The 57,671-nt window shown below is 69.7% G+C and carries 47 protein-coding genes and 1 tRNA gene (2 of these 48 running past the window's edge); 27 read left to right on the top strand and 21 right to left on the bottom strand.

Annotated features, from left to right (window positions below):
- Positions 1 to 288, bottom strand: partial view of a DEAD/DEAH box helicase gene (locus ACSMXX_RS13495; protein WP_473184267.1) — the 5' portion only. The gene continues 2,262 nt to the left of window position 1, outside the view; the window shows 288 of its 2,550 coding nt (coding positions 1–288); it begins with the start codon at positions 286 to 288; the stop codon falls past the left edge of the window.
- Between the two features lie 130 nt (positions 289 to 418).
- Here ACSMXX_RS13495 and bldG point away from each other — a divergent pair, with 130 nt between their 5' ends.
- The 10 genes from bldG to ACSMXX_RS13445 all read left to right on the top strand — a co-directional run bounded on the left by bldG (position 419) and on the right by ACSMXX_RS13445 (position 16,837).
- Entirely contained in the window at positions 419 to 760 is a 342-nt protein-coding gene (gene bldG, locus ACSMXX_RS13490) for an anti-sigma factor antagonist BldG (protein WP_019547857.1), read from the top strand.
- Positions 761 to 864: 104 nt separating this feature from the next.
- Entirely contained in the window at positions 865 to 1,314 is a 450-nt protein-coding gene (locus ACSMXX_RS13485; protein ID WP_473184266.1) for an ATP-binding protein, read from the top strand.
- 740 nt (positions 1,315 to 2,054) lie between these two features.
- Entirely contained in the window at positions 2,055 to 4,487 is a 2,433-nt protein-coding gene (locus tag ACSMXX_RS13480; RefSeq protein ID WP_473184265.1) for a sodium-translocating pyrophosphatase, read from the top strand.
- Positions 4,488 to 4,697: 210 nt separating this feature from the next.
- The gene (locus ACSMXX_RS13475; protein WP_473184264.1) at positions 4,698 to 5,258 is read left to right on the top strand and encodes a small secreted protein; all 561 of its coding nucleotides are present in this window, start codon (positions 4,698 to 4,700) and stop codon (positions 5,256 to 5,258) included.
- 97 nt (positions 5,259 to 5,355) lie between these two features.
- Entirely contained in the window at positions 5,356 to 6,921 is a 1,566-nt protein-coding gene (locus ACSMXX_RS13470; RefSeq protein WP_473184263.1) for a DUF7059 domain-containing protein, read from the top strand.
- Positions 6,922 to 7,321: 400 nt separating this feature from the next.
- Positions 7,322 to 10,234, top strand: coding sequence for a type I DNA topoisomerase (gene topA, locus ACSMXX_RS13465; protein WP_473184262.1), 2,913 nt, complete (start codon positions 7,322 to 7,324; stop codon positions 10,232 to 10,234).
- 69 nt (positions 10,235 to 10,303) lie between these two features.
- On the top strand, positions 10,304 to 13,333 hold the full coding sequence (tmk, locus tag ACSMXX_RS13460) for a dTMP kinase (protein WP_473184261.1): 3,030 nt from the start codon (positions 10,304 to 10,306) through the stop codon (positions 13,331 to 13,333).
- Positions 13,334 to 13,592: 259 nt separating this feature from the next.
- Positions 13,593 to 14,810 carry a DNA polymerase III subunit delta' gene (locus ACSMXX_RS13455; protein ID WP_473184260.1) on the top strand — a complete coding sequence of 406 codons (1,218 nt, stop codon included), beginning with the start codon at positions 13,593 to 13,595 and terminating at the stop codon, positions 14,808 to 14,810.
- 235 nt (positions 14,811 to 15,045) lie between these two features.
- Positions 15,046 to 16,647: an alpha/beta hydrolase gene (locus ACSMXX_RS13450; protein WP_473184259.1), complete on the top strand. Its 1,602-nt coding sequence runs from the start codon at positions 15,046 to 15,048 to the stop codon at positions 16,645 to 16,647.
- Between the two features lie 116 nt (positions 16,648 to 16,763).
- Positions 16,764 to 16,837: transfer RNA gene (locus tag ACSMXX_RS13445), tRNA-Thr, on the top strand.
- A 279-nt stretch (positions 16,838 to 17,116) separates the two neighbouring features.
- On the opposite strand, the gene ACSMXX_RS13440 is transcribed toward ACSMXX_RS13445, so the two are convergent.
- The 4 genes from ACSMXX_RS13440 to ACSMXX_RS13425 form a co-directional block, all read right to left on the bottom strand.
- Complete coding sequence (locus ACSMXX_RS13440; protein ID WP_473184258.1) at positions 17,117 to 20,260, bottom strand: error-prone DNA polymerase; 3,144 nt, start codon at positions 20,258 to 20,260, stop codon at positions 17,117 to 17,119.
- Positions 20,253 to 21,788: a DNA polymerase Y family protein gene (locus tag ACSMXX_RS13435; protein ID WP_473184257.1), complete on the bottom strand. Its 1,536-nt coding sequence runs from the start codon at positions 21,786 to 21,788 to the stop codon at positions 20,253 to 20,255. Before ACSMXX_RS13435 ends, ACSMXX_RS13440 begins: the two co-directional genes overlap by 8 nt.
- A gap of 14 nt (positions 21,789 to 21,802) precedes the next feature.
- Complete coding sequence (locus tag ACSMXX_RS13430; RefSeq protein WP_473184256.1) at positions 21,803 to 22,540, bottom strand: hypothetical protein; 738 nt, start codon at positions 22,538 to 22,540, stop codon at positions 21,803 to 21,805.
- A gap of 297 nt (positions 22,541 to 22,837) precedes the next feature.
- Positions 22,838 to 23,164 (bottom strand): MerR family transcriptional regulator, encoded by a 327-nt coding sequence (locus tag ACSMXX_RS13425; protein ID WP_473184255.1) that lies wholly within the window; start codon positions 23,162 to 23,164, stop codon positions 22,838 to 22,840.
- Between the two features lie 616 nt (positions 23,165 to 23,780).
- Between ACSMXX_RS13425 and ACSMXX_RS13420 the strand changes: the two genes are divergently transcribed.
- Positions 23,781 to 24,197 carry an ATP-binding protein gene (locus ACSMXX_RS13420; protein WP_473184254.1) on the top strand — a complete coding sequence of 139 codons (417 nt, stop codon included), beginning with the start codon at positions 23,781 to 23,783 and terminating at the stop codon, positions 24,195 to 24,197.
- A 513-nt stretch (positions 24,198 to 24,710) separates the two neighbouring features.
- Here the strand turns inward: ACSMXX_RS13420 and ACSMXX_RS13415 are convergent.
- Positions 24,711 to 24,992 (bottom strand): tyrosine-type recombinase/integrase, encoded by a 282-nt coding sequence (locus ACSMXX_RS13415; protein WP_473184253.1) that lies wholly within the window; start codon positions 24,990 to 24,992, stop codon positions 24,711 to 24,713.
- 41 nt (positions 24,993 to 25,033) lie between these two features.
- On the opposite strand from ACSMXX_RS13415, the gene ACSMXX_RS13410 reads away from it, so the two are divergent.
- Positions 25,034 to 25,579: an alpha/beta hydrolase gene (locus tag ACSMXX_RS13410; RefSeq protein WP_473184252.1), complete on the top strand. Its 546-nt coding sequence runs from the start codon at positions 25,034 to 25,036 to the stop codon at positions 25,577 to 25,579.
- Positions 25,580 to 25,687: 108 nt separating this feature from the next.
- Here the strand turns inward: ACSMXX_RS13410 and ACSMXX_RS13405 are convergent, their stop codons facing one another.
- Complete coding sequence (locus ACSMXX_RS13405; RefSeq protein ID WP_473184251.1) at positions 25,688 to 26,263, bottom strand: CGNR zinc finger domain-containing protein; 576 nt, start codon at positions 26,261 to 26,263, stop codon at positions 25,688 to 25,690.
- Positions 26,264 to 26,366: 103 nt separating this feature from the next.
- Here ACSMXX_RS13405 and ACSMXX_RS13400 point away from each other — a divergent pair, with 103 nt between their 5' ends.
- A complete protein-coding gene (locus ACSMXX_RS13400) occupies positions 26,367 to 27,539 on the top strand; it encodes an epoxide hydrolase family protein (RefSeq protein ID WP_473184250.1) in 1,173 nt (390 codons plus the stop codon).
- A gap of 46 nt (positions 27,540 to 27,585) precedes the next feature.
- Here the strand turns inward: ACSMXX_RS13400 and ACSMXX_RS13395 are convergent, their stop codons facing one another.
- Positions 27,586 to 28,647, bottom strand: coding sequence for a DUF2235 domain-containing protein (locus tag ACSMXX_RS13395; RefSeq protein ID WP_473184249.1), 1,062 nt, complete (start codon positions 28,645 to 28,647; stop codon positions 27,586 to 27,588).
- Between the two features lie 173 nt (positions 28,648 to 28,820).
- The gene (locus ACSMXX_RS13390) at positions 28,821 to 29,663 is read right to left on the bottom strand and encodes a LysR family transcriptional regulator (RefSeq protein ID WP_473184248.1); all 843 of its coding nucleotides are present in this window, start codon (positions 29,661 to 29,663) and stop codon (positions 28,821 to 28,823) included.
- Positions 29,664 to 29,735: 72 nt separating this feature from the next.
- Here ACSMXX_RS13390 and ACSMXX_RS13385 point away from each other — a divergent pair, with 72 nt between their 5' ends.
- The 4 genes from ACSMXX_RS13385 to ACSMXX_RS13370 all read left to right on the top strand — a co-directional run bounded on the left by ACSMXX_RS13385 (position 29,736) and on the right by ACSMXX_RS13370 (position 34,041).
- Positions 29,736 to 30,944 carry an MFS transporter gene (locus ACSMXX_RS13385; protein ID WP_473184247.1) on the top strand — a complete coding sequence of 403 codons (1,209 nt, stop codon included), beginning with the start codon at positions 29,736 to 29,738 and terminating at the stop codon, positions 30,942 to 30,944.
- A gap of 177 nt (positions 30,945 to 31,121) precedes the next feature.
- Positions 31,122 to 32,564 carry a condensation domain-containing protein gene (locus tag ACSMXX_RS13380; protein WP_473184246.1) on the top strand — a complete coding sequence of 481 codons (1,443 nt, stop codon included), beginning with the start codon at positions 31,122 to 31,124 and terminating at the stop codon, positions 32,562 to 32,564.
- Entirely contained in the window at positions 32,561 to 32,818 is a 258-nt protein-coding gene (locus ACSMXX_RS13375; RefSeq protein ID WP_473182215.1) for an acyl carrier protein, read from the top strand. Before ACSMXX_RS13380 ends, ACSMXX_RS13375 begins: the two co-directional genes overlap by 4 nt.
- Positions 32,815 to 34,041: a beta-ketoacyl-[acyl-carrier-protein] synthase family protein gene (locus ACSMXX_RS13370; RefSeq protein WP_473184245.1), complete on the top strand. Its 1,227-nt coding sequence runs from the start codon at positions 32,815 to 32,817 to the stop codon at positions 34,039 to 34,041. Before ACSMXX_RS13375 ends, ACSMXX_RS13370 begins: the two co-directional genes overlap by 4 nt.
- A 51-nt stretch (positions 34,042 to 34,092) precedes the next feature.
- Here ACSMXX_RS13370 and ACSMXX_RS13365 read toward each other — a convergent pair whose 3' ends face one another.
- Positions 34,093 to 34,284, bottom strand: a complete 192-nt coding sequence (locus ACSMXX_RS13365) for a hypothetical protein (RefSeq protein ID WP_473184244.1) — start codon at positions 34,282 to 34,284, stop codon at positions 34,093 to 34,095.
- 89 nt (positions 34,285 to 34,373) lie between these two features.
- On the opposite strand from ACSMXX_RS13365, the gene ACSMXX_RS13360 reads away from it, so the two are divergent.
- Positions 34,374 to 35,621, top strand: coding sequence for a PP2C family protein-serine/threonine phosphatase (locus tag ACSMXX_RS13360; protein ID WP_473184769.1), 1,248 nt, complete (start codon positions 34,374 to 34,376; stop codon positions 35,619 to 35,621).
- 396 nt (positions 35,622 to 36,017) lie between these two features.
- On the opposite strand, the gene ACSMXX_RS13355 is transcribed toward ACSMXX_RS13360, so the two are convergent.
- Together ACSMXX_RS13355 and ACSMXX_RS13350 are read right to left on the bottom strand one after the other, a co-directional pair.
- On the bottom strand, positions 36,018 to 37,076 hold the full coding sequence (locus ACSMXX_RS13355) for a DUF4349 domain-containing protein (RefSeq protein WP_473184243.1): 1,059 nt from the start codon (positions 37,074 to 37,076) through the stop codon (positions 36,018 to 36,020).
- A 217-nt stretch (positions 37,077 to 37,293) separates the two neighbouring features.
- Positions 37,294 to 38,034: an SOS response-associated peptidase gene (locus ACSMXX_RS13350; protein WP_473184242.1), complete on the bottom strand. Its 741-nt coding sequence runs from the start codon at positions 38,032 to 38,034 to the stop codon at positions 37,294 to 37,296.
- A gap of 193 nt (positions 38,035 to 38,227) precedes the next feature.
- Between ACSMXX_RS13350 and ACSMXX_RS13345 the strand changes: the two genes are divergently transcribed.
- Both ACSMXX_RS13345 and ACSMXX_RS13340 read left to right on the top strand, forming a co-directional pair.
- Positions 38,228 to 38,800 carry a DedA family protein gene (locus ACSMXX_RS13345; RefSeq protein WP_473184241.1) on the top strand — a complete coding sequence of 191 codons (573 nt, stop codon included), beginning with the start codon at positions 38,228 to 38,230 and terminating at the stop codon, positions 38,798 to 38,800.
- A 196-nt stretch (positions 38,801 to 38,996) separates the two neighbouring features.
- A complete protein-coding gene (locus ACSMXX_RS13340) occupies positions 38,997 to 39,770 on the top strand; it encodes a peptidoglycan recognition protein family protein (RefSeq protein ID WP_473184240.1) in 774 nt (257 codons plus the stop codon).
- Between the two features lie 185 nt (positions 39,771 to 39,955).
- Here ACSMXX_RS13340 and ACSMXX_RS13335 read toward each other — a convergent pair whose 3' ends face one another.
- Positions 39,956 to 40,780, bottom strand: a complete 825-nt coding sequence (locus ACSMXX_RS13335) for an alpha/beta fold hydrolase (protein ID WP_473184239.1) — start codon at positions 40,778 to 40,780, stop codon at positions 39,956 to 39,958.
- Positions 40,781 to 41,094: 314 nt separating this feature from the next.
- Here ACSMXX_RS13335 and ACSMXX_RS13330 point away from each other — a divergent pair, with 314 nt between their 5' ends.
- The 3 genes from ACSMXX_RS13330 (at position 41,095) to ACSMXX_RS13320 (ending at position 44,296) form a co-directional block, all read left to right on the top strand.
- Positions 41,095 to 41,640 carry a hemerythrin domain-containing protein gene (locus ACSMXX_RS13330; protein ID WP_473184238.1) on the top strand — a complete coding sequence of 182 codons (546 nt, stop codon included), beginning with the start codon at positions 41,095 to 41,097 and terminating at the stop codon, positions 41,638 to 41,640.
- A 687-nt stretch (positions 41,641 to 42,327) separates the two neighbouring features.
- Positions 42,328 to 43,377 carry a hypothetical protein gene (locus ACSMXX_RS13325; RefSeq protein ID WP_473184237.1) on the top strand — a complete coding sequence of 350 codons (1,050 nt, stop codon included), beginning with the start codon at positions 42,328 to 42,330 and terminating at the stop codon, positions 43,375 to 43,377.
- Between the two features lie 136 nt (positions 43,378 to 43,513).
- Positions 43,514 to 44,296: a DedA family protein gene (locus ACSMXX_RS13320; RefSeq protein ID WP_473184236.1), complete on the top strand. Its 783-nt coding sequence runs from the start codon at positions 43,514 to 43,516 to the stop codon at positions 44,294 to 44,296.
- Between the two features lie 145 nt (positions 44,297 to 44,441).
- Here ACSMXX_RS13320 and ACSMXX_RS13315 read toward each other — a convergent pair whose 3' ends face one another.
- The 3 genes from ACSMXX_RS13315 to ACSMXX_RS13305 are packed head-to-tail and all read right to left on the bottom strand — an operon-like array spanning position 44,442 to position 47,599.
- A complete protein-coding gene (locus ACSMXX_RS13315) occupies positions 44,442 to 46,013 on the bottom strand; it encodes a tripartite tricarboxylate transporter permease (RefSeq protein WP_473184235.1) in 1,572 nt (523 codons plus the stop codon).
- Positions 46,014 to 46,016: 3 nt separating this feature from the next.
- A complete protein-coding gene (locus tag ACSMXX_RS13310) occupies positions 46,017 to 46,619 on the bottom strand; it encodes a tripartite tricarboxylate transporter TctB family protein (RefSeq protein WP_473184234.1) in 603 nt (200 codons plus the stop codon).
- Entirely contained in the window at positions 46,616 to 47,599 is a 984-nt protein-coding gene (locus tag ACSMXX_RS13305; RefSeq protein WP_473184233.1) for a Bug family tripartite tricarboxylate transporter substrate binding protein, read from the bottom strand. The genes ACSMXX_RS13310 and ACSMXX_RS13305 overlap by 4 nt, the downstream gene beginning before the upstream one ends.
- A 286-nt stretch (positions 47,600 to 47,885) precedes the next feature.
- On the opposite strand from ACSMXX_RS13305, the gene ACSMXX_RS13300 reads away from it, so the two are divergent.
- Entirely contained in the window at positions 47,886 to 48,839 is a 954-nt protein-coding gene (locus tag ACSMXX_RS13300; RefSeq protein WP_473184232.1) for a DUF389 domain-containing protein, read from the top strand.
- Between the two features lie 161 nt (positions 48,840 to 49,000).
- On the opposite strand, the gene ACSMXX_RS13295 is transcribed toward ACSMXX_RS13300, so the two are convergent.
- From ACSMXX_RS13295 to ACSMXX_RS13280, 4 genes are all read right to left on the bottom strand, one after another.
- Positions 49,001 to 50,680: a BCCT family transporter gene (locus ACSMXX_RS13295; RefSeq protein ID WP_473184231.1), complete on the bottom strand. Its 1,680-nt coding sequence runs from the start codon at positions 50,678 to 50,680 to the stop codon at positions 49,001 to 49,003.
- A 154-nt stretch (positions 50,681 to 50,834) separates the two neighbouring features.
- Entirely contained in the window at positions 50,835 to 51,041 is a 207-nt protein-coding gene (locus ACSMXX_RS13290; RefSeq protein ID WP_473184230.1) for a DUF2277 domain-containing protein, read from the bottom strand.
- Positions 51,042 to 51,143: 102 nt separating this feature from the next.
- A complete protein-coding gene (locus ACSMXX_RS13285) occupies positions 51,144 to 52,175 on the bottom strand; it encodes a rod shape-determining protein (protein ID WP_473184768.1) in 1,032 nt (343 codons plus the stop codon).
- 55 nt (positions 52,176 to 52,230) lie between these two features.
- On the bottom strand, positions 52,231 to 54,219 hold the full coding sequence (locus ACSMXX_RS13280; RefSeq protein WP_473184229.1) for an ABC transporter ATP-binding protein: 1,989 nt from the start codon (positions 54,217 to 54,219) through the stop codon (positions 52,231 to 52,233).
- 393 nt (positions 54,220 to 54,612) lie between these two features.
- Between ACSMXX_RS13280 and ACSMXX_RS13275 the strand changes: the two genes are divergently transcribed.
- The gene (locus ACSMXX_RS13275) at positions 54,613 to 54,852 is read left to right on the top strand and encodes a DUF397 domain-containing protein (RefSeq protein WP_473184228.1); all 240 of its coding nucleotides are present in this window, start codon (positions 54,613 to 54,615) and stop codon (positions 54,850 to 54,852) included.
- 242 nt (positions 54,853 to 55,094) lie between these two features.
- On the opposite strand, the gene ACSMXX_RS13270 is transcribed toward ACSMXX_RS13275, so the two are convergent.
- Positions 55,095 to 55,616 carry an ATP-binding protein gene (locus tag ACSMXX_RS13270; protein WP_473184227.1) on the bottom strand — a complete coding sequence of 174 codons (522 nt, stop codon included), beginning with the start codon at positions 55,614 to 55,616 and terminating at the stop codon, positions 55,095 to 55,097.
- Between the two features lie 301 nt (positions 55,617 to 55,917).
- On the opposite strand from ACSMXX_RS13270, the gene ACSMXX_RS13265 reads away from it, so the two are divergent.
- On the top strand, positions 55,918 to 56,805 hold the full coding sequence (locus tag ACSMXX_RS13265; protein ID WP_473184226.1) for a helix-turn-helix domain-containing protein: 888 nt from the start codon (positions 55,918 to 55,920) through the stop codon (positions 56,803 to 56,805).
- 97 nt (positions 56,806 to 56,902) lie between these two features.
- Positions 56,903 to 57,671, top strand: the 5' portion of a protein-coding gene (locus ACSMXX_RS13260) for an aldehyde dehydrogenase family protein (RefSeq protein ID WP_473184225.1). 689 nt of this gene lie beyond the right edge of the window; the window shows 769 of its 1,458 coding nt (coding positions 1–769); its start codon is at positions 56,903 to 56,905; its stop codon lies beyond the right edge, outside the window.

The raw sequence follows: 57,671 nt of genomic DNA, 5'->3' as shown, positions 1-57,671 counted from the left end.
CTCCCAGAGCCGCTCGATACCGGACTCCCTTACGGCGTCGACCACTTCAGGCCGGATCTGCTCGGGCCAGGCGGCATGGCGACCGATTCGTGGGGGCAAGTGCTCCGTATGAGTGATACGCGCAGCCCTGCCTTCCCCGGCGGTGAGTTGGGCGAGCACCGTACGAGGATCGCTGTCCGAGACCTTGCGGGAGGGCACAGCAGGTGAGCGTACGCTCGTGCCGACCAGACGAGGTCGGCCGGCCGCGGGCACCGGAGGTGTAACCGGCGCGACGCACAAAGACAGCAAGGCGTCGTGCGTGCAGGCCGGTAAGTGATTGAATGCTTCTGCGGCTGCCGATCCGCCTGCTGTCCCGGCCTCTCCTCGGCCGGGATGTCTCAGTTGGTGGACGACTCGATAGCAAGGTGCTGGAGGATCCGTGGACCTGTCCCTGTCGACCCGGACTGTCGGCGATCGGACGATCGTCGAGGTCGGTGGCGAGATTGATGTATACACCGCGCCCAAGCTGCGCGAGCAGCTGGTCGAGCTTGTGAACGACGGGAGTTACCACCTCGTCGTGGACATGGAAGGCGTGGACTTCCTGGACTCCACCGGGCTCGGTGTGCTCGTCGGCGGGCTCAAGCGGGTGCGTGCCCATGAGGGCTCGCTGCGTCTGGTGTGCAACCAGGAGCGCATTCTCAAGATCTTCCGTATCACCGGTCTGACCAAGGTGTTCCCGATCCACGGCTCCGTGGACGAGGCCGTCGCGGCGACCGACTGAAGTCCGCGCGCAAGCGGGCCGGATACCGGAACGACGTTGGAGGTGCCGGGCGCATGCAGCCCGGCACCCGGGAATGTGTTCAAGGCAAGTTCGAGGGGGATGGCATGGCCATCGTGGAACTCCGATTCAGTGCGCTGCCGGAGCATGTGCGTACGGCGAGGCTGGTGGCTGCCGCGGTCGCGCGGCGAGCAGGGGTGGACGAGGCTGTGCTCGACGAGGTCCGGCTCGCGGTGGGCGAAGCGTGTTCGCGCGCCGTCGGGCTGCACGTACTCCACGGCGTCGAGAGCCCAGTGCGGGTGGCGTTGATCGAGGAGGAGAAGAAGTTCTCCATCGAGGTCGGTGACGCAACCCCGACAGCAGCCGCCGCACACGCCGCCACCGGTCCCGATGCCTCCGCGGCGCCCGCGGGTACGTCCGAGGACGAGGAGGCCGAGAGCGAGATGGGCCTCGCGGTCATCAGCGGCCTCGTCGACGACGTCGAAGTGACCGCCGATGAGAACGGCGGACTGATCCGCATGAGTTGGCCTGTGACGCCGGCGCCGGTTCTGCCCTGACCGGGCGTGGCCGCCGGCCGGGCGGCCCGCACACAACGCGGGTCGGGCTCCGGACCGGATGAGCCGCCGGGCTTGCTGCCTGTCTGCTGACGGCCTGCTCCGCTCCAGCCTGAAGCAGGCACCGAGTCAGTTGATCAGGGCCATGGACAGCAGCCGCTGGCTCAAGCCTCCGTAAGGTCCGCCGGACCGGCCCTGAATCGACCCCGGGACCCGCCTTGGAAGCAGCGCTCCGGAAGCGGCCTCGCGGTGGCGCACAGACCTGGCCCCATCCCGGTCGCACACCCCGGTCACACTCCCTGGTCACCCAGCAGGAACGGCGCTCTGACCAGGTACGCCCGGGCGCCGCCGGAGGCCACTGCCGAAGCGGTAGCAAGATGTTGCGGGATCTTCATCAAGCGATTCCGATCACCTCACACGCCACATGAGTCCCATCCGCACCAGGTCGGCACCGGCTGCCGACCCGGGGCGCGGAAGCAATTCCTGAACTGATTTGATGGGAAAAATGGGGCCTGCAGGGCTACGGCGGTGATCATTTTTTACAGAGTCAGCATTTTTGTAAACGTACCTCGTACGAGCGAATTCCGCACACGAACTCCATTTGATCTCCGCTGTTGAAGGCGGATCGCCGAAACGGTGCACTGTTTTGTTCTGGAGCTGATCCCTACAATCCGTCCACATCTTTGCAAGCAGGAGCCGGCCACCGAACCGCGCGCCCCTGCGCCAAGCGTCAAGGAGGACGAATGGCGGGGCACCTCAGCCCATCCCAGAACCACCAGCACCTCGCTGATGCCATGCTGACCACTGGCAATCGCGGTCTCGTCATCGTGATCGCGCTGGTCGCCCTGGCAGCTCTCGGCGTCGCCGTCGTGCTGGTCCGTCAAGTACTCGCCGCGAGCGAGGGCACCGACAGCATGAAGAAGATCGCTGCTGCCGTGCAGGAAGGCGCGAACGCCTATCTTGCCCGCCAGTTGCGCACACTCGGCATTTTCGCCGTAGTGGTCTTCTTCCTGTTGTTCTTGTTGCCTGCCGATGACATGAACCAGCGTGTAGGACGTTCGTTGTTCTTCCTGGTCGGCGCCGGATTCTCCGCCGCCACCGGCTATATCGGCATGTGGCTAGCGGTACGCAGCAACGTACGAGTGGCTGCGGCCGCCCGTGAGGCGACCCCCGAGGACGGGGAGCCCGCTGCTGATCTGACCCAGGTCTCGCACAAGGCCATGAAGATCGCCTTCCGTACGGGCGGCGTCGTCGGCATGTTCACCGTCGGGCTCGGCCTGCTGGGCGCGGCCTGCGTCGTGCTCGTCTACGCCGCGGACGCTCCCAAGGTGCTGGAGGGCTTCGGCCTCGGCGCCGCACTGATCGCGATGTTCATGCGTGTCGGCGGCGGCATCTTCACCAAGGCCGCGGACGTCGGTGCCGACCTCGTCGGCAAGGTCGAGCAGGGCATCCCCGAGGACGACCCGCGTAACGCCGCGACCATCGCGGACAACGTCGGCGACAACGTCGGCGACTGCGCGGGCATGGCCGCGGACCTCTTCGAGTCCTACGCCGTGACGCTGGTCGCAGCGCTCATCCTGGGTACTGCCGTCTTCGGCAACGACGGGCTCACCTTCCCGCTGATGGTCCCGGCCATCGGCGTGATCACGGCCATGATCGGCGTGTTCACGGTGGCACCGCGCACCAAGGACCGCAGCGGCATGACGGCGATCAACCGCGGTTTCTTCATCTCCGCGCTGATCTCCCTGGTCCTGGTCGCCATCGCGGCGTACACGTATCTCCCCTCCAGCTACGCCGACTTGAAGGGCGTGGCCGGGACCGATGCGCAGGAGATCCTCGGTCACAGCGGTGACCCGCGGGTGCTGGCAGTCGTCGCGGTCGCCATCGGCATCGTGCTCGCCGCGGTGATCCAGCAGCTGACGGGCTACTTCACCGAGACCAACCGCAAGCCCGTAAGGGACATCGGCCGGACGTCGCTGACCGGCCCGGCCACGGTCATTCTCTCGGGTATCTCCATCGGTCTGGAGTCGGCCGTCTACACGGCCATTCTGATCGGGCTGAGCGTGTACGGGGCGTTCCTCCTCGGAGGCGGCACCGTGATGCTGGCGCTCTTCGCCGTGGCCCTCGCGGGCACCGGTCTGCTGACCACGGTCGGCGTCATCGTCGCCATGGACACCTTCGGTCCGGTCTCCGACAACGCTCAGGGCATCGCCGAGATGTCCGGTGACGTCGAGGGCGCGGGCGCCCAGGTGCTCACCGACCTCGACGCGGTGGGCAACACCACCAAGGCGATCACCAAGGGCATCGCCATCGCCACGGCCGTACTGGCCGCGGCGGCGCTCTTCGGTTCGTACCGTACGGAGCTCGTCAGCGCGCTCAGCGAGGCCGGGGAGAGCAGCGGCAAGATGCTGCAGCTCCTCGACATCGCGCAGCCCAGCACGCTGGTCGGGCTGATGCTCGGCGCGGCCGTCGTCTTCCTGTTCTCCGGGTTGGCGATCAACGCGGTGTCGCGGTCGGCGGGCGCGGTCGTCTACGAGGTCCGCCGGCAGTTCCGTGAGAAGCCCGGGATCATGGACTACACGGAGAAGCCGGAGTACGGACGCGTCGTCGACATCTGCACGAAGGACGCCCTGCGCGAGCTGACGACGCCCGGTCTGCTGGCCGTGATGTCGCCGATCCTGGTGGGCTTCACCTTCGGCGCCGGTGCTCTGGCGGCGTTCCTGGCCGGCGCGATCGGCGCGGGCACGCTGATGGCCGTCTTCCTGGCCAACTCCGGTGGTGCCTGGGACAACGCCAAGAAGCTCGTCGAGGACGGGCATCACGGCGGCAAGGGCAGCGAGGCCCACGAGGCCACCATCATCGGCGACACGGTCGGCGACCCGTTCAAGGACACCGCGGGCCCGGCCATCAACCCGCTGCTGAAGGTGATGAACCTGGTGGCGCTGCTCATCGCTCCCGCAGTCATCCAGTTCTCCTACGGTGACGACGCGAGCGTGGGCGTACGGGCCGTCGTCGCGCTGATCTCCGCGGGAGTGGTCATCGGTGCCGTCTACATCTCGAAGCGGCGCGGGATCGCCATGAGCGACTCCGACACCGACTCCGAGAACGGGAGCGGCGACGCCGGCAACGAGACGGAGCGCACGGCGAAGCCGAGCGATCCCGTCGCGGCCTCATGAGGTCCTGACAGGTCACATTGCATCAACAGAAGGGCGGGCAGGGCGCGTTGGCGCCCTGCCCGCCCCACTGTTGTCTGTGGGGCACCACACACAGGTCGGCAGGGTGGCTCAAATGGCTACAATGCGGTGCAAATTTCCAGCCCGACTCGCCGCCGCCGACCCCTGGGCGTGTATGTTCCGGGCCGAACAGCCACGGAAGGGACCGATCCGGTGAACAAGAAACTTGCGGCTGCACTCTCCGGGAGTGCGGCCATCGCACTCACGCTGACCGGTTGCAGCGACGACAGCGGCGCGCAGGCGGACGAGTGGGCCAAGCAGGTCTGCGACCAGGTCCAGCCTCAGGTGAAGAAGATCCAGGAGGCCAACGCGTCGATCAACGACGCGTCCCAGGAGAAGAACTCCTCGGAGGACGTGAAGAAGACCGACGCCGCGGCCTTCGAGAAGATCTCCGGCGCCTACAAATCCCTCGGCGACGCGGTCGACAAGGCCGGCCCGCCGCCCGTCGACAACGGGGAGCAGCTGCACTCCGACGCGGTGAAGGAACTGCGCGGCATCTCGACGAAGTACGGCCAGCTGCGCAAGACGGTCGACGGCCTGAACACCAAGGACCAGGCGAAGTTCGCCGAGGGACTCCAGGGCATCGCCACCCAGCTCGACACGCTCGGCAAGAGCGGCGACAAGGCGCTGAGCAAGCTGCAGTCCGGCGACGTCGGCAAGGCGATGGCCAACCAGAAGGGGTGCAAGCGTCCAGGGAACTCGCCGAGCGTGTAGGTCCGCGGAGCGCAGCCTGGCAGGGCGTTCCCCGGGCGTCCCCCGTGGCGTTCCCCGGGCGGCGCACGCCGGCACCCCGGGACGTCACAATGGGTGCGTGAGTACGAGCGAGCGCCTTCCGTCAGCAGACCCCGACCGCACCGGCAGGCTCAGGGAGGCGTTGCGCGCCGCGAACTTCACCGCCGACGGTCTTCTCGACCTGCTCGGCGGCCCCGCGTACGCCGCCCTCGCACGGAGTGAGACCGTTCCGGCTCTGCGCGCGACCCGCGGAACGAGCCCCCTGGAAACGCTCGTCCGGCTCTTCCTGCTTCAGCAGGACGTCCCGCGCGAGCAGGCACGGGACGCGCTGCCCCTCGACGACGCGCTGCAGGACGGCTGGCTGCTGCCCGCGGAGGACGCCGGCAGCGCGGATGCCCAGGCCGCCACGGAGCCGGCGGTGCGGGCGACCGTGGACGTACGGCCCTACGGCGGGCCCGAGGGCCAGGACTGGTGGATCGTCGCCGACCTCGGATGCGCCGTCGGCGGCGCAGCGGGCGCAGGGACGACGGAGGGCACGCACGGCAGGGACGTCGTCCTCGGTGTCGGCGGTGCCTCGACCACGCTGGCCGGCATCACAGTGCGTACGCCCGTCGCGCGGGCCCTCGACATCGGGACCGGGTCCGGACTGCAGGCGCTGCACGCCGTGCAGCACGCCACCCGGGTAACCGCGACCGACCTCAACCCCCGCGCGGTCGCCGTCGCCGGGCTCACGCTGAGGCTCTCCGGGGCGTCCGGGGTGGAGCTGCGGGAGGGGGCGCTCTTCGAACCCGTCGCCGGCGACGAGCCGTACGACCTCATCGTCTCCAACCCGCCCTTCGTGATCTCGCCGGGTGCGCGGCTGACGTACAGGGACGGGGGCATGCCGGGCGACGATCTGTGCCGCACCCTCGTGGAGCAGTCCGCGGACCGGCTGGCGCAGGGCGGCTACTGCCAGCTGCTCGCCAACTGGGAGCACTCGCACGGCGAGGACTGGCGCGAGCGCCTGCGGTCCTGGGTGCCGCCCGGCTGCGACGCGTGGATCGTGCAGCGCGAGGTGCAGGACGTCGCGCAGTACGCGGAGCTGTGGCTGAGGGACGCCGGGGACCACCGTGCGGGAGATGCCGAGTACGCGGCCCGGTACGGCGAATGGCTGGACGAGTTCGAGCGCAGGGGCACGAGTGCGGTGGGGTTCGGCTGGATCACGCTGCGCAAGAGCGGTGCCGAGGAGCCGGGAATCACCGTGGAGGAGTGGCCCCACCCCGTCCAACAGCCCTTGGGCGAGGAGGTGGTTCAGCATTTCGAGCGTCAGGACTTCCTGCGCGCGACCGACGACGCCGCCCTGCTGGACTGTCACTTCCGGCTGGCCGACGGCGTCGTCCAGGAGCAGGTCGGGGCGCCCGGCGCGGAGGACCCGGAGCATGTGGTGCTGCGCCAGCAGCACGGGATGCGGCGGGCCACGAAGGTGGACACGGTGGGCGCGGGCTTCGCGGGAGTGTGCGACGGGTCGCTGCCCGCCTGGCGGATCCTCGACGCCATCGCTCAGCTGGTGGGGGAGGACCCGGTGATGCTGCGTGACCGCACGCCGGGGGCGATCCGGCTGCTGGTGGAGCAGGGCTTCCTGCTGCCGGTGGAGCCGGCCGGGTAAGCGAGCGGCCGGAGTGGGCGGGAGCAGGCAGACAGTGAAACCGGGGAGCAGCCAGGCAGGAAAGGGGACGAAGGGGCGGGAGGGGCTGGAGACGCAGCGGAGCGCCCGTGGGTCTCAGAGACCCCTCCGGGAACCCTGAGGATCTACGGAAGCCTCCGGAATCGCACACTCCGCACAGTCGTCGGTGATCGTCTTTTCGGCGTGAATTCGCTCATCAGGGGTGGTCCCCGGTTGTCCTCGGCGTGAGTATCGGGCGGTATCGGGCGGCAGGACCGGCGGATGTCGGGTTACCGTTCGAGTTGCGTTGCGGAGTTTTCCCGTTTGACACGGAGCCGGGATGTACCGTCACACTCCGCAGCGACACCGATGCCGTACGCCGACCGGAGAGAAGAGCGAGAAGTTGTCCCCGACCCGCGAGCCCGCAAACGGCGGGCGCCGACTCGTGATCGTCGAGTCGCCTGCCAAGGCCAAAACGATCAAGGGGTATCTCGGCCCCGGCTACGTGGTCGAGGCCAGCGTGGGGCATGTCCGGGACCTTCCCAACGGCGCCGCGGAGGTCCCCGCGAAGTACAAGGGGGAGTCCTGGGCGCGGCTCGGTGTGAACGTCAATCACGACTTCGAGCCGCTGTACGTGGTGAACACGGACAAGAAGGAACAGGTCAAGAAGCTCAAGCAGCTTCTCGCCGAATCCGACGAACTCCTGCTCGCCACCGATGAGGACCGCGAGGGCGAAGCCATCGCCTGGCATCTGCGCGAAGTCCTCAAGCCCAAGGTGCCGGTGCGCCGGATGGTCTTCCACGAGATCACGCAGGACGCCATCCAGGACGCGGTGCGCAATCCGCGCGACCTCAACCAGCGCCTCGTCGACGCCCAGGAGACGCGCCGCATCCTCGACCGCCTTTACGGCTACGAGGTCTCGCCCGTCCTGTGGAAGAAGGTCATGCCGCGGCTCTCGGCGGGCCGCGTGCAGTCGGTGGCGACGCGGCTGGTCGTCGAGCGTGAGCGCGAGCGCATGGCGTTCCGCTCCGCCGAGTACTGGGACCTGACGGCCACCTTCGCGACCGGGCAGGGCCACGGCCCGGGACAGGCCGGCGCGGGCGACCCGGGCACTTTCGGCGCGAGACTCAACACGGTCGACGGCCGTCGCGTGGCCCAGGGCCGTGACTTCGGCGCCGACGGACAGCTGAAGAACCCGGACCAGGTGCTGCATCTGGACGAGGAGAACGCCCGCACGCTCGCCTCCGCCCTCGCGGAGACGCGCTTCTCGGTGCGCTCCGTCGAGTCCAAGCCGTACCGCCGCTCGCCGTACGCCCCGTTCCGTACGACCACGCTCCAGCAGGAGGCCAGCCGCAAGCTCGGCTTCGGGGCGAAGATGACGATGCAGGTGGCGCAGAAGCTGTATGAGAACGGCTTCATCACCTATATGCGTACGGACTCCACGACTCTCTCGGACACTGCGGTGAGGGCCGCCCGCGCACAGGTCACGCAGCTCTACGGCGCCGAATACCTGCCTGAGCGGCCACGGGTCTACACCGGCAAGGTCAAGAACGCCCAGGAGGCGCACGAGGCGATCCGCCCCTCCGGTGACCGCTTCCGCACGCCGGCCGAAACGGGCCTGACGGGCGAGCAGTTCAGGCTCTACGAGCTGATCTGGAAGCGGACCGTCGCTTCCCAGATGAAGGACGCCACGGGCCAGTCGGTAACCGTACGGGTCGGCGGCCAGGCCTCGGACGGACGGGACGCCGAGTTCACCGCGACCGGCAAGATCATCACCTTCCACGGCTTCCTCAAGGCGTACGTCGAGGGCTCCGACGACCCCAACGCCGAGCTGGACGACCGCGAGCGCCGCCTCCCGCACGTCACCGAGGGCGACCCGCTCACCGCCGAGGAGCTGTCGGTCGACGGCCACGCGACCAAGCCGCCGGCGCGCTACACCGAGGCCACGCTCGTGAAGGAACTGGAGGAGCGGGAGATCGGCCGCCCCTCCACGTACGCCTCGATCATCAGCACCATCCTCGACCGGCGGTACGTCTTCAAGAAGGGGACGGCGCTGGTGCCCTCCTTCCTGAGCTTCGCCGTGGTGGGGCTGCTGGAGAAGCACTTCGGCCGGCTCGTCGACTACGACTTCACGGCCAAGATGGAGGACGACCTCGACCGCATCGCCGCGGGCAGCGCGGCCTCCGTGCCGTGGCTGCGCCGCTTCTACTTCGGCGAGGACGGCACCGCCGGCGACGGCGCTCCCGGTTCCGCGGCCGACTCCGGCAACGGCGACGGCGACCACCTGGGCGGTCTGAAGGAGCTCGTCTCCGACCTGGGCGCGATCGACGCCAAGGGCGTCTCGTCCTTCCCGGTAGGGGAGGGCATCACGCTGCGCGTGGGGCGCTACGGCCCGTACGTCGAGGGCCCGCCGCCCTCGCCGGACGAGCCCGGCCAGCGCGCCGACGTCCCCGACGACCTGCCGCCGGACGAGCTGACCGTCGAACTCGCCAAGGAGCTGCTGGCCAAGCCCAGCGGCGACTTCGAGCTGGGCACCGACCCGGAGACGGGCCGCCCGGTCGTGGCGCGGGACGGCCGGTACGGCCCGTACGTGACGGAGGTGCTGCCCGAGGGCACGCCGAAGACAGGCAAGAACGCCGTCAAGCCGCGCACCGCCTCGCTGCTGAAGTCGATGTCGCTGGACACGATCACGCTCGCGGACGCGCTCAGGCTGCTCTCACTGCCCCGGGTGGTGGGCACCGACCCCGGGTCCGGCGAGGAGATCACCGCGCAGAACGGCCGGTACGGGCCGTACATGAAGCGCGGCACCGACTCCCGTTCGCTGGAGACCGAGGAGCAGATCTTCACGATCACCCTCGACGAGGCCCTGGCGATCTACGCGCAGCCCAAGCAGCGCGGCCGCGCCGCGGCGAAGCCACCGCTGAAGGAGCTGGGCACCGACCCGCAGAGCGAGCGTCCCGTCGTCGTCAAGGACGGCCGCTTCGGCCCGTACGTGACCGACGGCGAGACGAACGCGACCCTGCGCCGTGACGACGACCCGGAGACCATCACGGCCGAGCGCGGTTTCGAACTGCTCGCGGACAAGCGGGCGAAGGGCCCGGCGAAGAAGGCGACCAAGAAGAAGGCGACGAAGAAGAAGGCCACGGCCAAGAAGTCCGCCGCCAAGACGACGACCGCCAAGAGCACCGCCGCCGGGACCGCCAAGAAGACGGCGGCGAAGAAGACGGCGGCGGCGAAGACCACGACGAAGAAGACGGCCGCGTCGAAGAAGGCCGCTTCCGGCGGGTCCGGCACCTCCGGGTCCACCGGGGAGTAAGGCCCTGGTCCCGCCCGTTTGTTCGGGCTGGGGCACGCGGCTTCCACGGCTCCCTATACCCTGACCGCCATGACGCGAGCAGATCAGCCAATGGGCGTACCCCCCACCTCCGACGCCCCGGACGACGCACTCGCCGCGGAGTCCCGCGAGCGCGCCGTGGGAGCGCTGTTGCGGTTCGGCCCCCTCCGGCGCCTGTGGAGCGCCCACTTGACCAGCGGGATCGGCGACGCGCTCGCCCTGCTGGTGCTGTTGCTGCTTGCCCTGCAGGCGGCGACCGTACGGGCAGCGGGCGCCGACGCCGTCTTCGGCGGCGGCTACCGGGGCATCGCCCTGGTCATCACGGCCGTCTTCGGCGCGCGGCTGCTGGCCACGCTCCTCTTCGGCGCCGTGCTGCTCGGGCCGCTGTCGGCGCTGCTGGCCCCCGGCAAGGGCGTGCTCGACCGGCGCTGGACCATGTTCACGGCCGACGCGCTGCGTGCTCTCGCCCTCATCGTCGCGCCGATGTGGATCGACTGGATGCCGGCCGACGCCCTCCCGCTCGTCCTGATCACGGTCTTCGTGCTCGGTGTCGCCGAGCGCTTCTGGACCGTCGCCAAGGACAGCGCCGCTCCGGCACTGCTGCCCGCGCCGCCGCCCGAGGGCGCCGCCGTGCGTCCGCTTCCGGACCGGCAGGACGCGCTGCGGCGGCTCTGGCTGCGCAGCACCTTCCTGGCGCTGCCGGTCGCCGCCATCGGGCTGGTCGTGGTCACGCTCGTCAGCAACGCGCTCGGCTCTGCGTTCGACTGGTTCGACAGCCACCAGGCCGCTCTGGGCTCCTATGTGGCGGCCGGGCTGTTCGCCGCCGCGCTCTCCGTCGTGTACTTCCTGGAGCTGCCCGACGGCGGAACTCCCCGCCCCCGCTCGCCACTTGAGGGCCTCCGCCGTCCCAGGAGCGGTTCGGGCTCCGGCGACGGCAAGGGCCGTACCGGCGCCGTCCCGCTGCTGGTGCTCGCCGGCTCCGCCACGGCCTGGGCCATCGCCTCCGCCGTCGCGGTCGCCGCGCTGCACGCCGCCGACCTCGGCGGCGGTCCCATCAGCTTCGGGCTGCAGGTCTTCGCGCTCGCCGGCGGTACGGCCGCGGGCATCCGCCTCGCGCCCCGTACGCTTCCGCTGCTCTCGCGCCGCCGTCTGCTCGCCCTCGCCATAGGCGTCGCCGGGCTCGCGCTGCTCGTCGCCGGTCTGGTGACGGACGCCACCACGGGCCTCGTGCTGATGCTGATCGCAGGCATGTCCTCCGGCGTCGCCGCACAGGCCGGCCATGTCCTGCTGGACCAGGAGACGGAGGACGCCCAGCGTGCCCGCATGACGGAGCACCTGCAGGCCGTCGTCCGCATCGCGATCGGTCTCGGCGCCCTGATCGCACCCGTGGCGGCCGGGTTCATCGGTCCCCACCGTGTGATCGCCGGTGACTTCGTCTTCGACCACGGCGGAGCCGCCTTCACGCTCATGCTCGTAGGGGCGCTGCTGCTGCCCGTCGCGGCCCTCGTACTGGGACGTACGGACGACCGCCAGGGCGTCACGCTGCGCCGCGACCTCATCGACGCCCTCGGCGGCGGCCACCCCAAGGAGGCGCCCGCCGGCAGCGGCTTCTTCATCGCCCTGGAGGGCGGCGACGGCTCCGGCAAGACCACGCAGGTCGAGACGCTGGCCGAGTGGATCAGGGGGAAGGGCCACGAGGTCGTCGTCACGAAGGAGCCCGGTGCCACGCCCGTCGGCAAGCGGCTCCGCTCGATACTGCTCGACGTCTCCTCGGCCGGGCTCTCCCACCGCTCCGAGGCCCTGCTGTACGCGGCCGACCGTGCGGAGCACGTCGACACGGTCATCCGTCCCGCGCTGGAGCGCGGCGCCATCGTCCTCTCCGACCGCTACATCGACTCCTCGGTCGCCTACCAGGGTGCGGGCCGCGACCTGTCGCCGACCGAGATCGCCCGTATCTCGCGCTGGGCGACCGCCGGGCTCGTGCCGCACCTGACCGTGCTGCTCGACATCGCGCCCGGTACGGCGCGCGAGCGCTTCACCGAGGCGCCGGACAGGCTGGAGTCGGAGCCCGCGGAGTTCCACGACAAGGTCCGCTCCGGCTTCCTCACGCTGGCCGCCGCGGATCCGGCGCGCTACCTCGTCGTCGACGCGGGACAGGAGCCGGAAGCGGTCACGACGGCCGTGCGTCACCGTCTCGACCAGGTGCTGCCGCTGTCCGACGCGGAGATCAAGTCCCGCGAGGACGCCCGTAAGGCCGCCGAGGAGGAGGCCCGCCGCAAGGCCGAGGAAGAGGCCGCGCGAAAGGCGGAGGAGGAGCGCCAGGAGCGCGAACGCCAGGAGCAGATGGCCCGGCTGCGGGCGGAGGAGGAAGAGCGCAAGCAGCGCGCCGCGGAGTTGGAGAGGCAGCAGGCCGAGGCACGTCGTGCGGAGGAGGCCCGGCAGCGGGCCGAGGAGGCACGGCGGATCGCCGAGGAGGAGCGGCAGCGGCGGGACGCCGAGGAGCGCGCCCGCGAGGAGGAGATCGCCCGGCAGCGGCGCCTCGCCGAGGAGGAGGCACGGCTGCGCGCGCAGGCCGAGGAGCGGCGCCTGGAGAAGCAGCGCCGGGCGGAGGAGGCGCTTCAGCGGGCCGAGCAGTCCCGTAACCGGAGGAGCGGCTCGAACCCGGACGGCTCGGACGGCGACACCGCCAAGCTGCCCCAGCCCGACGAGCAACAGGACGGCGGCGACGCGGAATCCGACGCCGAGCGTACGTATGTCATGCCGCAGGCCCGCCCGTCGACGGGTTCCGGGCGGTCGCAGCGGGACGAGTCGCAGCAGGACGACTCGCGGCAGGACGAGGCGACGACGATGCTGCCGCGGGTGCCCGCCGAGGAGCAGGAGCGGAACCGGGCGCCGGAACAGCAGGACCGCACCCGCGAGATCCCGCAGGTCGACCCCGAGACGGGACGTACCGCGCGGCCCCGTCCGGAGTGGGCGGAGGAGACCCCGCTCGACGATGTGCCGTCCCTCGCGGACGAGTTGCTGGGCACCGGCGAGGACGACGAGGAGGAGCAGGGCCGCAAGCGGCGCCGCGGCAAGTGAACCGCCGGCCGGGCGGCTGGGCCCGGCGCACGCGGTCGTTTGACCCGCGCCCTGGGGCGCGCTCCCGTGCGGGTGTCCTGACTGTCGGTGCCGTGGACCACAATGGTCCGTGGACGGGCTGCCTGCGAGACGCGGGCTGCGGCGGGCGGCGTGCGGCGTACCGTTTCGGTGCTTGGTCTGCGGCGTACGGCTCGCGGCTTGCGCCGCGCGGGCACGGACGGCGGCGGACGCCGAAGCGCTGAGAAGGGGGCGGGCATCGATGCCGGTATGGGACGACGTGGTCGGCCAGGAGAAGGTGACGGCCCAGCTGAGCGCCGCCGCCCGCGACGCCGACGCCTACGTCACCGCCGAGGCCCAGGGGAAGGGCACAGCGGCTCTGTCCGGTTCGTCGATGACTCACGCGTGGCTCTTCACCGGGCCGCCCGGCTCCGGCCGTTCCACCGCGGCGCGCGCCTTCGCCGCCGCGCTCCAGTGCGTCAGCCCGGACCGCGCGCTGGGCGGTGCGCCCGGCTGCGGCTTCTGCGACGGCTGTCACACGGCGATGGTGGGCACCCACGCCGACGTCGAGGTGATCCGCACGGACCTGCTCACCATCGGCGTCAAGGAGACCCGCGAGCAGGTGCGCAGGGCGCAGATGTCGCCGGCGGGCGGCCGCTGGCAGGTGATCGTGATGGAGGACGCCGACCGCCTGACCGAGGGTGCGGGCAATGTGCTGCTCAAGGCCGTCGAGGAGCCCGCGCCCCGTACCGTGTGGCTGCTCTGCGCGCCCTCGACGGAGGACGTGCTTCCCACGATCCGCTCCCGTTGCCGCCATCTCGCCCTGCGCACACCGCCGGTGGACGCCGTCTCCGACCTGCTGATGCGGCGGGACGGGATCGAGCCGGACATGGCGGCGTACGCGGCACGCGCCACCCAGGGCCACATCGGGCGGGCCCGCCGCCTCGCCGTCGACGAACGCGCCCGCAGGCGCAGATCGGCGGTGCTGACGCTCCCGCAGCGGGTCTCGGACATCGGCGGCGCGCTGCGTGCCGCACAGGAGCTGATCGACGCCGCTGCTGAGGACGCGAAAGAGGTCGCCGAGGAGCACGACGAGAGGGAGACGGAGGAGTTGCGCACCGCGCTCGGCGCGTCCGAGGGCAAGGGCAGCCGGCTTCCCCGGGGCACCGCCGGTGCGATGAAGGAGCTCCAGGACAAGCAGAAGCGGCGTGCCACGCGTACTCAGCGCGATTCCCTGGACCTCGCGCTCAGCGACCTCACTGGCTTCTACCGGGACGTACTGGCACGGCAGTTGGGCTCCGGCCTCGCCCTGGCGAACGAGGAGGCGGCGGACGCGGTGGCGCGGCTCGCCGCCGATTCCGGCCCCGAGCAGACGCTGCGGCGCATCGAGGCCGTCCTGGAGTGCCGCGGTGCGCTCGACCGCAACGTCGCGCCGCTGCTCGCGGTCGAGGCGATGACGATGACGCTGCGGGCCGGCTGAGCGCGGAAGCCGGCGGACGCCTGTTGAGGGAGCACCGCCGCGGGGAGTCCGCGGGCGGCGTGCGCTGCGCACCGGCGACCGCCGGTGGGCTGACTGCCCCGCCCCCTCACCCGTATGAGGAGCGGCACCTTGCGGGGGAACATCTGTGGTAGCCGTGCCGGATACGCTCCACCTCAATTGCCGTGCCACACCTGCCGGCTGTCCGGTCCGGCGCGAACGAACCGAGGGATGGTCCATGCACACCAGGCGACCCGCCAGCACCGCACTCGCCGTACTCGCGACGGCCGTACTGCTGACGATGTCCGGCTGTTCGTCCAGCTCGGACGGATCGGACGAACCGGAGGGCGCGCCCTCCTCCGCCAGCAGCGACCGCGCGGCGGGCCGCACCGGAGCCGAACCTCTCAAGCCGCTGCCGGCAGCCGTGCCGGCCGGCCTCAAGCGGTACTACGAACAGAAGCTCTCCTGGCGCGACTGCGGGAACGACGGATTCCAGTGCGCCAAGATGAAGGCACCGCTGGACTACGACAAGCCGGACCCCAGCAAGGACGTCGAACTCGCCGTCGCCCGCAAGAAGGCCTCCGGCAAGGGCAAACCCATCGGCTCACTGCTCGTCAACCCGGGCGGCCCCGGCGGTTCCGCCGTCGACTACGTACAGCAGGCCGCCGCCGTCGGCTATCCGCCGCCGGTGCGGCGCGCATACGACCTCGTCGGCCTGGATCCGCGAGGCGTCGCCCGCAGCGAGCCCGTACGGTGCCTGACCGACAAGCAGATGGACAGCTACACGCAGACCGACCAGACTCCGGACGACCAGCGGGAGAACGACAAGCTCGTCAGCGCGTACAAGAAGTTCGCGGAGGGCTGCGACAAGCGCGCCGGCGACCTGCTCGGTCACCTCTCCACCGTCGACGCGGCGCGCGACATGGACGTGCTGCGCGCGCTGCTCGGCGACAAGAAGCTCAACTACGTCGGCGCCTCGTACGGCACCTACCTCGGTGCCTTCTACGCCGGCCTCTATCCACAGCGCTCCGGCAGGCTCGTGCTCGACGGCGCCATGGACCCGTCGCTGTCCATGCTGCGCCTCAACCGCGACCAGACCGGTGGCTTCGAGACCGCCTTCAAGGCCTTCGCCAAGGACTGCATCGGCAAGCCCGACTGCCCCCTCGGCAAGAAGAGCACCAAGGACGCGGGCCAGAAGCTCAGCGCCTTCTTCAAGAAGACCGACGCCAAGCCGCTGCCCACCGGCGAGACGCGCAAGCTGACCGAGTCCCAGGCCACGACGGGCGTCATCCGGGCCATGTACGACGAGAGCTCCTGGCCGCAGCTCCGCGACGCCCTGACGACGGCGATGGACGGCAACGGTGCCGACCTGCTGGCCCTCGCCGACGAGTACTACGAGCGCGGCCCGGACGGCCACTACGGCAACATCATGTTCGCCAACCCCGCCGTCAACTGCCTCGATCTCCCGTCCGCCTTCTCCTCGCCGGAGGAGGTGAAGAAGGCGCTGCCCTCCTTCGAGAAGACCTCGCCGGTCTTCGGCCGCGGCTTCGCGTGGGCCGCCCTCAACTGCGCCTACTGGCCCGAGAAGGCGACCGGCCAGCCCCGCAGCATCGACGCGAAGGGCGCCGACCCGGTCCTCGTCATCGGCACCACGCGCGACCCGGCCACTCCGTACGCCTGGGCACAGGGACTTGCCGGGCAGCTGAACTCGGCCCGGCTGCTGACGTACGAGGGCGACGGGCACACCGCGTACCTGCGTGGCGGGGCGTGCGTCAACGACACGGTCGACAGGTATCTGCTCAAGGGCGAGGCACCGAAGGACGACAAGAAGTGCTCGTAGGGCACCACGGCCGGGCCCTCAGCCAGGGCCCGGCCCGGCCTTTTACCCCGTACGGACCACTCCCGGATCGTGTGTAGACTTGTCCGCGCTGCGCCCGCAGGACGGGCTGGCAGCCTGCCGCCTTAGCTCAGTTGGCCAGAGCGACGCACTCGTAATGCGTAGGTCGGGGGTTCGACTCCCCCAGGCGGCTCACTTGAAATAGCAGGTCAGAGGCCCTTTCCGGCGACGGGAGGGGCCTCTTTGATCTTGCTTGCTGATTTCGCTGCTAATTCGAGGGTCCAGCCACGGCGCTCCACAAGCCGGGCGGCGCCCGCTCGGCTAACGGTGACAGCTCGCGTGGCGGGTGCCTTGCGAGCCCTTGGCCTCTCGCGCCAAGGCAACTCCGCTCAAACCTGCTACGCAGGCCGCTGACCTCGTGCCGGGGGCGGGGGCGGATTCGAGGAGTGCGGAACCACCCGTCTTCGCTTGGCTATCGATGGCGCGTGGGTGTGGCGACGGTGAGGGGGGCCAAGTGGCGCGCGATGAGGTTCACGGCGCCGTTGGCGCGTTCGATGCGGCCGTGGACGAGGAGTCCGGCGTGTTCGACGGCGGTCTTCATGTGGGCGTCCCAAACGGGTGGCGGGACGATGACGTTGACCATGCCGGTCTCGTCTTCGATGTTGAGGAAGCAGGTGCCCTTGGCGGTGGGTGGGCGCTGTCGGTGGGTGACGAGGCCGCCGATGACAAGACCGGTGTCGTCCGGCAGGTCGCGAACGGCGGCGGCGGGCAGCGCCTGGCACGCCTCCAGGTGCGGGCGGATGTGCTGGATCGGGTGGCTGTTGGGGCTGGCGCCGGTGGCCCACAGGTCGGCGAAGGTCTCCTCGACGACGGTCATGACCGGCAGCGCCGGCGGGGTGGGTGCTGCGGTGGTGCCGGGCAGGAGGGTTTCGTCGGCGGTGGCGAGCGCGCCGGCGGCCCACAGGGCGTTGCGGCGGCTGATGCCGAAGCTGTCGAAGGCGCCTGCGGTGGCGAGGTTCTCCAGGAGCTTCGCCGGCAGGCGTGTGCGGCGGGCGAAGTCTTCGAGGCCGTTGTACGGGCGGCCGTCGGCGATAATCTGCGCGGTCTCCGCTGAGAGGCCGCGAACGCCGGTCAGGCCCAGGCGGATGGCTCGCCCCCCGACAGAGGCTTCGTCCTTCTCCAGGTCGGCGTGAGGGCTGGAGTGGGTGACGTCGACGCCGCGGACGGTGATGCCGCGGCGGCGGGCGTCTCCGATCAGTGTCAACGGGGCGTAGAAGCCCATGGGTTGGTTGGCCAGGATGCCGGCGATGTAGGCGGCGGGGTAGTGCAGCTTGATCCAGGCCGAGGCGTAGACGATGTGGGCCAGGCTCTGGGAGTGGCTCTCAGGGAAGCCGTAGCCGGAGAAGGCCTGGATCATCGTGTAGAGCTCCTCGGCCGCTCCGGGCGGGATGCCGCGGGCGGCCATGCCCTTCAGCAGCCGCTCGCGCAGCTTCGCGACTCGCTCGGGTGCGTGCTTGGCGGCCAGGGCCTTGCGCAGCTGGTCGGCCTCGCCGGGGCCGAAGCCGGCGCAGTCCATGGCCAGCCGCATCATCTGCTCCTGGTAGAGCGGTACTCCGAGGGTGCGCTCCAGGGCGGGCTGGGCGAGCGGGTGGGGGTAGGCGACCTTTTCGCGGCCTGCCCGGCGGCGCAGGTAGGGGTGTACGGAGCCGCCTTGTATCGGTCCCGGCCGGATCAGCGATACGGCCACCACCAGGTCCGCGAACGTCGCCGGTCGCAGCCGGGGGAGTGTTGACATCTGGGCGCGGGATTCGACCTGGAAGAGGCCCACGGTGTCCGCCTTGGAGATCATGGCGTAGACCCCGGGGTCGTCGGGCGGGATGGAGGCCAGGTCGTAGATGCGGCCGTGGTGGAGCGCGATCAGGTCGCAGGCGGTGTGCAGGGCAGAGAGCATGCCGAGGCCGAGCAGGTCGATCTTCACCAGCCCGGCCTCTTCGACGTCGTCCTTGTCGCCCTGGAGCACGCTGCGGCCCTCGGCTCTGGCCCATTCGACGGGCATGATCTCCCCGACCGGCTGGCGGGTGAGGACCATGCCGCCGACGTGCACGCCCAAGTGACGTGGCAGGCCGTCCAGTTGCCCGGCGAGCTCCCGTACGTCGGCCGGGATATCGGAGTCGCCAGACGGTGGTTCATGGTGCTGGATGTGCCGGGTCATCTCGTCGATATGGCCGGTGGCGTAGCCGAGTGCGCGGGCGGCATCGCGTACGGCGAGCCGGGGACGGTAGGTGATGACGTTGGCGACCTGCGCCGCATGGGTGCGGCCCCAGCGCTGGTAGACGTACTGGATGACCTCCTCGCGGCGGGCGTTTTCGAAGTCGATGTCGATATCAGGGGCCTCAGCGCGCTCCACCGACAGGAAGCGTTCGAAGAGCAGCTTGTGTTTGATCGGGTCGACGGCAGTGATGCCGAGCACGTAGCAGATGACGGAGTTCGCTGCTGATCCGCGGCCTTGGCACCAGATGCCGGCGGCGGTGGAGAACTGCACGATGTCGTGGACGATGAGGAAGTAGCCGGCCATGTCGAGCTGCTCGATGACGTCGAGTTCGCGGTCCAGCTGCCGCCATGCCACCTGCGCCGGAGAAGTGTCGCGGTGCCCGTAGGTGTGGGCGGCGGCGCGGGTCGCCAGGTGGCGCAGGAAGCTGGTTTCGGTGTGCCCGGCGGGGACGGGGAAGCCGGGCAGTTGCGGGGTGAGCGCGGCGAGGTCGACCACGCAACTGCGCCCCAGTTCCAGGGTGTTCTCCAGGACGCCGGGGTAGCGGGCCAGGCGCCGGACCATCTCGGCGGGCGAGCGCAGATGCGCGGTGGGGGCGGGCGGTACGTGCCCGGCGGCCTGCTGGAGGTCTTCGCGGCGGCGCAGCGCGGCCAGGGCCTGGGCAAGTCGGGCCTGGGCGGGAGCGGCGTAGTGCACGGCGTTGGAGGCAACCACTGGCAGTCCGAGACGGCCGGCCGCGGCTTGCAGGGTGTCGTTGCGCAGTGAGTCGGTAGGCAGTGCGTGGTCGATCAGTTCGACGTTCAGCTGGTCGGAGCCGACGAGTTCGGTGAGGCGCTCCAAGTGCCGTGAGGCTGCGTGCACATCGTCCAGATCGGCAGCGGTCCGTCCGGCAGCCCTTTCGGGGGTAGGGCAGCCGGTCAGTATGGCCCAGTGTCCGCAGAGGGCGGCCGTGTGCAGCTGTTGCAGGTCGTAGACGGGTGCGCTCTTGGCCCCGGCCAGTTGGGCGGCGGACAGGGTGGCGGCGAGCTGCCGGAAGCCGGTCAGGTCGCGGGCGAGAATCACCACCGGCCCGTGCGGGGCGGGCAGGCTGAGCTCGGCGCCGTAGACGGTCCCGAGCTTGTGCGCTCGGGCGGCGGCGGCCATGCGGCGCGCGGCGTAGAGGCCGTCCCGGTCGGTGATCGCCAGGACCTCGATGCCCAACTTGGCTGCCTGCCCGGCCAAGTCCTCCGCCTCGCAGGCGCCTTGCAGGAACGAGAAGGAGGAGTGGACGTGCAGCTCCGCCCACTCGTCGGGTCTTCGGGTACGGGTGGGCAGACGCAGCAGCCGCCCTCGTCCGGGGTCAGCCATAGCAGGCCTCCGCCCACCATTGCCGCTCCTCCAGCACCAGCAGCCAGGCCGGACCGTTCGAGGTGACGATCTGCATGCGCACCAGGCGGCGGGACTTGGCCGTCTCCCACCACTGTTCCAGGGCGGGCCACGGGCCGGTCCAGCCCGACACGTCGGCGGCGGGATGCCCGCGAACGGTGAGTTGGGCCGGGGGAGCGGACAGCTCCAAGCGGGCCGACACCCCGACCAATTCGCCGTCGGCGTCGAGCAGTCGGGCGGTCTGTGGCTGGTCGGGCACCCAGGCTGGGTGCGGTGCGGGCAGCCGACCCGGCCAGGGTCCTTCCGGGAGCCGGTCCTCGTCGGGCGGCAGGTCGCCGAAGGCGATCCGTACCACTCGTTCGGCCGGACCACGGCCCCCGCCGAGCTGCACGCGAGTGACCGCGCCGTGCCCGAGCATCGCCTGCAGCCGCGCGGCCGCGACCTCCATCTCGGCGCTCGCCGTACGTCCGCCGAACAGCAGCTCCTGCCTGCCTGTCGCCGCGGTCAATCCTTCCGGACGCAAGGCCAGCTGCACGATGCCCGCCGGCTCCTCGTTCCGAGGGGACAGGGCGCCGGCCTCCTGCCAGGCGGTCAGCTGCCAGCGGGCTCGCTCAGCGACCGCCAGCTCCGACAGCCGTCCCTCGTGCCGCCACAGGCGGGTCAGCCGCCTGCCGTCGGCGAGTTCGAGCGCAACCTCGATCCGGGCGCACTCCGCCCCGGCGGCGGCCAGCCGCTCGTGGAGCTCCAGGGCGAGTTGTTTCGTCGCGAACGCCACGGGTTCCACACGGACTTCGGCTGGTTCGAAGTCGCAGGCGACGGTGAGATCCTGGCCTGGCGTACGGGTGCTCAAGCCCCGCACCTCCAGCCCGCGGGCAGTGCGATGCGCTACCTCGCCATCGGCCCCGAACCGCGCGAGCACCTTGTCGCCGGGCATCCCGGCGAAGTCACCTACGGTGGGAAGCCCGAGTCGCACCAGCAGAGTCGCCAGATGTGCACGGCCCAGCACATCCACCGGATACGGAGCCAGAAACTCCGGCGTCTTCCCCTCCGGCACGAAGGTGCCGCGACGTGCCGCCAACGCTGCGGCGAACACTGTGCCCGCCACGCCGACCCGCGCGGTGTGGCCCGCGGCCGCGACGGTTGCCACGACTCGGTCGGCCAGGTCCTGTTCACCGCCGAAGTACCGGGAGGGGCCGCGCGCCGGCAGTACCACCAACCCCGGCCGGATCACCTCAAGGCGTGGTGCGACCTGCTGCTCCAGACGCTGCAGCACAGGCTCGAAGTGCCGGGTCTCGCCCTCCACATCGCGGGCGATCACCTCCAACCCGGGAGCGCGGCTGGTGGCCTGCCGCAGGCGCATGCCGCGGCGCACGCCCGACGAACGCGCTTTGGCGGAGCAGGCCACCACCCTGTTCCCAGCGACCACGGCGGTCGCCCGCCCCCCGTTCGGATTGCTGCCGTCGGCCACGACGGGCCAGTCCGGCAGCCACACGCATGCGACACGTTCCACCGCACTCACCGCACTCACCGCACCACACGCAGCGGAACCTGCTTGGGGTCCTGAGTCTTGTCGGCCGGCGGGCCAGCGGGCTCGGTGTCCGTGAAGGGCGCGGTGCGGCCGTCCGGCCCCGGCAGCCACAACCGAGCCGTCCGAGGCGCACCGCCGGCCGCTCCGCGACCGGACGCCGTCACCTCCACCTGCCGGGCACGCAGCAGCCCATGCCCGACTCCTACGCCCTCCCAACGCGCATACGTCACCGCCAAGCGCACTTCGGCGCCCTCCCACGGCCCAGCGGTCAGCAGGACCGCGCCGGTGCGACGCTGCACCGCACCAAGACGCAGGGCGGTACGGCCGGTTGCGGAACCGCACTCACCGAGGAGCAGCACCGGAACCACCTCAGCGAGCGCGGCCACCACCTCCGGCCAGCGCCGCCCGGGCCGGTCGACGAATATGCCCAACCCGACGTCCAAGCCCATCGACTCCGCTGCCAGCACGCCGAGCTGCGGCATGCCGATCACGGCCCACGCGCGGGCTTCAACTGCGGCCTCGGCGGCCAGAGCCAGCAGAAGCGGCAGGTCGCCGCCCGTGCTGATGGTGGTGCCAGGGCGCAAGCGGCCACCGGGCAGCAGAGAACCGAGTTCAGCAGTTACGCGGAACCCGGAAGCCTCCTGGTGGGTGGATGGCCTCTTGATGGTTCGGGCTGTGCTCACACCCAAAGAATCGAACATGAGCACGATTACATGCAAGGTGGGTGCGCTCACGTCGATCCGCGCTGTTGCGACTGGTCGCGATAGATGTCACCTGGTCGCTGTAGCTGTCACCGCGGGAAGCGGGTGACTGGCGTAGGTGTGACTGAGCGTTCGACCTGGCCCAGCCGCCGGTCGGCCATGCGTTGGGGCGTGCCGAGTTGGCCAAGCGATGCATGGCCTTATGAACCTCGGTGCTGCGGACGGGCCTGGTTCACGGTGTAGGCCCGTCCGCTCTCAACGTCTGTCGGCGCGGGGTCAGGTCGTGCCCGCAGAGGTGATCAGCTCGGGCTGGTTGGTCTCGGAACGCCGTTACGAGGTGGTCCGGCTGGTGCGCAGTTCTTCGTTGATGCGCTGGGCTTCTTCGAGTTGGTCTTCGAGGATGATGATGCGGCAGGCGGCTTCGATGGGGGTGCCTTGGTCGACGAGTTCGCGGGCGCGTGCGGCGATGCGGAGTTGGTAGCGGGAGTAGCGGCGGTGGCCGCCTTCGGAGCGCAGGGGGGTGATCAGTCGGTTCTCGCCGAGAGCGCGGAGGAAGGCGGGGGTGGTGCCGAGCATTTCGGCGGCCCGGCCCATGGTGTAGGCGGGGTAGTCGTCGTCGTCGAACTTGTCGACGGGGCGGGAACTGCCAGGGGGCATAGACCTCTTCTTTCAGGGACCCGTCGAGGGGCCCGAGTGCCGTACCGGCACCCGGGCCCCGAGCTTTCAACACCATCTACCGGCTGACTGCGCCGGCCTTCTTGTTCCGCTGGTCCGCCTCGGAGGGCGGAAGTGCGGGGATCGCGGCTGCGTGACCGGGGACCACCTTCCAATCCGGGGTCTGCGGTACCCGAGCGGTGTTTCGCTTCGCCCGGGCGATCCTGATGGCGTCTGCTCCTTACCTCGTTGGGTTACTCGGTTGTACTGCTGGATACCGCGGGTACTGCATGCGGCCCCTGGGGCCGCTCGGCACGGCAGCCAGTGAAGGAACCCACCGTTTCCGGCCCCGCCACTCCACTGCCGTTCCGCATCCTGCCTGTCCTGCTTGCGCGGCAGTTCATCTCTGCCGCGCCTTCTTCGACTTCTTGGCTACGAGGAGAACACTAACCCCGGCACGTACCTGTGTCTACTCTCGCCGTGACAGATTTTCTCCATAGGCGGTGATGGGAGTTCTGTCTCATACACACCTGGAAGAGTGGTGTCCGGGGTTGAGGTCCGGTTCAGTGGGCACAAGCTGAGCCCGGCGGCAGAACCGACCCAGGCGGGGTGTTGGCGCATGAACGAGATGAAGACGACCGCGACGGCGGCTCCCAGGCCTCCTGTCGTGCTCGAAGACGACAGCTTCGCTGGCATCCCTCGCGCCCGCGGGGTCGCTCGCGCCTTCATCGATGATCTCGACCCGGCGCCGGACCCCGAGACCGCGGAAGCCCTGGCCCTGGTGGTCTGCGAGCTCGCCACCAACGCCCTGCGCCACGGCGGCGGCTACTACACCCTCCACCTCAGCGCCACTGTTGACGCGGTGGACGTCGCCGTCAGCGATCTCAACCCGGCACCCCCGCGGGAACGTGCCCCCGACTTCAACGGGGGCACCGGCGGCTTCGGATGGCAAATGGTCCGCCGCCTCACCGGCGACATCGCCATCACATCCGGCCCCGGACAGGGCAAGACCGTCCATGCCCGACTAACACGATGACCCCGCCCACGAGGGTCTTCGCATCGGTTGGTTGTCCAACTCGGCACGCCCCGACGCAGGACCAACCTGCGGAGGGCCAGGTCAGCTCTCACGCTGAGCCGGGCCAGGTCGAGCGCTCAGTCACAACAGGGTGGCGCTGACCTGCCAAGGGAGCGAGGGAGGAGATCAAGAGCGGTGGCAGGTACCGCGAACAAGCGAGGTTGATGACAACTATCCCGACCAAGCGGTGACAACTTCGCGAACAGATCTCCAGGAATCACCTGCTCGCGGCCGGAGCCTGGTGACATCTATCGCGACCAGTCACAGCTGTCGAGGAGGAAAGCACTGGCGACAACCTCAACTGGGTGCCCACCAGGGAGAGTCGGGCCTTCATCTGCGGTGGGCCCGGTCCTTCTGGGAGCGGGAGCCGATGGCGGATCCGGAACCCAGCGTCACACTGACCTACCCGTTGTGGGCGGCTCCCAGCCAAGAGGCACTATCCGGCTCCGGATAGTGCCTCTTGAATCATGACTGCTAGTCGCTCTGCGAGTTCGGGTCCGTGTCGTCAATCACGGCGCTCTCGAACGCGTCCGCGACGCCAACAGCGCGATCGTTGATCACGTGTGCGTACACGCGCAAGGTGATCGCGGGGTCCCGATGCCCGAGACGTGCAGATACGACATGTACGGGGACCTTGGCCATCAGCAGCATCGTCGCGTGCAGGTGTCTCAGGTCATGCAGCCTTGCCCTCGGCAACGGAGCCGCTGGGGCTTTGCCGTCGATCGGGGCGTTGTACGAGGTGATCAGCTTCGCCATGAGCCGCGTACCGGCTGCCCGGTTCCGCCGGGGAGGGGCGGATGGTGACCCTGGGCGCCGGGGCGAAGGGCATCGCGTTCGCGCCCATCTCCTGGGGCGACGCATGTGAGTGGTCTGCCGAGGCCAAGCGCCTGGCAGGCGCGGGCTACCGCGTCGCCACCTTCGACTGGGGCGGCAGCCGCGAGCGGACGGTGTCCGCCGCGACCGAACTGCTCCGGGCCCAAGGTGCCGAGCGCATCGCCTGGGTGGGCGGTTGCATGGGCGGCACGGTGATGCTCGGCATGGCAGGGGACGCCCCGGACGCCCTCGCCGGGATCGCGGGCATCAGCCCGCTGGCCTCGCTCGGCCGCCACACGGTGAACGGCGGCACGCCTTTCGCCGGTGAAATGCTTCTGCTGGGCACTTCCGACGATCCGCTCTCGGACGAGAGCCGGCTGCGGGAGGTCGCGGACGGCTTCCCAGACGCCGAGGTGACCGTACTGCCCGGCGAACTGCACGCCGCGGAGATCTTCGCGGGACCGCACGGAGACCGTGCCAGGGGCAGCCTGGACGCCTTTCTCGGAAGGACCTTTCGGGAGTCCGACTGACCCTCCTGATCTATCGCGGTCCGTGCGCCGCTAGTGGACCGTTGGGTGCACCCCAACGCGACTGATGTGTCGCAGGGTGGGGCCCACTTGGATGTACCGAGGTAACGATCACTCCGCTGACCTGGAGATTTTGCGCTGGTTGGCAGTGAAGCGCGCCTTCTTCTGACGATTCCCGCACGTGTTCATGTCACACCATTTACGGGTGCGACTTTGGCTGGTGTCGAAGAAGGCGGCTTGGCAGGTCGGTGATGCGCACAAGGCCAGTCTTCCGTCTCGCTCGCCTGCGATGATGCTGATCGCGTCGGCGGCGATCACGCTGAGGGCATCTTCCACGCGGGAAGCCGAGCTGAGCCGCCATCGCCGCTCACCCTCGGGCGTCAGGATCGCCGCGGCCCGACCCTGAGCGCTGCAGTCGTTGATGACTTGGACAGCAGACGCAGGGAGAGCGTCCTGGATCGCGGCCGCTGTGGCGGCGGCATGAATCGACTCCCTCAGTTCCCGAGCGAGGTCGAGCTGGGCAGTGGTGCAGGAGTCCACGGCGAGGCCGTTCACTGCAAGCCAGTCGACGAGTCGGTGCGGCGTGGGAATGCGCTCGACAGCGTCGCCATGACGCTCCGACAGAGTCCCCGTGAAGCTGGTCGCCAGCACGCTACCGAGGCGGAAGTCTGGGAGCCCGGCACGCATGGAACCACCTTAGCAGGTTCCGCTCCGGCATGAAGGCATGGTAGAACCGCCTTAGCCGGTTCGCGATGGTTCGCAGCCGGTTCCGCGACGGCCAGGAGGTCTCATGTCCCGTCCAACCAGCGACGTGCAAGCATTTGAAGCCCACGCAACTGACGCTGACCTCGACGATCTGCGCGCGCGACTGGCCTCGGCGCGACTGCCGGAGGCCGAGACGGTCTATCGCGCCGCGCCAGACCCTCGCCGATGGGAACAGGGCGTTCCGCTCGCCGAGCTCGTCGATGTCGTGAACTACTGGCGCACCGGGTACAACTGGCGGTCGTTCGAAGCGCGCCTTAACCGGATCGGCCAGTTCCGCACGACCATTGATGATCTGGGAATCCACTTCCTGCACCGCCGATCCGCGCGCGCAGACGCCACTCCTCTGATCTTGACGCACGGCTGGCCAGACAGCGTCGTCCGGTTCATCGATGCGGTGGACGAGCTGGCAGATCCGAAGGATGCAGACGTGCCGGCCTTCCACGTCGTGGTTCCGTCGCTGCCGGGCTTCGGTTACAGCGACAAGCCGGTCACCACCGGGTGGGGAACCGAAAAGATCGCGGCCGCATGGGTGGAGTTGATGGGAAGGCTCGGCTACAGCAAGTTCGTTGCCCACGGCGGCGACTGGGGAGGCAATATCACCACGGTCCTCGGCGGCAGGTTCCCGGCGCACGTTCTCGGCATCCACACGACGTTCGCGGAGGCACCGCCCGGGTTGACAACAGACGGGCTCACGGCGGTCGAGCGCAAGTGGACCGAGGAAACCCGCGATTTCTGGCGCCACCGCGCGGCGTACGCGAAGCAGCAGGCGACCCGACCGCAGACCATCGGCTACTCGCTCGTCGACTCACCGGTCGGACTTCTTGCCTGGATACTCGACAAGTTCGCCGAGTGGTCAGACACCGAAGACAGCCCGTTCGAGACGATTTCCAGGGACAGTGTTCTTGACGACGTCACCCTGTATTGGCTGACGCGGACCGGTGCATCGTCGGCCCGGATTTACTACGAAAGCCACAACTCGCTCGATCCCGAACTTCGCGTCGACGTCCCGTCGGCAATCACTGCGTATCCCCGCGACGTCGAGAAGTGTCCGCGCCCCTGGGCACGGGAGCGGTACCGGCAGATCGTGCGATGGAGGTCGCCCGAAATCGGGGGCCATTTCCCATCGTTGGAGGTTCCCGAGTATTTCGTCAAAGACCTGCAAGAGGGCCTCGCGGCAGTTCTGGCCGCCAATCGGTGAACGCCGCCGGCCCTTGAGTTGTCCGAAATATCGAGTTCATCTTCCCTCATGCCGCTCCGGGGAAGGCCTCGGCGGCTGTACGGGGAACGGATTCGGGCGGTACCTGAGCCGGCTCTTGGAGGTTGGGCGGGTTGTAGGCTGGGAATCCGTCCTTGCGTTCTTGGACGGAACTCGAGAGGAGTTCGCAGCCGTTCACCTCTTGACCGATGGGCCGGTGCAACGGAGGCACGAGACGCCATGGCCCGGTGCGTGAATTGCTCATCATGCCCAGACTGTTGGGTCCGAGCCCGCCAAAGCCGTCGCTATTGAACTCCAGCCCGTATTCCTGAGCCTGGCGCACCATCCAGAGCAGGGTGATGTCGGACAGACCTCTCCCCTCGGATCCTCCGCCTGCATCGCGGTGCACCCCGGCGAACCACACCTGCTTCAGGACCTGACCGCTTCGGGCTGCATCGTGTTGCTGGTGCCAAAGTGTCGGGGCGTACGGTGCGCGCTGCTCATCGATGGCCATCGCGTGGAAGGCTCCCTTCACCCAGCTGCTCAGCTCAGTGTCATGGAAAGCCCACCGCCGGTTGATCAGTTTCGAGAGCCACCTGTTGCCCGGAACCGGAATGCCCAGGCTGCCGACCGTGTCCCACACCCCGATGAAGTGAATCCCCGTCTCGTGGGAGTGGGCTCGGCGAAACAACCTGGAAGCGTCACTGGTCGGTTTCTCGGCCCGGTCGCGGTACAGAGCCCACGCCTCCTTGATCCGGCCCGCACTCTCGCGCTTCAGAATGCCGGAGTTGCGCACCAGTCCAGCAAGGCTACGGGCAGTAAAAGCCCCTCGGCTGAAGCCGAACAGATACAGGTCGTCATCGGGCTCGTAGTTTTCGACGAGGAAGCGGTAGCCATCCATGACGTTGCTGGACAGCCCCATACCGAAAGCGCCGCCCCGCAACTTGTCCCATGCGTGCGTGCCGACACCTCTTACGTATTTCGGGATCTGTACCACCCCGCCAGCGGTTCGCGGTGCGATGGCGTTGGCGACCTTGTAGACGTTCGTCCGCCTCGCTGCATCGGCGACATCCCATGTGCCGTCACAGCACACAATCAACTTCTTGGCCATGGCAGTCCCTTCAAGAAGTGATCGCCTCTTCTGCCTGGAATGCTAAATGGGCCCACCCACGGCCGCGAGTCGGCGCTATTCCCGGACCTGTCTGCCATCGCGCGATAGGGCTTGCGCCTGTCGGCTGATCTTTCACAGCACACGGCGGCGTACCGTGCCGGCAGCCGCGGAACTCAGATCATGCGTCGTAGCGCCGTCTCCACCGCATCGATCAGCGGATCGCCTTCGGTCCGCGGGTACCGGGCGAGACCGAGTTCGACGTCCGGCAGGGTGGGCAGGGCGTCCGCGTCGTGGCAGGCCATGGCCGGTTCGAGGTTCGCGGGCATGAGCGCCGCGACGCCGAGCCCGGCCCGTAGCGCGGCGAGCACACCGGCGAGGCTGTTGCTTTCGAACGCCACCCGCCAGCGCCGATCGGCACGTTCGAGCGTTTCCAGCACTGAAGTACGCCAGAAGCACGGGTTCGAGAACAGCACCACCGGCAGCGGATCGGCAGCCACATCCACACCCTGGCCGACCGCCCAGACCAGCGGGCGGCGTACCGTCCAGCGCGGCGGCCCGGGAACGTCCAGCACGTGATCGAGGACGAGTTGGACGCGGCCCGCATCGTAGGCCTCCCGCATCGCAGCACTGGACAAGCTGAGCACTTCCAGCGTCGCGCCGGGGTGCAGCCGGGCGAGGTCGGCGAGGGCCTGCGACAGCTGGGACGCGGCGAGGTCCTCGAGCAACCCGACACGACAGTGGCCGGTGAGCGCGCGCCCGGTCTCGGTGAGTGCCTGCGCGCACAGCGAGAGAATGCGTTCCGCGTACGGCAGGAGCTCCTCGCCCGCCCGGGTCGGCGAGACGCCGGACGGCGATCGATGAAGCAGCGGACTGCCGACGGTGCTTTCGAGCTTCCGCAACTGCTGGCTGAGGGCGGGCTGGGTCTGCCCGAGCACGGTCGCGGCGCGGCTGATGCTGCCGGCGCGCACGGCGGTGACGAACGACCGCAGCAACGCGGTCTCAAGTTCCCTGGCCATAAGCATTCATTATTTCAGCTGCAACAAATTCGCCGCTACCTATGACGTGACTGGTGATCTAGCGTCACGCAGGTGACCGGATACCGACAGGTGCTCGCCGTGCCGGGGATGGCATCGCTGCTGGGCGTATCGCTGCTCGCCCGTACCGCGATCACGGCTTCCGTGATGGCGCTGATGATGTACGTCGTGCTGGGCCTGGACATGAGCTACGTCGCAGCGGGTGGTGTCGCGGCGGCTCTGACCGCCGGGCTGGCGCTGGGCGGGCCGCTGCTCGGCCGCATGATCGACTGGCGGGGCCTGCGTGCCGTGCTGCTCGTAACCGTCGTGGCGCAAGTGGTGTTCTGGCTGAGCATGCCGGTCCTGTCGTACGGAATCCTGCTGGGCGCCGCCTTTGCGGGAGGCCTGCTGATGGTGCCGGCCCAGGCGGTGACCAGGCAGGCGATCGCCGCGATGACGACGACGGGACAGCGCCGGGCCGCGTTCGCGCTGGAATCGGTGCAGGGCGAGCTGTCGTACATGGTGGGCCCGCCGATGGTGATCCTCTGTGCGGCGAAGGTGTCCCCGGGCTTGGTGGCATGGGGCGTCGGCGCCGCGATCGTGGCCGGCGGAGCGGGGATCGCACTGCTCAACCCGCCGCTGCGTGCCGAGGACGAGGCGGATGCCGAGACGGTCGGCCGACCCCGTCGCCGGGAATGGCTGGGTCCGCGCATGATCGCCGTGCTCGTGATGGCGTTCGGCACCACGATGCTGCTCAGCGGCACCGACCTGGCCATCGTCGCCACCCTCGAAGAAGCCGGCCAAGTGTCATGGGCCGCCGTGGTCGTGGCGATTTACGGCCTCGCCTCCGTCATCGGCGGGCTGGTGTACGGCGCGCTCTCCCGGCCGCTGCCCACGTGGCTGCCGCTCGGGCTGCTCGGGCTGGCGACCATTCCCGCCGGGCTGGCCCACGATTGGGCGTGGTTGTGCGTGGCCGTCGCCGGTGCGGGGCTGCTCGCCGCGCCGGCTCTCTCCGCGGTGGCCGACGGGGTGAGCCGGCTCGCGCCCGCCGGCGTGCGTGGCGAGGCGACAGGCCTGCAATCCTCGGCGCAGAGCGCAGGTTTCGCGCTCGGATCCCCGATTGTGGGGGGAGCGATCGACCTGTCCGTACCAGCGGGCGGCTTCGCGGCGGCCGGGCTGGCCGGCCTAGCCGCCGCGCTGACTGGATGCCTGCTGTTCCGCCGCTCGCCCGCCCGGACGCCGTCTCCCTCAGCGATCTCGAGCAGTCTCGGCACCGGACCCTGAGCCGTGCGGGCCCGGCACCCGGCCTGGCGCATGAGGTACGGGCCCGTGCCTGTGGGCGTGCGGCTCGGCGGAGGTAAGTGTCGAAAATGGCTGCGAGCTGAGCTGCGAATTTGGCTGATCGTCGCTGTGGGTAGCACCAGCGTGACCGGATGCGCACAGGAAAAGCGGGGGCCGTGCATGCTGATGACGACGCTGGCCGAGTACCAGGTGCGTCCGGGGCTGCTGAGGGAGTGGAAGCTGGACGCCGCCTCTTTCCACGAGGCGGCGGAAGCGGAAGACGGGGTCACGCCTCCCTCGTACAACCAGGAATGGCACCTCAAGTACGTGGCCAGGCTCGCAGAGCAGGGCATCGGGATACCGATGTGGATGGGGTTCGCGTTCGAGATCCCCGGGCCGCTGAAGGCCGAGATGTTCCGCGAGACGCTGCGGGTGTGTGCCGAGCGCCACGAGACGCTGCGCAGCGCGTTCCGCGTGCGCGATGGGAAGACGGAGCGTTTCACGGTAGCCCCCGAGCGGCTGCGCGTGAACGACGAGGTCGTGGCCGACTTCGTCAGCGGCGACGAGATGTCCGCCTGGCTTCAGGAGCGCATCGACGACGCGACGGGTGCGTTCCGTCGGCCCAGCCATGTGGTGGAGACCGTGGAGCGCGCGGACTCCACCACGATCATCGTGGCGCTGGATCACGCACACACCGACGGTTTCTCCGTCATGACAGCCGTTCAGGAGTGGCAGGACCTGTACGCGGCAGTCTCCGGCGGCCGGACGGTGGAGCACCAACACGTGGGCAGCTACGTGGACTTCGGGGTGGCGGAACGCGCGGCCGCCGAGCGGATCGGCGCCGACCATCCGGCCGTCGGGTGCTGGGCCCGGTTCCTCGCGGCCGGCGGCGAACGGCTCCTGAAGTTTCCGCTCGACCTCGGGGTCGCGGAGGGGGAACTCCTCCCGCACACCAAACTCGACGTGCGCCTGCTGGACGCATCCGATGCCGAGGCGGTCGAGGAGGCCTGCCACGGCGCGGGCGGCGGCTTCCTCGCCGGACTGCTCGCGGCCTTCGCCATCGTGACCCACCAGATCACGGGCGACCCGGTCTACCGGACGGTCATGCCGTGGCACACCCGTTCCCGGCCCGAGTGGCTGCGCTCCATGGGCTGGTACGTCGGAGTCGGCCCGGTCGAGATCGATCTCAGCGAGGCAGAGAGCTTCCGCGACGTGGTGCGGGGCGCGCACCGGTCCGCGGCGACGGCACTGCACCTGAGCCGCACGCCGATCGTGAGGATCGCCGAACTACTCGGAATCGAGGGCGAATTGGAGCGACGGATGCCCGAGGTGTTCCCCTTCGTCTCCTTCACCGACATGAGAGTGATCCCCGGAACGCAACGGTGGAGCGAACGGAACGCCCGCCCCCTGGTCCGGATGAAGACCCGCGGAAACAGAGTGAACACGTGGATCCACCGCACCCACGAGGGAGCGTGGGCGACTGCGCGCTATCCCGGTACGGAGACCGCCGACGCCGCCGTCGCCCGCTACGCCAACCGCATCCGGGACGTGCTCGAAGGCGTGGCGAAGACCGGTGACTACCTTCTCGCGGGGCGGCCGACGACGGCGGGAGGGGCGGCGTGACATCGGTGCGTGAGACGGTGGCGGCCGTCCTGACCGGCAAGTTCAGGATGGATCCCCAGGAGTTGCAACCCGAGACGGCCTTGGCGTCCTTGGACATGGACTCCCTGGCCGTGGTCGAACTTCTCTTCGCCCTGGAGCAGGAACTGGGGGTGAGAATCGCCGAGGACGAGGTGACGCCGCGGCAGACACTCCAGGAACTGGTGGCCATGCTGGAGAGGAAGCTGGAGCAGCAGTCCCCCGGAGAGGACCGGTGACCCGCCCCGAGATCGCCGTGACGGGGATCGGCACGGTCACGCCGGCCGGGGTCGGCACCCAGGACACCTGGCGGGGCGTGACCGAGGGGACGCCGACAGCCGCACCTGACCCTGAACTCGCGGGCCTGCCCGTCGACTTCTCCTGCCGCGTGCCCGGCTTCCGGCCCGAGGAACATCTCGGGCGCCGCGCCCTGTGGCGTACGGACCGCTGCTCGCAGTTCGCCGTCGCGGCGGCCGGTGAAGGCGTACGTGACGCGGACCTCGACCCCGGGACCTGGGACGGCGCCAGGGTGGCCGTGATCATCAGCACCTGCTTCGGCGGCCAGGCGGCGACCGAGGACGCCCACCGCGGCCTGCTGGAAGGCGGGCACGAGGCGGTGCCGCCGACCCTGGTGCCGAAAATGCTGCCCAACACGCCTGCCGCCGAAGTCTCCATGGCCCTGGGCGCACGCGGAGTCAGTCTGGGCGTCTCCGCAGCCTGCGCATCGAGCGCCAACGCCGTCGAACTGGGCAGGGACCTGCTCGCCTCCGGCTCCTGCGACATCGTGCTCGCCGGCGGTGCCGACGCGGCCGTCACACCGCTGATGTCCTCGGGCTTCCATCGGATGGGTGCCCTCTCCCGGCGACGCGACGATCCGGCCGCGGCCTCACGCCCCTTCGACGCCGACCGGGACGGGTTCGTCCTCGGCGAAGGAGCCGCCGTGCTGGTCCTCGAACGGACGGCCGACGCCCTGAGGCGTGGTGCGAGGCCGCGCGCGATCCTGGCTGGCTGCGGCTCCACCAACGACGCCTTCCACCCCACCGCCCCGCACCCCGAACACCTCGTCGCGGAGGCCGCGTTGCGTGCCGCGCTCACCGAAGCCGGTGCCACCCCCGGAGAGGTGGACCACGTCAACGCCCACGGAACCTCGACCCGCCTCAACGACGTCACCGAGGCGGCCATGGTCGCCCGCGTCCTCCCGCACGCCCCCACCGTGACCTCGGCCAAGGGAGCCCTCGGCCACACCTTCGGCGCCAGCGCAGCGGTGGAGGCGGCACTCACCGTGCTGACTCTCCAGCACCAACTTGCCCCGCCCACCGCCAACCTGAAGACCATCGCCCCGGACATCGAGCTGAACCTGGTGTCCAAGACCGCCCGGAAGCAGCGGATCGACCTCGCGGTGAGCAACGCCTTCGGATTCGGTGGGCACAACGCCGTCCTGGTCTTCAGGCGCTGCCCGTAGCGGGCTGGGTGATGGTGTCGCGGCCAGGTCGTCCGGCTCCCAAGTGAGTCTCTACGGACGAACCGTTGAGCTTTGCGTCGTCAACTGCTCGACGACTGCTGGGGGATTGGCGCGTGCTCGACGGCCGGCTCCGGGTGAGCCGCTGTGCCAGACCGCGTGGCACTGCTCCCCCTGGAGCCGCTGGGCGTAACGGTCAGCGGCGAGGCCGAGCAGGGTCTGCACGACGGTGTCGAGATCGTTCACCCGTGTGGCGCAGCTCAGGCGAGCTGCCGCGGTCGTTGTGGGCGATCGTTGGGCCAGGGCCGTTCATCGACCGGGAAGGCGGTGCGGCTGTGGACAAGCGCCGGCGCAACGGCCGCAGCGTTGCGGTAGATCTCTCAGAGGGCTTCGGCGAACGGCTGCTCGGACAGCTTCTGGACCGGGCCCACGAGATGCCGCCGCAGCTCATCGCCCCGCTGGTGGCGGAAGAGATAGCCAGGATCGGAGGCCGTGAGGTATCGATCCACCTTCAGGACTACGAGCAGCGCATGCTCGTGCCCCTTCCCGGCAAGGGGCTCACATACGGCGAGCCGGTGGCCGTGGACGGTTCGAAGGCGGGGGAAGCGTTCCTGAGCATGCGTCCGGTCAGTGAGCAGTGGGCCGACGGCGTGCGGATGTACCTGCCGCTGTTGGACGGCAGCGACGAGGTCGGGATCTTGTCGCTCACTCTGGACAGCGTGGGGGAGAACGACCTGCGGCTGCTCGGGCGGCTCGCCAGCCTGGTCGCGGACATGCTGGTCACCAAGAACAGCTACACGGACCAGTTCTTCCACGTCCGGCGCGGGGACGAGCCGATGAGCGTGGCCGCGGAGATCCAGTACAACCTGCTTCCTCCGCTGTCGATGACGACCCCGCAAGTGTCCGTCGCCGGTGTCCTCGAGCCCACCTACAACGTCGCCGGCGACAGCCTGGACTACGTCCTCAACGACGACATCCTGCACCTGGCCATCATCGACGCGATGGGTCACGGGCTGAACGCCGCGGTGCTGGCGACCGTCGCGATCGGCGCCTACCGGCACGCCCGCCGCGCGGATGTCGGCCTGGCGGACTTGTACACGTTCATGGACAAGGCCATGGACGGGGAATTCGGACCGGAACAGTTCGTGACCGCGCAGATGATGCGCCTGAACATCTCGACGGGCGTTCTGCAATGGGTGAATGCCGGCCATCCCGCACCGATGATCGTCCGGGGCCACCGGGTGATGTGCAGGCTGGAGGGTCCGACTACGCTTCCGGTCGGCTTCGGGGGCGCGACTCCGCTCATCTCCTCCGTCCAACTCAGCAGGGGCGACCGGGTGATCGCCTTCACGGACGGTCTTGTAGAGGAACACAAGATCAGCGGGGAGCAGTTCGGCGAGGCGCGCCTGATGGAAACCATCGAGCGCGTTTCACCTCTCACCATGGGGGTGCACCACTTGGTACGCAGGCTCTCCTACGACCTCAAGCGTGGGCGAGGCGGAGTCACCAGCGATGATGCGACGCTTCTCATTTTCGAATGGCTCGGTGGCACAGCGGATCACCTTGCGACGCCGGACATCTAGGGGGTGTCTCAAAGTCCCTCCCCCAGACTCCGTCTGGGTGGGGGGCCCCAGCGCAGCGAGGGGGCGTGCCCCCAGCGTTGTCGGTCGTCGGCGCAGCCCTCCCCCTGGGCCTGTCGGCCCGGGTGGTACCCCCAGCGCTCTCGCCCCCTGGGCCTGGTGGCCCGGGTGGTACCCCCACCCTCCGCCTTGCGATCGCACGCACCAGACGCCGCGGCCCCCGGCCTGCGGCCGGACGACGCCACTTTGAGACACCCCCTAGCCGACTGCCCTGCCAGGGGGCCCGGTTGGTTGCTCACGCGACAGTGCTCGCGTGGCAGGAGCGGGGGCTTCCGTCAGGCGGTGCCATCGGGAGGTCGCCCGCCCCCGCTGCCCGTCCGGGATCAGTCGCTGAGCTGCTCAGTCGCTCTTCGCCTCCGCCGGAGCGGGTGCGTGGCCGCCGGCCGGGCCGTTCGGGAGAACCGCTGCCTGCGGCGAGCGGCGGAAGCGCTGCGGCAGCCGGTGCCGCACCAGCCGCCAGACCACCAGCAGCGCCGCCAGCGCGGCCAGGAACGGCAGCGCGGCTCCCACGACGACCGCGATCCAGCGCAGCGTCGTGATGAACGCGTCCCAGCCGCCGCCCAGCGCGTCCGCGAACCCCGTCTCGTCGTCCTTCTCCTTCTCGACCTCGGTCTCCGAGAGCACGAGTGTGATCGTGGCCAAGGCCGTACGGTCCTTCAGCGACGCCTGCCGTGCCTGAAGCGATTCCAACTCCGCCTGGCGGGTGCTCAGCTGGCCCTCCAGGGAGACGATGTCGGAGAGCTCGGTGGCCTTGTCCATCAGGTCCCGCACCCGTTCGACGCTCGCCTTCTGCGAGGCGATCCGGCTCTCGACGTCCACCACCTGGTCGGTGACGTCGTCGGCCGACACCTTCCGCTCGATGAGCTTTCCGCTGCCCGAGAGCTCCGCCAGGACGTCCGCGTACTTCTCCTGCGGCACCCGGAGCACCACGCGCGACCGCTCGTGGCTCCGGCCGTCGCGGTCGGTGCTCTCGTCCCCGATGTAGCCGCCCGCGGCCTCCACCGTGGTCCGGGTGTCGTCGAGCGCGGACGGCACGTCCTTGACCCGGACCGTGAGCTGGGCCTTACGGACGACGTGGTCCGCGGCGATCTTCGGCGGCTGCTGCTCGGCCGGGCCGTCGTCCTGCTCGCCCGGGCTGCCGGTGGCCTTCGAGTCCGCAGCGCTGTCGGCCGCTTCGCCGGTGCGGGCCGCGCCGGCTCCGGCCTCGCCCCTCTCGGGCGCCTCGCCCGCGTGCTGCTGCTCGGTCGTGGAACTCGTGGAGTCCGTACCGGAGTTGCTGCAGCCCGCGACGGCCAGCGCCGCGGCGAGCACTCCCGCCGTGAGCAGCGCGAGCGACCGGCGTGCAGGCCGGCCGGGACCGCGGCGGATCCGCTTCGCGGGCGGTGCTGGATCGTTCATGAGGAGTCCCCCTGGGGCGGCGCGCGAGTTGTCGTTGTCGCCGTTTGGACGGGGGGCCCAGGGGGTGGGTTGCCGGATGCCAGTCGCAATGCCGTCTCGGTCAGGACTCGATCAGGACCCGGTCGGCAGCCCCGTACAACCTTCGAGGTCAGAGGGTGGTCGTGGCGCCGCCGACCGGCGCCGGGCACCCTGCCCTCGGCTCTCGGCGGGCTCGCGCTCAGTCGCCGGCGGTTCCGGCCGGTTCCAGGAGGTCGGGGCCGTTGTTGCGGACGTTGTTGACGGCCGTGGACACCGCGCGGGCGTCCAGGTGTCCGCCGGCGGGGGAGGTCAGGAGCGCGCGGAGTTCGTCCGGGTCCTCGTGTGCCGGGTCGAGCCAGGCCGCCTGGCCGTCGGGGGCGATGCTCAGCGGCATGCGCGGGTGGACTCTGCCGGCCGCGTCGGTGGCTTCGGTGGTGATGATGGTGCAGGTCCGCCACCAGGCCCGCGGGTCGTCCTTGTCGCGGTCCGGGTCACGCCAGATCTCGTACAGACCGGCGAGCGCCATGACCTCGCCGTCCTCCGGAGTGATGAAGTACGGCTGCTTGTACGCCTTTTCGGTCTTGGTCGCCGGTACGGACTGCCACTCGTAGAAGCCGTCGGCCGGCAGCAGGCAGCGGCGCTTGGCGAACGCACGCCGGTAGGCGGGCTTCTCGTGGACGGTCTCCATCCTGGCGTTGATCATCTTCGCGCCGGTGTCCGGGCTCTTCGCCCAGAACGGCACAAGTCCCCAGCGCAGCGGGCGCAGTTGCCGCTCCACCACGCCGGTCTCACGGTCGACCGCTTCCATGACCGCCCACACCTCGTCGGTCGGAGCGACGTTGTAGTTCGGGCCCAGGGCCTGCTCCTGGTGCCACTGGTCGACCTGGAAGAGGTCGACCAGATCCTCCGGCTTGCGGGTGGAGACGTATCTGCCGCACATGCGTCTACCCTGCCACGGGACCGCCGGGCCGTGGAGCGGCCGTCGGTCTGCGGAAGGAGCCGCCCGGCGGCCGCCCCCAGGGGAGAACTCGCAGTTTCCCCGGGGCTCATCCCCTGTCCGTTGAACCCTTCACCCGCTCCTGTCAGCCTTCGTGTACGGGTCATCACACAGAGTGCCGGGGAGTCGGTCGGGCATGGAGAGCGTGCACTGGATCTACGCGCTGCTTGTGGTCGCCACCATGCCGCCGGTGATCCCGAACTCCGCCCTGGTGGCCGGTGCCGGTGCACTGGCCGCGGCGGGCGGCATCAGCCTTCCGCTGCTGGTCGTCGTTCTGCTGGCCAGTACGGTCGCGGGTGACCTGGGCACGTTCTGGGCGGGGCGGAGATCGAGCGGAAGGGCGCTCGCCTGGCTCCGGCGCAGCCCTCGCCGGCGGTCGATGCTGGAGTGGACCGCCGGGCGCTTCAAGCGGTACGGAGTGCCGTCCGTGATCGCCATACGATTCGTCCCCGGCGGGCGGGGCGTGGGCGGGCTGACCGCCGGCGTCGTCGGTTATCCGGTACGCAGCTACCTGCTCGGGGCGGCGGTCGCCGAGGCCGTCTTCGTCTCGTGCACGGTCGGACTGGGTTATCTGGGCGGGCAGTTCGCGGTGGACGGCGTCGCCCGCTGGCTCATCGGCCCGCTGGTGTCGCTCGTCGTCGCCGGTGCGGTGCAGGCCGCGCTGCGGCTGCCGCGGCTGCGGCGGCTGCGGCGGCTGCGCCGCGGGTGAGGTGCGCGCCTGCGCCCGGGAGGCCAGGACCCGTGCCGTAGGGCAGGCGTGCGGAGCGGAGCGTGCTGAGCGGTGCGTGCTGACGGGCAGCGGCTCTCACCCGAACGGATACGGTCACCTGTGCGAGGGCGGGAGCCCGGTGCACCTTTTCCCTATGCGGCACCGTAAGCCCAAGCCAAGGCGCCCCTGCAGGTTCGTGTACGCGGCACTCGTACCGCTCGCGTTCGCCATGACCTGGGAGGAGCCGGTGAGGGACGCCATGTCGCCGGCCGCCGGCAGACAGCGGCACCGCGACCCCGCGGCAAGGGACACGCCGCCCGGGCCGCCACGGCCCGAGATAGTTCCGCGCAGCGCCTGGCATGCCGACGAGAGCCTCGTACGACAGCGTGCGTCGACGATGCGGAACGTACGCGTCGTCTTCGTCCACCACACCAGCCAGCCCAACGGCTACGACTGCGACGCCGTGCCGCGCATGCTCCGGCAGCTGGAGGCGGAGCACGTCGAGCGCGGATGGGACGACCTCGGCTACAACTTCGTCGTCGACCACTGCGGCACGATCTACGAGGGGCGCTCCGGCGCCCTGACCCGCTCGGTGGAGGGCGCGCACACCAAGGGCTTCAACGCCGGAAGCCTCGGCATAGCCGCCCTGGGCACCTTCGACGAGGGCAGCGACGTACCCGGGGTGATGCTCGACTCGATCGCTGCCCTCGCCGCGTGGAAGCTGGGCCCCGGCGCCGACCCGCACGGCAGAGCGGAGCTCGTCTCCTCCAGCGACGAAAGCCGCTTCGACAAGGGCGACCGGGCCCGGTTCGACGTCATAGCGGCGCACCGGGACGCCTTCGAGACCTCCTGCCCGGGCGCGGCGCTGCAGAGCCGGCTCGGGAAGATACGCGACGAGGCGGAACGCCTGCGGAAGCGCGCCGAGGCGCGCAGACCGGGCCGCCCCCCGACGGAGGCGGACGGACGCTGACGGACGGTGACGGACGGACGACGCCGGGCACCTGGTGATGGCCGCCGGTCGCCGAGCGACGGCCGTCGAGTGACGGCCGCCGGGCGTGAGGCGCGCGGCCCGCAGCCCGGCGGCAAGGCCGCCGGAGGCCCGCCCGTTCACGCACCCCGGCCGCCCCGGCCGCCCGGCCCCGCCCGGTGCCGCCCTCAGGCGGAGTTCAGGAACCCCAGCAGGTCGTTGTTGAACGTGTCGTGATGAGCGCCGTACAGGCCGTGCGGCCAGCCCCGGTAGATCTTGAGGGTGGGATCCTTGACCAGCTCCGCGGTCTTCGGCGAGGCGGCATCGATGGGGACGATCTGGTCGTCGTCGCCCTGCGCGATGAAGACGGGGATGTCGATCCGGGTCAGGTCGTCCGTGAAGTCGGTCTCGGAGAACGCCTTCACGCAGTCGTACGACGCCTTCAGCGCCACGCTCATGGCCATCATCCAGAACGCGTCACGCGTGCCCTCGGAGACGTCCGAGCCGGCCCGGTTCGCGCCGTAGAAGGGCGCGGTGAGGTCCTGGTAGTACTGCGAGCGGTCCTTGCGCACCCCCTCGCGTATCTCGTCGAAGACGGCGACCGGCAGCCCCTCCGGGTTGGCGTCGGTCTTCAGCATCAGCGGCGGTACGGCGCTGAGCAGCGCGGCCTGTGCCACGCGGGCCGTTCCGTGCCTGCCGAGGTAGCGCGTCACCTCGCCGCCTCCCGTCGAGTGTCCGACGAGCGTGGCGTTGCTGAGGTTGAGCTGGTCCATCAGCAGTGCGAGGTCGTCGGAGTACGTGTCCATCTCGTGGCCGCTCCACGGCTGGCCGGAACGGCCGTGGCCGCGGCGGTCGTGCGCGATGACGCGGTAGCCCTGGGACGCGATGAAGAACAGCTGCGGGTCCCAGACGTCGGCGTTCAGCGGCCATCCGTGACTGAAGACGACCGGTCGTCCGGTTCCCCAGTCCTTGTAGAAGATCTCGGTCCCGTCGTTGGTGGTGATGGTGCCCATGGCAGGACTCCTTCCTCCGGTTCTGCCGGTTCTGCCGGTTCTGCCGGTTGTGCTCCGTGCCGGTCGGGAGGGCGGACACGTCCCACCGTCGCGCGCGAAGGTCCGTCCCGCGAACGCGGACCGGATCGTCGCCGGTCGGGGCGGGACTGTCAGCAGGAGGTGTCCGTGCGGTGACGTGGTGTGTGCGATCACGTGACGCGGTGGGGGAGTTCCGTTCCGTACGACTGCGGCGTCCGCGCCGGGGAACGCGTCGGGCTCCCGTCGGAACGGACGGGACCAGGCCGGAACGGACGGAAACGGAAGAGAGAGGGGTCATGGGCGACTCACGCGCCGAGCAGCATGGTCAGGGACAGGAGACCGAAGACGTCGTGGAGTTGATCCTCAGGGACCACCGGACGATGGAGGATCTGTTCCGCGAGATGCGCAGCGTCGACGCCGACCGCGCCGCCGCGCTGCGCAGGCTCGCCGATCTGCTGATCGCCCACGCGGAGGCGGAGGAGGCGGAGGTCTACCCCGCGCTGCGCCGCTACCGGAACGTGGACGAGGAGGACGTGGAGCACAGCGTCGAGGAACACACCGAGGGCAACGAGGCGTTGCTCGCCCTGCTGGAGGCGGGTCCTCCCGGTGCTGGTGAGTGGGACGAGAGGCTGGAGGACCTCGTCCAGGCGGTCAGCCACCATCTGGACGAGGAGGAGCGCTCACTCGTCAACGACACCCGCGAGAACGTCGGCACCGGGCGCCGGGCCGAGCTGGGACGGGCGTTCGCACGCGCCCGCCGCGACCAACTGGCCTCCGTACCCGGGCGGGTGGAGAACGTACGCAGGATCGTGGCGGACGCTGCCCCCTCGTCCCGGAGCTGATCCACGCCGCGCGGCGGACCGGACCCCGGCAAGGAGGAGGAACGGGGCAAGGACGGGCGGGACGGGACGGGGACGGCGCGAGGAAGAGGCAAGGACGGGGCGTGCGGACCGGCGGGTGAAGCCCCCGTGAGGTTCCGTGCGCCGTGTCATCGCCTTGCCGTGTAAGTCCCGTCCGTGCACGGAAGGTACTTCCATCGAGCGATACGCCCGAGGGCCCGGAGCACGGCTGCGGCCGATGCGGCCGGTGTTCCTCACGTACCCCTGCGGGACGGACACGCATCAGCCACCCGCGGCCGCCGCGAGCCCGCCGAACTCCCCGTCCAACTGCCGACGGGTACGGCCGACCTGCGCACGTGCCAACGTCAGGGCTCCGCAACTGCCGCCGGTGTACGGGGAGTTGGAGCCCCAGAGACGCGGTGCGGGCGGCTGCCGGGCCGCGGCGCGGCGGGGATCCGACGGCCTGCCGAGAGGTGCCTACGAGCGGAACGCGTCGAGGTGACGGCCTGACAGCCGTCCGCCGGGCCGCACTTGTGTACCCCGGGGGAATCGCGGGGAAACGCGCCGGACGCCGTCCCAGCAGCGCGGATATCCATGTTGTCGCCACTAGATTGAGGGCTACGAAGATAGGGATTGCATGATTTGGACTGTGAATTCAGTACATAAGGATCGAGAGGACACGGGGTCTGCATGGAGCCTCGGGAGCTGTGGGAACGGCACACGGTGCTGGCGAGGGCCTTCTGCCAGAGCGACGAGGAGGTGCGTTCCGCGCAGACGACGCTGGACGACGCCCAGACGAGCCGGGTCCGTTCCCTCGCGGCGTTCGCGGTGGTCGTGGGCAACGACAAGGCGGTCGCCGAGATGCTCGGCCTCGCGGAGCGGGAAGTGCGCATCGCACGCCGCACCGTCGGACGTGACGACGCACGTTCGCTGGCGGACGACCTGCTGATGCCGCCGCCCCTGCAGCAGCATCCCGGCCCGGACGCGGGCGGTGAGAACGTACGCGCGCAGGACGCACCGCACGCCCATACCCACGGCCAGGCCGCCGCTCCCGTCGCGGACCAGATGCAGGGTCCCGACCAGACACAGACCCAGCCCCAGCCCCAATATCAGGCCCACGCGCAGGTTCAGGGACACGCTTCGGGCCAGCAGCATTCGGGCCAGCAACAGCAGCAGGTTCCGCAGATGCCGGCCCAGCCGCAGGCCCAGCCCCACAGCCAGTACCAGCTGCAGTACCAGGGCCAGGCCCAGCACCAGCACCAGACGCAGCACCACGCGGCGGCGCAGTCGTATTACCAGCCTCACGACCATTACCAGCCTCACGACCAGTACCAGTCCCACGACCAGTACCAGCAGCCGCAAGAGCATTACCAGGCGTACGACCACACGCAGTTGCCGGACCACATGGGCTGGTCGGCCGTCCAGGACGCGGTGCTCGTCGACGGGTGGCAGTCCGGTGTCGACCTGGAGATCCTCGCGCTCGAACTCGGCACCGACCTGCGGAGACTGACCGCCCGCGCGCAGTATCTCTCCGCGCAGGGACGGCTGTTCGTCGTGCCGGAGGAGACGGGCCGGCAGGGCGGCAAGCACCGCAGGGAGAGCGTCCCGAACCACACGGGGATCCCCGCACAGCAGATGAGCTCCCCCGGCGACATGCTGCTGCCGGACGGCCTGGTTCCGGACGGATACGGCGGGTACTGGGCGAACTGGAACGAGATGCTGCCCGCTCCGCAGGGCTGACCGTCACGGTGGTCGCGCGTTGTCCCCGGGCGGCCCCGGCCGGGCGGGCGGCACATCCGCGTCTTCCCGGTCGTTGGTAGCGTGTACGACCCGATGACCACCGCCTGTGCGGTGCGCCTGATGAGGAGCCTGTGACGTGACCGTCCAAGCGCTGGGACCGAGTTGGCTCGACCCGGACTATCTGATCCAGACATTCGGTCTGATCGGCATCCTGGTGATCGTCTTCGCGGAGTCCGGCCTCCTGATCGGGTTCTTCCTGCCTGGCGACTCGCTTCTGTTCACCGCCGGTCTGCTGGTCGCGACCGACCAGTATCTGCACTATCCGCTGTGGCTCGTCTGCACGCTGATCGTGATCTCCGCCGTGCTCGGCGACCAGGTCGGCTACATGTTCGGCCGCAAGGTCGGACCTGCCCTCTTCCGCCGTCCCGACTCCCGGTTCTTCAAGCAGGAGAACGTGGAGAAGGCGCACGACTTCTTCGAGAAGTACGGCCCCAAGTCGCTGGTGCTGGCCCGCTTCGTGCCGATCGTGCGGACGTTCACGCCGATCATCGCCGGCGTGAGCCGGATGCGGTACCGCTCCTTCGTCGTCTTCAACGTCGTCGGCGGTGTGCTGTGGGGTGCGGGAGTCACCCTGCTCGGCGCCATGCTGGGGCAGATCGCCTGGGTGCGGGACAACATCGAGGCGATGCTGGTCGGCATCGTCCTGCTCTCCGTGACGCCGATCGCCGTCGAGCTGCTGCGGGCCCGCAGGAAGAAGACGCGGGGGGAGGACACCGGCTCGTCCGGCTCCTCCGGCCCCTCCGGCTCGTCGGGAGGGGCTGCGGCGTCCAGGGGCGTTCCGTCCGCCGAGGGCGCTGCCGGGGAGACCCCGCCCACCTCGGAGAACGGCGGTCAGCGCGGCCGGCACGCCCGCCGCTGAAGCCGCGCACCGCAGTAACCGCTCGCCGCTGAAGCGGCGCACCGCACAGCACCCGCAACGAACGAACGGCGCCCCGCCCGCCCGGTGTGAACCGGACGGACGGGGCGTCGCTCTGTGACCCGTGGTGCGGTGCGGCGGGGCCGCCTCACACCTTCGCGTCCTCCTTGTCCTGGACGCCGCCGTCCCCGCCGTTCCTGCCGTCGCCGCCGTCCCCGCCGGGCCCCTCGGGCCGCTGTCCACGGCCTCCGGCCAGCCGGCGCAGCCACGGCCAGGCGAGCAGCACGGCGATCACGACGTACACCGTGACCGCGAACGGCGTGTTCACCAGCCCCGTCACGCTGCCGTCGCTGATCTGCAGCGCCCGGCGGAGCTGCTGCTCCGCGTTCGGGCCGAGGATCACGCCGATGATCGCGGGCAGCACCGGCAGACCGAAGCGCCGCATCATCAGCCCGAGGACTCCGATGATCAGCAGGATCACCATGTCGACGGCCTCGCCGCCCACCGCGTACGCGCCGACCGCCGCGAAGAAGAGAATCCCCGCGTAGAGGTACGGCCGCGGCACGCGCAGCAGCTTCGCCCACACCGGCGCCATCGGCAGGTTGAGCACCAGCAGCAGCACCATCCCGACGAAGAGCGAGGCGATCAGACCCCACACCAGATCGGGCTCCCGCTCGAAGAGCAGCGGGCCCGGCTGGATCCCGTACTGCTGGAACGCGGCCAGCATCACGGCGGCCACCGCCGTCGTCGGGAGACCGAGAGTCAGCAGCGAGACCAGCGTGCCGGCAGCCGAGGCGGACGCGGCCGACTCGGGCCCCGCGACGCCCTCGATCGCGCCCTTGCCGAACTCCTTCTTGTGGCGGGAGAGCCGCTTCTCGGTGACGTACGACAGGAACGTGGGGATCTCGGCGCCGCCGGCCGGAATCGCGCCGAAGGGGAAGCCGATCGCCGGTCCGCGCAGCCACGGCTTCCACGTACGCCGCAGGTCGGAGCCGCCGAGCCAGGGCCGCCCCACCGGTATCGACTCGCCGGCCGTCCGGTGTGCCTGGGCGGCGACCCACAGCGCCTCACCGATGGCGAAGAGGCCCACGGCGACGATGACGACGTCGATGCCGTCGGAGAGCTGGAGGCTGCCGAAGGTGAGCCGCTGCTGGCCGGTCATCTGGTCGAGCCCGACGAGGCCGATCGTCAGGCCGATGAGCAGCGCCGCGAAGCCGCGTACCCGCGAACTGCCGAGCACGGAGGTGACGGCGATGAAGGCCAGCACCATGATCGCGAAGTAGTCGGGCGCACCGATGTCGACGGCGAGCGCGGCGACCGTGGGCGCCAGGGCCACCAGCAGGATCGTGCCGATCATGCCGCCCGCGAAGTGCCCGATGGCAGCGGCCGCGAGCGCCTGTGAACCGCGTCCGGACTTCGCCATCGGGTAGCCCTCGATGGCCGTGACGACGGCGGCGCTCTCACCGGGGGTGTTCAGCAGGATCGAGGTGGTGGAGCCGCCGAACATCCCGCCGTAGTAGATGCCGGCGAACATGATGAACGCGCCGACCGGGTCGAGCCCGTACGTCACCGGCAGCAGCAGTGCTACGGCCATGGCCGGACCGATGCCGGGCAGTACGCCGATGGCTGTGCCCAGGAGCACGCCGATCGCGGCCCACAGCAGGTTGAGCGGTGTCAGCGCGGTGCCGAAGCCGTCGAGCAGGGAGGAGAGAGATTCCATCGGTCAGAGCACCCCCATCAGCGGGCCGCCGGGCAGAGGTACGCCCAGCAATGTGTTGAAGGCCGCGAAGGTGGCCATGGACAGGACGGCCGCGATGAGCGGATCGCGGGAGAAGTTGCGGCTGCCCAGTGCGTACGCGGAGCCCCAGAAGAGCAGCGCGCCCGTGACCGGGAAGCCGAGCGGTTCGATGAGGACGGCGGCGGCGAGGAAGATTCCGGCGAGCAGCGCGACGGTGCGCCAGTCGGCGGGCTCGCCGCCCGCCTCCTCGCCCTGGTCTCCTTCGCCCCGTCCGCCGCGCAGCACGTCGACGGCGAGGACGACGGCCACCACGAGCAGCGAGACGCCGACCACGATCGGAACGGTCCTGGGGCCCACCGGTCCGCGCTGGTCGGCGACGGTCTCCATGGTGAACGTGTCGCTCAGCACGAGCACGCCGACGGCCAGCAGCAGGACGCTGACGCCGAGTTCGGAGCGGCCGCGCAGCCGTTCGCGCCAACTGCCCGGCGCCGGGGGCGGCGTGGCGGCCTCGGAGGACTTGGAGGCGGCCGGAGCCGTGGACTCGGTGGATTCGCCGGATCCGCTGGATCCGCTGGATTCGGTGCTCACTTGCCCACCTCCTTGAGCACGGACTGGACGCGCTTGTCCTGTGCTTCCAGGAAGCGCCCGTACTTCTCACCGGTCAGATACGCGTCGTCCCAGCCGTTCCGCTTCAGCGACTTCTTCCACTGCGGGCTGCGGTGCAGCTCGTCGAAGAAGTGGGTGAGTTTCGCGCGCTTCGACTCCGGCAGGCCCGGCGGCGCCATGATGCCGCGCCAGTTGGTGAACTCCACGTCCATGCCCGCCTCCTTGAGGGTCGGTGCGTCGAAGCCGTCGATCCGCTCCTTTCCGGTGACGGCGAGCAGGCGCAGTTCGCCGGACTTGATCTGGTCCCGGTACTCGCTGATCCCGGAGATGCCGAAGGCGACCTTGCCGCCGAGTACCGAGGCGAGGAGTTCGCCGCCGCCGTCGAAGGGCACGTAGTTCACGGACTTGGCCTCGATGCCCGCGTCCCTCGCCATCAGCATCGGTGCCAGATGGTCGGGTCCGCCCGCCGAGGAACCGCCGCCGACGGGCAACGAGCCGGGCTTCTTCTTCCAGTCCGCGAGCAGTTGCTCGAACGTCTTGTACTTGGAGTCCTTGGAGACCACGACGATGTTCGGCTCCTCGACCGTGCGCGCGATGGGTGTCGCGTCCGCGAGCGTGGAGGGGGAGTCGTTCGTACGTACGGCTCCGACGACGCCAAGGCCCATCGACATCGCGAGCTTGCCGTTGCCGCGCTCGTTGACGAGCCTGGTAAGGCCGACGGTGCCGCCCGCGCCGGGCAGGTTGAACACCTCGACGTTGTGGTTGAGGCCGGCGTCCTCGGCGTCCTTGGCGGCGGTACGCGCGGTGATGTCGTACCCGCCGCCCGGTGTGTTGGGCACCATGAACTGCAGCCCGGGAATGTTCGTCCCTGTCTCGGCACCGCTGCCCGTGGTGATCAGCGGGGGGCCGATCAGTACGAGCAGCGTCGCCCCGAGAAGAGACAGGAGAGTGCGCTGGCGCACGCGGGGCACCGCCTTTCGTGTGTGAGGTCCGGCTGGGAGGTCCGGCTGGGGGGACGGCCCCACATGCTGCACGGGAAACGCGGCGGTTTCGCCCCCTGTGCGCGAAAGAACTTAATGGTCGTTGTGGTCATTGTGTTCACGTGTCCGCCCAGGCGACCGGAGAGGATGCGCTCTCCGGCCAACTCCCCGCCGCAGAGCGGAAGTCGGCGTTCGGTGGACGGCCTCACGGGCGGAGGATGCCCCGGTCGGCGACGTGACGGCGGCGGTGCACGTCTACCCTTCCGTCATGCTTCATCTGCGGCTGATCAGTCCGTCGTCCCGCACCGGCGAGGTCGCCTCCCTCCTGGAGTCGACCGTCGGCACCGCCCATCTCGTCGTGCTGCCCGGAGCGGCCCGCGACCCGGCGGGCGACGTGGTGATGTGCGACGTCGCCCGCGAGGCCGCCGACGATCTCGTCGCGGGCCTGCGCCGGCTCGGCCTGCACGAGCACGGCGCGATCTCCATGGACGACATCGGCCTGTCGCTGTCCGAACGGGGCACTCAGGCCGAGGTCGACGCCCCCGGCGAGGGCGTCGACGCGGTCCTGTGGGAGAAGCTGACCGACGCCACGCACGAGGAGTCGCGGCTGTCGGTCACCTACGTGGCGTTCCTCGTCGTGGCGACGATGCTGGCCGCATGCGGCGTGATGCTCGACAGCGCCATCCTCATCGTCGGCGCGATGGCGGTCGGTCCGGAGTTCGGGCCGCTCGCAGGGGTCTGCACGGCGCTCGTACGGCGCACCCCTCGGCTGGCTCTGCGTCCGCTCGCCGCACTGGTGGTCGGCTTTCCGGTGGCGATGCTCGCGACGGGCGGCTTCACCGTACTGATGGACGCCTTCGGCCTGTTCACGCAGAAGAAGTACGAACAGCCGCATCCGGTCAGCGAGTTCGTTTGGCAGCCGGACATGATGTCGTTCGTCGTTGCCGCCCTGGCGGGCATCGCGGGAATGCTCTCCCTGACCTCGGCCAAGTCCGGTGCGCTGGTGGGCGTCGCGATCTCCGTGACGACGGTGCCTGCGGCGGCGAACGCCGCCCTGGCCCTGAGGTATGACCATGTGGGCGAGTCGGTCGACTCGGTGCAGCAACTGGCCCTGAACCTCGCCGGCATCCTCGTCGCCGGGACGCTGACCCTGATGGGACAGAAGCTGTTCTGGGCCTGGAAGCGCAGGCACCTCGCGCCCTCGCCGTCGCCGGCGGACTGACCCCGGCGGACGCGCGAGCGCCCCGCCACGGCGTGCCGTGACGGGGCGCTGTCATGCGCTTCCGTGTGCGCTTCGTACGAGTCGTCGCGCGCGGTCGCGCCCGCTCGTGCCGTACGGGCGGTCCGGGCCGGCTCGGGGACCGGTCCGGTTCCGGCCCCGGCTCACTCCTTGCTCAGGGTGTCCGTCCCGCCGGGGCCCTCGGAATTCGAACCGTCTTCCGAGGAGGCGCCGTTGGTCGGCCCGATGAGGATCTCGTACTCGCCGCCGTACTGTTTGTGACCGGCGAGGACGGCCGTCTCGATGGCCTCGTCACCGCGTTCACCGGTGACGATTAGCCGGTCGCGCCGCAGATCCCGCGTCAGAGCGACACACATGCCGATCATCACGACCGAGAACGGCACCGCCACCAGAATCGTCAGATTCTTGAGGCCATTGAGCGCTGTGTCTCCGCCGCCACCGATCAGCAGCATGATCGCGGCGACCGAGCCTGTCAGCACACCCCAGATGATGACGACGCCACGGCTCGGCTCCAGGGTGCCCTTCTGCGAGAGCGTCCCCATCACGATGGACGCCGCGTCGGCGCCGGAGACGAAGAAGATGCCGACGAGGATCATCACGAGGAGGCTGGTGACGCTCGCGATCGGGTACTCACGCAGCACCGCGAAAAGCTGGCCCTCGGCCGTCGACTCGTCCGTGATCTTGGCGCCGGTGCGCTCCAGATGGATGGCGGCACCGCCGAAGACCGCGAACCAGATGAGGCTGACGACGCTCGGCACGAGGATGACGCCGCCGACGAACTGCCGGATCGTGCGGCCACGGCTGATGCGTGCGATGAACATGCCGACGAAGGGCGTCCAGGAGATCCACCACGCCCAGTAGAAGACCGTCCATGCGGAGAGCCAGTCGGCCACACCCTTGCCCGCGGTCGAGTCCGTGCGCGCGGCCATCTGCGGAAGGTCGCCGATGAACGAACCCACGGACGTCGGAAGCAGGTTGAGCATCAGGATCGTCGGACCGACGATGAAGACGAACAGGACCAGCAGGCCCGCCAGCACCATGTTGATGTTGGAGAGCCACTGGATGCCCTTCTCGACACCCGAGACCGCGGACGCGACGAACGCCGCCGTCAGCACCGCGATGATGATCACGAGGATCGGAGTGCCGACGGCCGTCGCCCAGCCGATCTCCTTCACGCCGCTGCCGATCTGCAGGGCGCCCAGGCCGAGCGAGGCGGCGGACCCGAAGAGCGTGGCGAAGATGGCGAGGATGTCGATGACGCGTCCGAAGGCTCCTTGAGCGTTCTTCTCACCGATGAGGGGCGTGAAGACGGCGCTGATCGTCTGCCGGCGGCCACGCCTGAAGCAGCTGTAGGCGATGGCGAGACCGACGACCGCGTAGATGGCCCACGGGTACAGAGTCCAGTGGAAGAGCGTGGTCGCCATCGCGGTCTCCATGCGCTCCGCCGCGCTGCCACCCGTACCGGGCGGGGCGTCGGCGAAGTGCGTGAGCGGCTCGTTCACGCCGTAGAACATCAGGCCGATGCCCATACCGGCGCTGAACATCATCGCGACCCATGACACGGTCCGGAACTCCGGCTCCTCGCCCTCCTTGCCGAGGGTGATCTTCCCGTAGCGGCTGAACGCCAGCCAGAGCGAGAAGACGACGAAGCCCGAGGCGGCGAGCACGAAGGCCCAACCGCCGTTGTGCATGACGCTGGTGAGCATCGCGGTCGAGACGCTGTCGAGGGTGTCGGTGGCGACCGCCCCCCAGACCACGAAGGCCAGGGTCAGAAGGGCTGTGACGCCGAACACCAGCCTGTCGGTCTGCGGACTCCGCGACATCCGCAGACCACCTGAGCCACCGCCCGGCGGCTCTCCTGTCGTGCTCTGTTCCACCCGTTTATCCGGCACGCTGTGGACCTTTCAGTTCTGGATCAGATCGAGGGGCAGCTACCCGACTTCCTGATCAGCATGCCGTCCGAATACCTGTTTGTCTTCAGCTACGTACGACCAGTGACGAAAGCAGTTCTCCGGTCGCCGCTGCTACTCGTTCGACGGCCTTGTCGAAGGCTTCGGCGTTGTGTGCCGCGGGGTGCCGGAAGCCCGACACCTTCCGTACGTACTGCAGGGCCGCGGCCCTCATGTCGTCCTCGGTGACGGTCTCGGCGTAGGGCGGGCGAAGTGTCTTGATGTTTCTGCACATACTTCGACGCTACGTCCGCACTGCCCGCCGGGTCACCGTCCGGGACGGTCTGCGGACGGATGGCGGGGGCCGTGATCGTGGGGTACGGGTGCCGGCGGGCTGTCAGTGGACGTCGACATCGAGTGGTCTGACGTGCCCTTCGACCATGGCCGCGAGGCCGTTGACCGCGCTGAGGGACGGCTGGTCCGCGATGTGCACGGGCATGCCCGTACCCGTGCGCAGACGCTCGTCGAGCCCCGGCAGCAGTGCGCTGCCGCCCGCCAGCACCATGCCGCGGTCCGCGAGGTCCGCGACCAGGTCCGGCGGGCAGTTGTGGAGGACGCTGCGGATCGCATCGGAGAGCCCGATCAAGGGGGCCTGTATGGCCGCCCGCACGTCGTCCGGGTTGATGCACACGGTGCGGGCCATGCCGGTCGCCACGTCGCGGCCCCACACCTCCGTCGCCTGGGCGGGGTCGTCGACGCCCGTCAGCGCCAGGTGCAGCGCGCGGACCGCCTGGCTCGGCAGGATCAGCTCGTGGTGGTTGCGCAGGTGCTGGATGACGGCGTGATGAATGGTGTCGCCGCCCATCGGCACGGTCGTGGCGGAGACGATCGCGCCCAGGGAGAGCACCGCGATCTGGGTCGTGGTGGCCCCGCAGACCAGGATCATGGTGGCCTCGGGCTGCTCGACGGGCAGTCCGCATCCGACCCCGGCCGCCGTGGGGGTGTCGACCAGCTCGACCTGCTTCGCGCCCACCCCGGTCAGGGTCTCGACGGCGGCGCTGCGGGCGAGCGGATCGGCGTTGTGCGGGATCGTGACCGCCGCGCGCTGCATGGCCCCCCGTCGCCGCCACGCCCGCCGTACCGACGAACCGACCAGCGCCCGCAGCATCCGCTGAGCCATCTCGATGTCGATCACGGTGCCGTTGCTCACGGGACGTACGACGCGGATGTGGCCCGGCGTGCGCCCGTCCATGCGCTCGGCGGCGCTGCCGACGGCCATGAGCGCTCCGGAGAACGTGTTCACGGCGACGACGGACGGCTCGTCCACGACGAGCCCCGCGTCCTTGATGTGGACGCGTGTGCGGGCGGAGCCGACGTCGACGGCGACCGAGCAACGGCGCAGCTGATCTAGAGGCTTGCTCACGGTGATCCCCATCCTTGCCGGTGCCTTGGAGGGGTCCGCCCCGCGCGTGGCGACCCTGTCCTCAGCGTGCGCTCGGCCCGGTGGCACCGCCCGCTGGGCTGGTCTGCACGGGTGACCCGCCCGTCGGCTCCGCGTGGTCGCCGCCCGCGGTGGTCAGAGCATGCGGCGGATTCCCCTCCGGCAGCGGGGGCCGCTCGCTGAACTGCGTACGGTAGAGCTGCTCGTAGCGTCCGCCGAGGGCGAGCAGCTCCTCGTGCGTACCGCGCTCCACGATGCGTCCGCTCTCCAGGACGAGGATGAGATCTGCGGCCCGTACGGTCGACAGCCGGTGCGCGATCACCACGGATGTGCGTCCGGCGAGCGCCTCGCCCAGCGCCTCCTGCACGGCGGCCTCCGAGGTCGAGTCGAGGTGGGCTGTCGCCTCGTCGAGGATCACGACGCGGGGCTGCGCCAGCAGCAGCCGTGCGATGGTCAGCCGCTGCCGCTCACCGCCCGACAGGCGGTAGCCGCGTTCGCCGACGACGGTGTCGAGCCCGTCGGGCAGCCCGGCGATCAGGCCGTCCAGGCGCGCCCGGCGCAGCGCGTCCCACACCTCGCCGTCGGTGGCACCGGGACGCGGCAGCAGCAGGTTGGCGCGGATCGTCTCGTGGAAGAGGTGTCCGTCCTGGGTGACCATGCCGAGGGTGCGGCGCAGCGACTCCGCGGTCAGGTCGCGTACGTCCGTGCCGCCGATCCGTACGGTGCCGCTGTCCGCGTCGTAGAGCCGCGGTGCCAGGGACGCGATGGTCGACTTGCCCGCACCGGAGGAGCCGACCAGCGCCACCATCTGACCGGGCTCCGCGCGGAAGGAGACGCCGTGCAGGACCTCCTCGCCGCCGCGGGTGTCGAGGGTGGCGACGTCCTCGAGGGAGGCGAGCGAGACCTTCTCGGCCGACGGGTAGGCGAAACGCACATCGTCGAACTCGACGGAGACCGGCCCCTCGGGCGCCGCCTCCGCGTCCGGCTTCTCGTCGATCAGCGGCTTCAGGTCGAGGACTTCGAAGACCCGCTGGAAGCTCACCAGCGCGCTCATCACCTCCACCCGGGCACCGGCGAGCGAGGTCAAGGGCGCGTACAGCCTGGTCAGCAGCAGCGCGAGCGACACCACGGTGCCCGCGTCGAGGGTGCCGCGCAGCGCGTAATAGCCGCCGAGCCCGTACACGAGGGCGAGCGCGAGGGCGGAGACGAGCGTGAGCGAGGTGATGAAGAGGTGCTGGACCATCGCCGTACGTACGCCGATGTCGCGGACCCGCCCGGCCCGGCGTGCGAACTCGGCCGACTCCTCCTGCGGACGGCCGAAGAGCTTGACGAGCGTGGCGCCCGGGGCCGAGAAGCGTTCGGTCATCTGGTTGCCCATCGCGGCGTTGTGGTCGGCCCGTTCACGCTCCAGGCGGGCGAACCGCGCGCCCATCCGCCGGGCGGGCAGCACGAAGAGCGGCAGCAGTACGAGCGTGAGCAGCGTGATCTGCCACGACAGGCGGAGCATCACCACGAGGGTCGCCAGCAGGGTGACGAGGTTGCTGACCACCTGGGAGAGCGTGTTGCTGAAGGCTCGCTGCGCCCCGATCACGTCGTTGTTGAGCCGGCTGACGAGCGCGCCCGTGCGTGTGCGTGTGAAGAACGCGACGGGCAGACGCTGTACGTGGTCGTACACCGCTCTGCGCAGATCGAGGATGAGACCTTCCCCGATACGGGCCGACAGCCAGCGCGTGAGGAGCCCCGCTGCGGCCTCGGCCACGGCGATGAGCGCGATCACCGAGGAGAGCACGACGACGGTACGGACCGTGGCGCCGCCGGTGATGGCGTTGACGACCCTGCCCGCGAGGAGGGGAGTGGCGACGGTGAGCAGGGCGAGCGCGCTGCTGAAGACCAGGAAGGCGACGAGTGCCCTGCGGTGCCCCCGGGCGAAGCGGAGGATGCGGGCGAGGGCCGCCCGCGAGAAGGGGCGCTTGTCCTGCTGGGCGAAGCGCGAGGCGTAGAGCGCGTGCCACGCGGTCGTCTCCATGCTCATGGTCTCTCCTGCGGGGGCCGGTGAGGGTGTGGGCGGTACCGGGACGAACGTAGAAGTTGAAGTTACCTTGAAGTCAAGGGTGCGGGGGATTCGGGCACTCATCGCACAGCGGGAGTTCACGCTCGCGGAGGCTGGGCAGGCGGCGGGGCGTGAGGCTGCGTACCGCTCCGGACGTCGCGGAAAACGGAAGCAGAGGACTCCGGGTGACGGTTGGTCAGCGGTGCGCAAGGGGCTTTGACCGGCTGTGATGGGACAGCGACAGGGTGTCGTGCACGTGCATCGGCACATGCATAGGCACATGAACGAGGTTATGATCCAGTGCAGTTGACGGACACCGGTGTCCGTACCGCGCACTGTGCGACACCCCCCACCGCACCAGCCCGGGAGATCCAAGTGCCTCACCCGTACAACGGCATGGCCGCCAGGGACCTGCACGGGGCCGAGTGGCAGAAGAGCCGGCACAGCAACTCGCAGGGCACCTGCGTGGAGTTCGCAAGGCTGCCCGGCGGCGACATAGCCGTACGGAACTCACGCTTTCCGGACGGTCCGGCGCTGGTCTACACACCCGCGGAGGTCGAGGCGATGCTCCTCGGCGTCAAGGACGGCGAGTTCGACCACCTCGTGCAGGACTGAGCGGGCCGGCCCCCGCGGCGCAGCGCCGGGGCCGCGTGGGAAGACGCACGCGGTGCGGCGGAGGTTGAGCCGCCCGCGGGGTGAAGTGACGTATGGCCGAAGGGTCTTGAGCCGTTCACGTGCCGGCGGCGGGCTTGAGCCGGGCTCCGGGCCGCTGGGCCGGGGCCTGAGCCCTGCGGCTGCGCCGGGGCGAACCGGCGGCAGGCGTCAGGGGCGTTACGGCCGCGGCGGCCGTGCGTGCCTCAGGCGGAGCGCACCGGCGTGAGCCGGAAGAGCGCCCAGACCACCTTGCCGCGCATCATGCCCGTCATCGGATGCCAGCCCCAGCCGTCGCTGAAGGACTCGACCAGGCACAGGCCGCGGCCGGACTCGGCGGTGAAGTCGGCGAACTCGGTGCAGTTGTTGGTGGTTTCGGGCGGCGCACCGCTCGGGTCGCGCACCGCGCACACCAGCCGCGCCGCCCACCGCATCAGGTCGAGTCTCACCGGAGCGGACGGCTGCGGCACCGGTGCCGGAGGAGCCGGCAGCCCGTGGCGCAGAGCGTTGGTCACCAGCTCCGAGACGACCAGGGCGACGGTGTCGAACTCGCCTTCCAGCCGCCAGCGTTGCAGAGTCTCGTGGGTGAAGTCCCGTGCGCTCTTCACCGCGTCGAAACGCGCGGGCAGTGCGCAGGTGGCGGACCCGGAGACGGTCGAGTGGCCGTGGCCGAGGTGCGGGAGGCCACGCCACATGGGCTCCAGCACGGTCGATCCTTCGGTCCCCATGACGAGCCACTCCTGGCGTTGCGGCAGTGATGATCCTGTGTGGATCCGGTCGGCTTGCTGTCCCGATGGGTCTCGCTGTTCCTCGTTCGCCGTTCCCCGGTTGTCACAACTGTGCTGGCATGCAGCGCACTTGTGCGATCCCTATGGTTCCCAATGCCTAGGGCAGATGCAAGGGCAGATGCACGTGCACGAGAGACTTTCGATCGTGTGTAATCACCCGGGCACGCAACGGAGCGCATTGATGGCACACTTCCTTCAGAGCAGGGTGAAGGGTTTCTCGAAAATGGAGACACAACCGGCAATGGGTGCGAGCAGCGGCGCAATCGGGGCGAGTGGCTCAAGCGGGTCGATGGTGCGGCGCATTCTGCTCGGGTCCCAGCTCCGCCGCCTCCGCGAGGCCTGCGGAGTCACCCGCGAGGCCGCCGGTTATTCGATCCGTGCGTCCGAATCCAAGATCAGCAGGATGGAGTTGGGCCGGGTGAGCTTCAAGGCCCGCGACGTGGCCGATCTGCTGACGCTCTACGGAGTGGTCGACGACACCGAGCGCGAGCCGCTGCTGGGGCTCGCGAGAGACTCGAGCATAGCCGGGTGGTGGCACAGCTACAGCGACGTCCTGCCCGGCTGGTTCCAGACGTACGTCGGCCTGGAGGGCTCCGCCTCCCACATCAACACCTACGAAGTGCAGTTCGTACACGGCCTGTTGCAGACGCCGGAGTACGCACAAGCCGTCGTCACCGCCGGGCACCAGAGCCACATCCCGCAGGACGAGATCGAGCGCCGCGTCGCTCTCCGCATCGAGCGTCAGAAGCTCCTGCTCGGTGAGAACGCTCCGAAGTTCCTCTGCATCCTCGACGAGGCCGCGCTGCGCCGCCCGTTCGGCTCGCACGCGATCATGGACGCTCAACTGCGCCATCTCGCCGAGGTCTCGGAATCACCCAACATCATCGTCCAGGTCGTCCCGTTCGAACTGGGCGGGCACCCCGCCGAGAGCGGCGCTTTCACACTGCTGCGCTTCCCCGAGTCCGACCTCAACGACGTCGTCTATCTGGAGCAGCTGACCAGTGCTCTCTACCTCGACAAGAAAGATGAAGTCGCTCACTATGACCAGGTGTTGAGCCGATTGGTGAAGGACAGTCTCTCCCCGTCGCGTACGCGCGATCATCTGCAGGCAATACGCCAACTCGGCTGAATTGCCAGTACGATGACCAGTCATCAGTACGGAGTTGTGCTGTGCTGCGGCCCCAGGCGGCATCGCTCAGCTTGTTCCTGCCCCACGAAGGAATGACATGTCCTACTTCACGGACCTGGCGCTTCAGTACATAGACGGCCAGTGGTGCGAGGGAAGCGGTTCCTGGGACATCATCGACTTCGATCCGTACAACGACGAGAAGCTCGCAGCCATCACCGTCGCCACCGCCGAAGAGGTCGACCACGCCTACCGTGCCGCCCAACGGCACCAGCGCGACTGGGCGAAGACGAACCCGTACACCCGGCGGCAGGTCTTCGAGCGCGCGATCCGCATCATCGAGGACAACGAGCAGGAGATCAGCGAGGCCCTGATCTCCGAGGTCGGCGGTACGCGCCTCAAGGCGGACATCGAACTCCACCAGACCAAGGAATTCCTGCGTGAGGCCGTCCACTTGGCGCTGCGCGCCGAGGGCCGGATCGTGCCGTCGCCCATCGACGGCAAGGAGAACCGGGTGCACCGCGTCCCCGTGGGCGTCGTCGGTGTCGTCACTCCGTTCCACTTCCCGTTCCTGCTCTCGCTGAAGACGATCACGCCGGCGCTCGCACTCGGCAACGCCGTCGTCCTCAAGCCCCACCAGAACTCGCCGGTGTGCGGCGGCTCGCTGGTCGCCTGGGTGCTTGAGGAGGCGGGCCTCCCGCCCGGCCTGCTGAACGTCGTGATCACCGACACCGCCGAGATCGGGGACACCTTCATCGCGCACCCGGTGCCGAAGGTCATCTCCTTCACCGGCTCGGAGCCGGTCGGCCGCCAGGTCGCGACCGTCGCCGCCTCGCACTTCAAGCGCACCGTGCTGGAGATGGGCGGCA

The organism is Streptomyces sp. DSM 116795, from assembly GCF_055792905.1.
This window is presented reverse-complemented; position numbering and strand designations above follow the sequence as displayed.

Coding starts and splice junctions, on each gene's coding strand:
- ACSMXX_RS13400 (WP_473184250.1), top strand. CDS start 26,367: ATGTCCCGTCCAACCAGCGACGTGCAAGCATTTGAAGCCCACGCAACT.
- ACSMXX_RS13335 (WP_473184239.1), bottom strand. CDS start 40,780: ATGGGCACCATCACCACCAACGACGGGACCGAGATCTTCTACAAGGAC.
- ACSMXX_RS13300 (WP_473184232.1), top strand. CDS start 47,886: ATGCTTCATCTGCGGCTGATCAGTCCGTCGTCCCGCACCGGCGAGGTC.
- ACSMXX_RS13440 (WP_473184258.1), bottom strand. CDS start 20,260: ATGGCTGACCCCGGACGAGGGCGGCTGCTGCGTCTGCCCACCCGTACC.
- ACSMXX_RS13265 (WP_473184226.1), top strand. CDS start 55,918: ATGGGTGCGAGCAGCGGCGCAATCGGGGCGAGTGGCTCAAGCGGGTCG.
- ACSMXX_RS13355 (WP_473184243.1), bottom strand. CDS start 37,076: ATGAACGATCCAGCACCGCCCGCGAAGCGGATCCGCCGCGGTCCCGGC.
- ACSMXX_RS13420 (WP_473184254.1), top strand. CDS start 23,781: ATGAACGAGATGAAGACGACCGCGACGGCGGCTCCCAGGCCTCCTGTC.
- ACSMXX_RS13480 (WP_473184265.1), top strand. CDS start 2,055: ATGGCGGGGCACCTCAGCCCATCCCAGAACCACCAGCACCTCGCTGAT.
- ACSMXX_RS13485 (WP_473184266.1), top strand. CDS start 865: ATGGCCATCGTGGAACTCCGATTCAGTGCGCTGCCGGAGCATGTGCGT.
- ACSMXX_RS13315 (WP_473184235.1), bottom strand. CDS start 46,013: ATGGAATCTCTCTCCTCCCTGCTCGACGGCTTCGGCACCGCGCTGACA.
- ACSMXX_RS13270 (WP_473184227.1), bottom strand. CDS start 55,616: ATGGGGACCGAAGGATCGACCGTGCTGGAGCCCATGTGGCGTGGCCTC.
- ACSMXX_RS13395 (WP_473184249.1), bottom strand. CDS start 28,647: ATGGCCAAGAAGTTGATTGTGTGCTGTGACGGCACATGGGATGTCGCC.
- ACSMXX_RS13410 (WP_473184252.1), top strand. CDS start 25,034: ATGGTGACCCTGGGCGCCGGGGCGAAGGGCATCGCGTTCGCGCCCATC.
- ACSMXX_RS13280 (WP_473184229.1), bottom strand. CDS start 54,219: ATGAGCATGGAGACGACCGCGTGGCACGCGCTCTACGCCTCGCGCTTC.
- ACSMXX_RS13425 (WP_473184255.1), bottom strand. CDS start 23,164: ATGCCCCCTGGCAGTTCCCGCCCCGTCGACAAGTTCGACGACGACGAC.
- ACSMXX_RS13455 (WP_473184260.1), top strand. CDS start 13,593: ATGCCGGTATGGGACGACGTGGTCGGCCAGGAGAAGGTGACGGCCCAG.
- ACSMXX_RS13390 (WP_473184248.1), bottom strand. CDS start 29,663: ATGGCCAGGGAACTTGAGACCGCGTTGCTGCGGTCGTTCGTCACCGCC.
- ACSMXX_RS13295 (WP_473184231.1), bottom strand. CDS start 50,680: ATGTCGCGGAGTCCGCAGACCGACAGGCTGGTGTTCGGCGTCACAGCC.
- ACSMXX_RS13325 (WP_473184237.1), top strand. CDS start 42,328: ATGGAGCCTCGGGAGCTGTGGGAACGGCACACGGTGCTGGCGAGGGCC.
- ACSMXX_RS13450 (WP_473184259.1), top strand. CDS start 15,046: ATGCACACCAGGCGACCCGCCAGCACCGCACTCGCCGTACTCGCGACG.
- ACSMXX_RS13380 (WP_473184246.1), top strand. CDS start 31,122: ATGCTGATGACGACGCTGGCCGAGTACCAGGTGCGTCCGGGGCTGCTG.
- ACSMXX_RS13415 (WP_473184253.1), bottom strand. CDS start 24,992: ATGGCGAAGCTGATCACCTCGTACAACGCCCCGATCGACGGCAAAGCC.
- ACSMXX_RS13350 (WP_473184242.1), bottom strand. CDS start 38,034: ATGTGCGGCAGATACGTCTCCACCCGCAAGCCGGAGGATCTGGTCGAC.
- ACSMXX_RS13290 (WP_473184230.1), bottom strand. CDS start 51,041: ATGTGCAGAAACATCAAGACACTTCGCCCGCCCTACGCCGAGACCGTC.
- ACSMXX_RS13345 (WP_473184241.1), top strand. CDS start 38,228: ATGGAGAGCGTGCACTGGATCTACGCGCTGCTTGTGGTCGCCACCATG.
- tmk (WP_473184261.1), top strand. CDS start 10,304: ATGACGCGAGCAGATCAGCCAATGGGCGTACCCCCCACCTCCGACGCC.
- ACSMXX_RS13330 (WP_473184238.1), top strand. CDS start 41,095: ATGGGCGACTCACGCGCCGAGCAGCATGGTCAGGGACAGGAGACCGAA.
- ACSMXX_RS13405 (WP_473184251.1), bottom strand. CDS start 26,263: ATGCGTGCCGGGCTCCCAGACTTCCGCCTCGGTAGCGTGCTGGCGACC.